Annotated in this window: 53 protein-coding genes (1 of these 53 running past the window's edge); 33 read left to right on the top strand and 20 right to left on the bottom strand. The window is 40.7% G+C overall.

The window, feature by feature from the left end; all coding sequences use genetic code 11:
- Positions 1 to 297: the 5' end (the start) of a hypothetical protein gene (locus B4G94_RS03230; protein WP_108635874.1), read on the bottom strand. The gene continues 321 nt to the left of window position 1, outside the view; the window shows 297 of its 618 coding nt (coding positions 1-297); the start codon lies at positions 295 to 297; the stop codon falls past the left edge of the window.
- Positions 298 to 1,229: 932 nt separating this feature from the next.
- Between B4G94_RS03230 and B4G94_RS03225 the strand changes: the two genes are divergently transcribed.
- Positions 1,230 to 3,635 (top strand): ABC transporter permease, encoded by a 2,406-nt coding sequence (locus B4G94_RS03225; RefSeq protein WP_286857122.1) that lies wholly within the window; start codon positions 1,230 to 1,232, stop codon positions 3,633 to 3,635.
- Positions 3,636 to 3,662: 27 nt separating this feature from the next.
- Positions 3,663 to 6,059: an ABC transporter permease gene (locus tag B4G94_RS03220; protein ID WP_286857120.1), complete on the top strand. Its 2,397-nt coding sequence runs from the start codon at positions 3,663 to 3,665 to the stop codon at positions 6,057 to 6,059.
- A 143-nt stretch (positions 6,060 to 6,202) separates the two neighbouring features.
- On the opposite strand, the gene B4G94_RS03215 is transcribed toward B4G94_RS03220, so the two are convergent.
- Positions 6,203 to 6,886: a hypothetical protein gene (locus B4G94_RS03215; protein ID WP_286857117.1), complete on the bottom strand. Its 684-nt coding sequence runs from the start codon at positions 6,884 to 6,886 to the stop codon at positions 6,203 to 6,205.
- A 124-nt stretch (positions 6,887 to 7,010) separates the two neighbouring features.
- Between B4G94_RS03215 and B4G94_RS03210 the strand changes: the two genes are divergently transcribed.
- The 5 genes from B4G94_RS03210 (at position 7,011) to B4G94_RS03190 (ending at position 14,158) form a co-directional block, all read left to right on the top strand.
- The gene (locus B4G94_RS03210; protein WP_104384877.1) at positions 7,011 to 7,235 is read left to right on the top strand and encodes a helix-turn-helix domain-containing protein; all 225 of its coding nucleotides are present in this window, start codon (positions 7,011 to 7,013) and stop codon (positions 7,233 to 7,235) included.
- A gap of 242 nt (positions 7,236 to 7,477) precedes the next feature.
- Entirely contained in the window at positions 7,478 to 9,880 is a 2,403-nt protein-coding gene (locus B4G94_RS03205; RefSeq protein WP_286857115.1) for an ABC transporter permease, read from the top strand.
- Between the two features lie 211 nt (positions 9,881 to 10,091).
- Positions 10,092 to 12,494: an ABC transporter permease gene (locus tag B4G94_RS03200; RefSeq protein ID WP_286857114.1), complete on the top strand. Its 2,403-nt coding sequence runs from the start codon at positions 10,092 to 10,094 to the stop codon at positions 12,492 to 12,494.
- A gap of 54 nt (positions 12,495 to 12,548) precedes the next feature.
- Positions 12,549 to 13,208 carry an ABC transporter ATP-binding protein gene (locus B4G94_RS03195; RefSeq protein ID WP_165305668.1) on the top strand — a complete coding sequence of 220 codons (660 nt, stop codon included), beginning with the start codon at positions 12,549 to 12,551 and terminating at the stop codon, positions 13,206 to 13,208.
- A gap of 98 nt (positions 13,209 to 13,306) precedes the next feature.
- A complete protein-coding gene (locus B4G94_RS03190) occupies positions 13,307 to 14,158 on the top strand; it encodes a transglutaminase-like domain-containing protein (RefSeq protein ID WP_313533326.1) in 852 nt (283 codons plus the stop codon).
- Between the two features lie 16 nt (positions 14,159 to 14,174).
- On the opposite strand, the gene B4G94_RS03185 is transcribed toward B4G94_RS03190, so the two are convergent.
- Positions 14,175 to 15,323, bottom strand: a complete 1,149-nt coding sequence (locus B4G94_RS03185) for a hypothetical protein (protein ID WP_286857112.1) — start codon at positions 15,321 to 15,323, stop codon at positions 14,175 to 14,177.
- A gap of 177 nt (positions 15,324 to 15,500) precedes the next feature.
- Here B4G94_RS03185 and B4G94_RS03180 point away from each other — a divergent pair, with 177 nt between their 5' ends.
- The 13 genes from B4G94_RS03180 (at position 15,501) to B4G94_RS03120 (ending at position 28,402) form a co-directional block, all read left to right on the top strand.
- Positions 15,501 to 16,151, top strand: a complete 651-nt coding sequence (locus tag B4G94_RS03180) for an epoxyqueuosine reductase QueH (RefSeq protein ID WP_104385119.1) — start codon at positions 15,501 to 15,503, stop codon at positions 16,149 to 16,151.
- Between the two features lie 102 nt (positions 16,152 to 16,253).
- A complete protein-coding gene (locus tag B4G94_RS03175) occupies positions 16,254 to 16,790 on the top strand; it encodes a YceD family protein (protein ID WP_104384881.1) in 537 nt (178 codons plus the stop codon).
- A 14-nt stretch (positions 16,791 to 16,804) separates the two neighbouring features.
- Complete coding sequence (gene rpmF, locus B4G94_RS03170; RefSeq protein ID WP_046672269.1) at positions 16,805 to 16,996, top strand: 50S ribosomal protein L32; 192 nt, start codon at positions 16,805 to 16,807, stop codon at positions 16,994 to 16,996.
- 106 nt (positions 16,997 to 17,102) lie between these two features.
- On the top strand, positions 17,103 to 18,041 hold the full coding sequence (gene plsX / locus B4G94_RS03165; protein WP_104384882.1) for a phosphate acyltransferase PlsX: 939 nt from the start codon (positions 17,103 to 17,105) through the stop codon (positions 18,039 to 18,041).
- Between the two features lie 6 nt (positions 18,042 to 18,047).
- On the top strand, positions 18,048 to 19,037 hold the full coding sequence (locus tag B4G94_RS03160; RefSeq protein ID WP_104384883.1) for a beta-ketoacyl-ACP synthase III: 990 nt from the start codon (positions 18,048 to 18,050) through the stop codon (positions 19,035 to 19,037).
- A 75-nt stretch (positions 19,038 to 19,112) separates the two neighbouring features.
- Positions 19,113 to 19,592: an acetyl-CoA carboxylase biotin carboxyl carrier protein gene (gene accB, locus B4G94_RS03155; RefSeq protein ID WP_108635888.1), complete on the top strand. Its 480-nt coding sequence runs from the start codon at positions 19,113 to 19,115 to the stop codon at positions 19,590 to 19,592.
- Between the two features lie 71 nt (positions 19,593 to 19,663).
- Positions 19,664 to 21,019, top strand: a complete 1,356-nt coding sequence (gene accC, locus B4G94_RS03150; RefSeq protein ID WP_286857109.1) for an acetyl-CoA carboxylase biotin carboxylase subunit — start codon at positions 19,664 to 19,666, stop codon at positions 21,017 to 21,019.
- A gap of 76 nt (positions 21,020 to 21,095) precedes the next feature.
- Entirely contained in the window at positions 21,096 to 21,956 is an 861-nt protein-coding gene (gene tatC, locus B4G94_RS03145; protein WP_108635890.1) for a twin-arginine translocase subunit TatC, read from the top strand.
- Between the two features lie 13 nt (positions 21,957 to 21,969).
- Positions 21,970 to 22,416 (top strand): ribose 5-phosphate isomerase B, encoded by a 447-nt coding sequence (gene rpiB, locus B4G94_RS03140; RefSeq protein WP_108635891.1) that lies wholly within the window; start codon positions 21,970 to 21,972, stop codon positions 22,414 to 22,416.
- Positions 22,417 to 22,600: 184 nt separating this feature from the next.
- Entirely contained in the window at positions 22,601 to 24,175 is a 1,575-nt protein-coding gene (locus tag B4G94_RS03135) for a M28 family peptidase (protein WP_286857107.1), read from the top strand.
- A gap of 221 nt (positions 24,176 to 24,396) precedes the next feature.
- Complete coding sequence (locus B4G94_RS03130; RefSeq protein ID WP_286857106.1) at positions 24,397 to 27,081, top strand: hypothetical protein; 2,685 nt, start codon at positions 24,397 to 24,399, stop codon at positions 27,079 to 27,081.
- Positions 27,082 to 27,171: 90 nt separating this feature from the next.
- Complete coding sequence (locus B4G94_RS03125) at positions 27,172 to 28,107, top strand: DnaJ C-terminal domain-containing protein (RefSeq protein WP_108635894.1); 936 nt, start codon at positions 27,172 to 27,174, stop codon at positions 28,105 to 28,107.
- Positions 28,108 to 28,111: 4 nt separating this feature from the next.
- Positions 28,112 to 28,402 carry a chaperone modulator CbpM gene (locus B4G94_RS03120; protein ID WP_108635895.1) on the top strand — a complete coding sequence of 97 codons (291 nt, stop codon included), beginning with the start codon at positions 28,112 to 28,114 and terminating at the stop codon, positions 28,400 to 28,402.
- A 36-nt stretch (positions 28,403 to 28,438) separates the two neighbouring features.
- Here the strand turns inward: B4G94_RS03120 and B4G94_RS03115 are convergent, their stop codons facing one another.
- From B4G94_RS03115 to B4G94_RS03095, 5 genes are all read right to left on the bottom strand, one after another.
- Positions 28,439 to 29,332, bottom strand: a complete 894-nt coding sequence (locus B4G94_RS03115; protein ID WP_286857104.1) for a hypothetical protein — start codon at positions 29,330 to 29,332, stop codon at positions 28,439 to 28,441.
- Positions 29,333 to 29,344: 12 nt separating this feature from the next.
- A complete protein-coding gene (locus B4G94_RS03110) occupies positions 29,345 to 31,384 on the bottom strand; it encodes an energy transducer TonB (protein ID WP_286857103.1) in 2,040 nt (679 codons plus the stop codon).
- A 29-nt stretch (positions 31,385 to 31,413) separates the two neighbouring features.
- Positions 31,414 to 31,782, bottom strand: a complete 369-nt coding sequence (locus B4G94_RS03105) for a BlaI/MecI/CopY family transcriptional regulator (RefSeq protein ID WP_108635898.1) — start codon at positions 31,780 to 31,782, stop codon at positions 31,414 to 31,416.
- 149 nt (positions 31,783 to 31,931) lie between these two features.
- Positions 31,932 to 32,336 (bottom strand): alternative ribosome rescue aminoacyl-tRNA hydrolase ArfB, encoded by a 405-nt coding sequence (arfB, locus tag B4G94_RS03100; protein WP_286857101.1) that lies wholly within the window; start codon positions 32,334 to 32,336, stop codon positions 31,932 to 31,934.
- Entirely contained in the window at positions 32,333 to 33,052 is a 720-nt protein-coding gene (locus B4G94_RS03095) for a DUF1003 domain-containing protein (RefSeq protein ID WP_286857100.1), read from the bottom strand. The genes arfB and B4G94_RS03095 overlap by 4 nt, the downstream gene beginning before the upstream one ends.
- A 257-nt stretch (positions 33,053 to 33,309) precedes the next feature.
- On the opposite strand from B4G94_RS03095, the gene bshA reads away from it, so the two are divergent.
- The 4 genes from bshA to B4G94_RS03075 all read left to right on the top strand — a co-directional run bounded on the left by bshA (position 33,310) and on the right by B4G94_RS03075 (position 37,052).
- The gene (gene bshA, locus B4G94_RS03090; protein WP_108635901.1) at positions 33,310 to 34,452 is read left to right on the top strand and encodes an N-acetyl-alpha-D-glucosaminyl L-malate synthase BshA; all 1,143 of its coding nucleotides are present in this window, start codon (positions 33,310 to 33,312) and stop codon (positions 34,450 to 34,452) included.
- 74 nt (positions 34,453 to 34,526) lie between these two features.
- On the top strand, positions 34,527 to 35,231 hold the full coding sequence (gene pyrH / locus B4G94_RS03085; RefSeq protein ID WP_075991132.1) for a UMP kinase: 705 nt from the start codon (positions 34,527 to 34,529) through the stop codon (positions 35,229 to 35,231).
- Positions 35,232 to 35,259: 28 nt separating this feature from the next.
- Positions 35,260 to 35,823, top strand: a complete 564-nt coding sequence (frr, locus tag B4G94_RS03080; protein WP_104384897.1) for a ribosome recycling factor — start codon at positions 35,260 to 35,262, stop codon at positions 35,821 to 35,823.
- A gap of 245 nt (positions 35,824 to 36,068) precedes the next feature.
- Complete coding sequence (locus B4G94_RS03075; protein WP_286857097.1) at positions 36,069 to 37,052, top strand: sugar phosphate isomerase/epimerase family protein; 984 nt, start codon at positions 36,069 to 36,071, stop codon at positions 37,050 to 37,052.
- Positions 37,053 to 37,094: 42 nt separating this feature from the next.
- On the opposite strand, the gene purE is transcribed toward B4G94_RS03075, so the two are convergent.
- The 8 genes from purE to glyA form a co-directional block, all read right to left on the bottom strand.
- Complete coding sequence (gene purE / locus B4G94_RS03070) at positions 37,095 to 37,604, bottom strand: 5-(carboxyamino)imidazole ribonucleotide mutase (RefSeq protein WP_104384899.1); 510 nt, start codon at positions 37,602 to 37,604, stop codon at positions 37,095 to 37,097.
- Positions 37,605 to 37,611: 7 nt separating this feature from the next.
- Positions 37,612 to 38,754: a 5-(carboxyamino)imidazole ribonucleotide synthase gene (locus tag B4G94_RS03065; RefSeq protein WP_286857094.1), complete on the bottom strand. Its 1,143-nt coding sequence runs from the start codon at positions 38,752 to 38,754 to the stop codon at positions 37,612 to 37,614.
- A 32-nt stretch (positions 38,755 to 38,786) separates the two neighbouring features.
- Positions 38,787 to 39,290 carry an NADH-quinone oxidoreductase subunit B gene (locus B4G94_RS03060; RefSeq protein ID WP_104384901.1) on the bottom strand — a complete coding sequence of 168 codons (504 nt, stop codon included), beginning with the start codon at positions 39,288 to 39,290 and terminating at the stop codon, positions 38,787 to 38,789.
- Positions 39,291 to 39,292: 2 nt separating this feature from the next.
- A complete protein-coding gene (locus tag B4G94_RS03055) occupies positions 39,293 to 39,880 on the bottom strand; it encodes an NADH-quinone oxidoreductase subunit A (protein WP_108635903.1) in 588 nt (195 codons plus the stop codon).
- Positions 39,881 to 40,006: 126 nt separating this feature from the next.
- A complete protein-coding gene (gene ffh, locus B4G94_RS03050; protein ID WP_108635904.1) occupies positions 40,007 to 41,347 on the bottom strand; it encodes a signal recognition particle protein in 1,341 nt (446 codons plus the stop codon).
- A 135-nt stretch (positions 41,348 to 41,482) separates the two neighbouring features.
- The gene (locus B4G94_RS03045) at positions 41,483 to 42,178 is read right to left on the bottom strand and encodes a zinc metallopeptidase (RefSeq protein ID WP_108636104.1); all 696 of its coding nucleotides are present in this window, start codon (positions 42,176 to 42,178) and stop codon (positions 41,483 to 41,485) included.
- A gap of 229 nt (positions 42,179 to 42,407) precedes the next feature.
- Entirely contained in the window at positions 42,408 to 42,998 is a 591-nt protein-coding gene (locus tag B4G94_RS03040; RefSeq protein WP_077437828.1) for an RNA polymerase sigma factor, read from the bottom strand.
- Between the two features lie 569 nt (positions 42,999 to 43,567).
- Entirely contained in the window at positions 43,568 to 44,839 is a 1,272-nt protein-coding gene (gene glyA / locus B4G94_RS03035; RefSeq protein ID WP_286857091.1) for a serine hydroxymethyltransferase, read from the bottom strand.
- Between the two features lie 285 nt (positions 44,840 to 45,124).
- Between glyA and B4G94_RS03030 the strand changes: the two genes are divergently transcribed.
- The 7 genes from B4G94_RS03030 (at position 45,125) to B4G94_RS03000 (ending at position 52,944) form a co-directional block, all read left to right on the top strand.
- Positions 45,125 to 45,475, top strand: a complete 351-nt coding sequence (locus B4G94_RS03030; protein WP_108635906.1) for a HesB/IscA family protein — start codon at positions 45,125 to 45,127, stop codon at positions 45,473 to 45,475.
- A gap of 299 nt (positions 45,476 to 45,774) precedes the next feature.
- Entirely contained in the window at positions 45,775 to 49,188 is a 3,414-nt protein-coding gene (ileS, locus tag B4G94_RS03025) for an isoleucine--tRNA ligase (RefSeq protein ID WP_286857089.1), read from the top strand.
- Positions 49,189 to 49,191: 3 nt separating this feature from the next.
- Complete coding sequence (locus B4G94_RS03020; protein ID WP_046674049.1) at positions 49,192 to 49,578, top strand: TraR/DksA family transcriptional regulator; 387 nt, start codon at positions 49,192 to 49,194, stop codon at positions 49,576 to 49,578.
- A 54-nt stretch (positions 49,579 to 49,632) separates the two neighbouring features.
- Positions 49,633 to 50,283: a lipoprotein signal peptidase gene (locus tag B4G94_RS03015; RefSeq protein ID WP_108635909.1), complete on the top strand. Its 651-nt coding sequence runs from the start codon at positions 49,633 to 49,635 to the stop codon at positions 50,281 to 50,283.
- 135 nt (positions 50,284 to 50,418) lie between these two features.
- Positions 50,419 to 51,363, top strand: a complete 945-nt coding sequence (locus B4G94_RS03010) for a M20/M25/M40 family metallo-hydrolase (protein ID WP_286857086.1) — start codon at positions 50,419 to 50,421, stop codon at positions 51,361 to 51,363.
- Positions 51,364 to 51,487: 124 nt separating this feature from the next.
- On the top strand, positions 51,488 to 52,402 hold the full coding sequence (locus B4G94_RS03005; protein WP_286857084.1) for an SDR family oxidoreductase: 915 nt from the start codon (positions 51,488 to 51,490) through the stop codon (positions 52,400 to 52,402).
- Between the two features lie 14 nt (positions 52,403 to 52,416).
- Positions 52,417 to 52,944, top strand: a complete 528-nt coding sequence (locus B4G94_RS03000; RefSeq protein WP_108636105.1) for an acyl-CoA thioesterase — start codon at positions 52,417 to 52,419, stop codon at positions 52,942 to 52,944.
- A gap of 109 nt (positions 52,945 to 53,053) precedes the next feature.
- Here the strand turns inward: B4G94_RS03000 and B4G94_RS02995 are convergent, their stop codons facing one another.
- The 4 genes from B4G94_RS02995 to B4G94_RS02980 form a co-directional block, all read right to left on the bottom strand.
- Entirely contained in the window at positions 53,054 to 53,464 is a 411-nt protein-coding gene (locus B4G94_RS02995; protein WP_286857083.1) for an EVE domain-containing protein, read from the bottom strand.
- A gap of 27 nt (positions 53,465 to 53,491) precedes the next feature.
- Complete coding sequence (gldC, locus tag B4G94_RS02990) at positions 53,492 to 53,842, bottom strand: gliding motility protein GldC (protein ID WP_088160288.1); 351 nt, start codon at positions 53,840 to 53,842, stop codon at positions 53,492 to 53,494.
- A 105-nt stretch (positions 53,843 to 53,947) separates the two neighbouring features.
- A complete protein-coding gene (locus tag B4G94_RS02985) occupies positions 53,948 to 54,193 on the bottom strand; it encodes a hypothetical protein (protein WP_165305661.1) in 246 nt (81 codons plus the stop codon).
- A gap of 5 nt (positions 54,194 to 54,198) precedes the next feature.
- Entirely contained in the window at positions 54,199 to 55,569 is a 1,371-nt protein-coding gene (locus B4G94_RS02980; protein WP_286857082.1) for a DEAD/DEAH box helicase, read from the bottom strand.
- 176 nt (positions 55,570 to 55,745) lie between these two features.
- Here B4G94_RS02980 and B4G94_RS02975 point away from each other — a divergent pair, with 176 nt between their 5' ends.
- Together B4G94_RS02975 and B4G94_RS02970 are read left to right on the top strand one after the other, a co-directional pair.
- A complete protein-coding gene (locus B4G94_RS02975) occupies positions 55,746 to 56,930 on the top strand; it encodes a S46 family peptidase (protein ID WP_286857081.1) in 1,185 nt (394 codons plus the stop codon).
- Positions 56,921 to 57,671, top strand: a 751-nt coding sequence (locus B4G94_RS02970) for a S46 family peptidase (RefSeq protein ID WP_286857079.1), incomplete at its 3' end; no start/stop codon positions are given. The genes B4G94_RS02975 and B4G94_RS02970, both read left to right, overlap by 10 nt.

Here is a 57,671-nt window from a genome sequence, read left to right as displayed (position 1 = left end):
TAAAATAATCGTCGGATCAGCATTAGCGATCGTATCTACATATTTAGCCAGTTCTTTCAGTACGTACGCCAGTTCAGCTCTTTTTTGATTACGGATCAGTATAGCACGTGTGTCGCGATAATAGGCTTCCGTTGCGGCATTCCGGAATGCAACGAGCGCTTCCTCCAAAATTGACAATGCGGGTACAGGGGCTGCAAACAGTTCGGTTTCAGCAGCCATTTTGCTCAACACCTGTTCCGCCACCTGCATTAACCCGGCATCTTTATGCCCTCTTTCATTAAGTGTAACTTGACTCATCTTTTTTAAAATTAAATGTTTCAGATAAAATTATTTCCATAAGCAAATATACAGTCAAGAGGCTCGGAGACAGGGGGTAAAATTGTCCCAAAATGCAGGAAGTACAAAAAAGGTTTTGGGACAATTTTACCCCTTATTTTAGTTGATTTCGAACAGCAATCTGTAGTAAATATTGCGTTATGGACCGATAAACATCCTTTTCCGAAATAGAAAGATCCTGTATCAGCCGCCCTAGGATTATTTGAAAAATCAAAAAACATATTATATTTTGAAAAATACACTTGAAACTGCGCAAAATCTTGACCCGAAAAAACAGAAAGCAATTGAGTGGCTGGTGATTACATATTGGGTATTCAATTTTTCAATGGAGCGGAAGCTGAATGCGATGAAGATACTGTGTTTCGCTAATTAAACAAATAGCATATTCAAATAGCGTTTCTGCAAATCCAATAAGCGATCGGCGCTTCCAAATTAGGCATAGCACAAATCAAATTGAGAGAACCGAACATTTCGTTTACCTATTCCTCTTCCTAATGAGCAAGGTCACTTTTCAAATTGAGGACTGGAAATAACACACTGGTAAAAAGATTTTTCACGATTGAAAATTACAGTGTCTAATCTATAAAATGAAACTGTTCATCCGATACCGCCGATCGCTTCTCTGCTATTGAATTTTTCCAATGAGTTTTTCCTGTTCACCTATTTTATTATTTGTTATTCGTCCAGAAAATCAACGCTATCAAGGTGTTCACCGCTGTACAATGACTGTCCGAAATCGAACAGTCCCTTCAACCGGAAGCATATTAATACATTCACTCACAACAACATACCTATTTGGCTAAGGATTTGTATTAGGATACAAAAACTAGCGAAAACCGAAGCTGGCATCCGGTCTGTATGCGGTGACGGAAATAACCCTTATACAAGTGACAATGACTTTTACAAACTTCAAGATTGCCTGGCGGAATATTCGAAAGAAAAAAATTCAAAACCTGATCAACCTGATCGGATTGACTCTTGGCATTACCTTTTTACTGCTGGTCGGGGCCTATATGTGGGATGTTCATCGGGTAAATAGTAAAATCAAAAATATAGATCAGCAATTTTTATTACAGAGCAAGTATAAGAAGGAAGGTTTTGGAATCAATTTGACCACGATTGGAGCACTACCCAAAGCCCTCTATGAAGACTATCCGGATTTGGTGGCCAACTATTATCGTATCGATGGATTGACAGGTATTATCGCCAATGGTGCTACGATCCATGAAGAAGGAATGGCACTCGGAGATCCTAGCCTTTTGACCATGTTTGGCTTTGAGCTTTTAGCAGGCAATCCCAAGACCGCGCTGAACAATCCCTTTTCTGTAGTGATCACTGACCGGGCCGCCTTAAAATATTTTGGAAACATAAATGTTCTGGGAAAAACCTTGCAGATTAAAAATTTCAAAGGCGAAAAACATGATTTTGAAATTACTGCCGTTATAAAAACTACCGTACAAAATGCGGTCATGGATCTAACAAAGGATATGCATTCCGATATCTTCCTGCCCATTGCCAACGAACAATACTTCGGCAGATCCGTGGATAACTGGAATAATCCTTACATTGCAGGTTACCTCGAATTGAAAGCCGGGGTGACGACACAACAACTGGATGCGGCGATTCAAACGCTGGTGCATAAAAACACCGATCAGGAATTCGCCAGCCAATACAGCCCCGACCTAAAGCCGTTGAAAAGCTATTATCTAGATGATAATCAAGGCGCTGTCCGCAAGATGATTCAGACGTTAATCTGGATAGCCATTTTTATCCTGGTCATGGCCATCATCAACTTTATCAATTTTAGTATTGCACAGCATATTACACGATTGAAGGAAATCGGTGTGCGCAAGATTATGGGTTCTTCCAGATTACAATTGGTAAGGCAATTGCTGACAGAGTATATTCTTATCGTAACTATTGCAGCCTTGATCAGTCTACCCATGTATTGCATGGTACGCCCTTTGTTTGCACATGTGCTGATGCGCGAGCTGCCGTCTCTGATCAATTTACCGGGGTATTTTTTTGGTTTATTAGGCCTGTTGACTATAATGGTTGGTATGCTGGCGGGACTATATCCGGCAATTAAACTGTCCAATATCAAGATACTTCCCTCGGTAAAAAATCAGTTCTCCGCATTGGGTGACAAGCAATTGATTCGAAAAGTGCTATTGTTCTTTCAGTTTGCCGTTGCCCTGCTCCTCCTGGTCTGTACCCTGATTATCTCCAAACAGGTCAATCTATTCATAAACAGCAATTTAGGATACAACAAGGATTATCTATTGACGGTACAGGCACCAAGGGACTGGTCCGAAAATGGTATCCGGAAAATGGAGACCATCCGGCATGAGCTGCTGCAGGAATCAGCGGTTAAGTCCGTGAGCCTTTCCTATGAGACCCCCGGGCTATTAGGCTTCAATATGCAACCGGCTTTTGGCAATAACAACGACACGGACGTACAGGTACAACGCATTACCAGTGACGGTTATTTTCTGGAAACCTATGAAATCCCCTTATTGGCGGGTTCCTTTTTACCGAAAAATGCGGTGACCGGTACCACTAATCGACCCGTTGTTATCAACAAAAAAGCCATGGAAGATTTTGGTTTCAGTGATGCTCAAAGTACGATCGGTCAGCAGATCGCACTAAATGATCCAAAAGATAAGATGACCATTGTAGGGGTTACCGACAACTTTGTCGCAAATTCTCTCCATCAGGCATCTCCGGCGATCGCCTGGACAGATATCCGTGAAAGTTTCCAATACCGATACCTAAGTATCCGTTTAAAACCGGGTCAACTGTCCAGCGCCGTGCAAGGACTGGAAAAGAAATGGAAACAATTGATGCCGGATGCGCCATTTAAATATCAATTCATCGATGACCGCATTAAAGGTTTATACGAAACGGAACTGCAACTGCACCGGGCAGCACAGATCGCGAGCGCGGTTTCACTTTTGATCGTCGTGTTGGGATTAACCGGTCTGATCTCCCTATCGATTCATCTCCGTAACAAGGAAGTAGGTATCCGCAAAGTGCTGGGCGCCTCCTTAGCACATTTGATGCTGTTATTTTCGAAGGAGTACTATGGCATATTTTTGTTGGCGATTTTGGTAACAGTCCCATCAAGCTATATGCTGATGCAACACTGGCTACAGAACTATATCATCCGAATAGAAATCAATGCATTCACCTACCTGTTGCCACTGGGCATACTGCTGAGCATGCTGGGTCTGCTGGTGGGCTTCATCGTATTTCGGGCCACCCGGTTTAATCCGGTCGAAAAATTAAGGGATGAATAATATCAGAAACTAATCCATATAAACAGTATGATAAAGAACCATCTTAAAACCGCCTGGCGGACATTGACACACAATCGAATCTATTCGCTATCAAACCTCGTTGGGTTAACCATTGCTTTGTTCGTATTTATGTTGATCAGTTCACTTGTCGTTGATGAGCTTTCTTACGACAGACAATGGAGCAACTCCAATGAGCTTTACCGAATGCGAATAGTGCCCAAAGAAACAAAGGAAGGTGTCACAAACAATATTTCAGGAGCTCCCGAAGGTATCTCGGCCACATTAAAAGCTAATTTTCCGGAAGTACTTGGTTATACTTCAATCAATTCATTTTCAACAAAATTAACCATAAACAAGCGCTCGAAGCAACTAGCCGAAATCAATACGCTGGAAATTGACAGTGGTTTTTTCAATCTTTTTGACGCAAAAATAATCGCTGGAAATCCGAAACAAGTCATTGCCGGAGCAAAAAATATCACATTGACAGCCTCCGCTGTACAAAAACACTTCGGTGGAAAAGACGTGCTCGGCAGCACATTCTACAATAAGCCGCAAGAAGGGGAGCCCGAAGCTTATTATGTCAATGCCATTATTGAGGATATGCCCCATAATTCTTCCTTTCAGGCAGAAGCCCTCGTGCTGATGCCTAAGGTCAATGAATTCAATCCGGCAGAGACTGGTTCATTGCAAACACAGCTTCTATTGCTCAAAAGCACAACTGACATTAACAGCTTTTCAACTAAAATAAACAAATGGTACAATGCACAGAAACTGAATGACTGGGCGAAAGGACACAATCTTATCATTGAGCCCATCAAAGACATACACTTACTAAGTATTACAGGATGGGAGAATCCGATGCAGGATATTTATCTGCTGGCTGGAATAGCGCTCTTGATCCTTGTATTGGTCAGTATCAATTACATCAACCTGAGCTTTGCCCATGCCTTAAAACGCACACAGCAGATAGGAATCCGCAAAATATTGGGTGCAAGCCGAAAGAATCTGATTATGCAAATGGGCCTGGAGAGTACCATACTCTTTGCCGGCTCTTTTCTGATTGCATTTTTTGGTTATGTGCTTATCAGCCCGGCATTTGAACATTATTTAGAACATCCTTTGACGATGAGCTACCAGCATTCCTTATTGATGTTTGTTGGATTATTATCCATCTGGATCCTTCTGGGCTGGCTGTGCAGCTTACCTACGGCATTGTCTCTATCAAAAACGCAGCCATCATTGGAACTTCGGAGGCAGCTTTCTTTCTTCAGACTTCCGCTCAATATGGCATTTACCAAAGTACTGGTTGTTATCCAGTTTGCCATTGCCATTGTCGTAGCGATCTGTATGATGTCCATGCGGGCGCAATTGAATTACCTGTACAGCAAAGATCTTGGCTACGAACCTAAAAATCTTTTGGCCATCAACTATACCTCCTGGGAAGGAAAGGATCAGGCTTTCAAACAGGAGCTATTAAAAAATTCATACATCTCATCGGTCAGCCTCACAGGCTGGACTCCCTTTAGTGGGAGCGTGGATTTTAAAACAGTAAAAGACCCCGATAATCCGAACGAAGATCTCGCTGTTGTATTTGTTTATGCGGACTATGATTACATCAAAACAATGGGCATAAAGCTTCTTGACGGCCGGCCTTTGAGTGCGGACTATGCAATGGACAGACCATTTACGGATTCGGTACACAATGGACAACCGGTCTTTACAAACATGCTCATTTCCGAAGGCACCGCCCAGCGGCTATCTTTAAAACTCAATAGGAGCAACGAGCCTCTAAAAAATACACCGGTGGGCGTATTTAAAGAGTTTAACGGGGCAAGTTTAAAGTTTCCGATCGGCCCTTTTGCGATTAAGGCACAAAAGGAATGGGAAGGCGGCTGCATGCTTATCCGCGTAGAAGAAGGCAAGAAAAAGGAAGCTTTAGCCTTGGTAAACAGTACCTGGAACAAATTTTTCCCTAACCGGATCGCGCAGATCAACTGGCAGGAAGATCAGGTACAGCATCAATATAACAAAGAGAAAAAACAGTACCAGCAATTGGCACTTTTTACGGGGGCCAGTATGCTGATTGCTATTTTAGGGATCGTAGCCATTGCCATTTATACGCTAGAACGACGGGTAAAAGAAATCGGTATCCGTAAAGTATTGGGGGCTTCAATAAATACGATCACCTATATGATTTCCAGATCCTTTATCGTGCTCCTGCTGATCGCTATTCTAATTGCTTTTCCCACAGCATGGTGGTTTACGCACAAATGGTTGGAAAATTTCTACTACCATATTGATGTTCCGATTGCCCTATTTGTTTTCACTGGATTGTTTATCGGTTTGACAACTTTAGCGATTATTGCTGTCCGGATATTCCGGACAGCCCGCATCAATCCCGTCAATAGTTTACGGGACGAATAAGAGAAAATAAGCCTTAGGTTATCGAAGCCAAAAAGTGTATCTATTATTAACCTATTGGGAATGGAAGTTTATAATTGGTGTACCTACGGCTTAGGATCTTTGTAGCAATTTTTAGCTGTTCGATGTGAACAGCTAAAAATTGCCTATTTCTTTTCAGTCGATTCCGCGTGAGCCGCTAAAACATAGGCAAACCCATATGGAGATTCTTTCCGAACAATTTTGCGTTCGCCATACAGACTGAGCAGATCATCGAGCACCTTCATCAGATTTTTAGGTCGTACATAGCTCTCCAACTTCTCGCAACATAACTTATGCACCTCGTCAGGTTGTTTTTCCTCGTTAAAATATCCAGCATCAATTGTCTCCTCCAAAAAAGCCGCTATCTTTTCCACTTCATCCGCTGTAGAACTTTCATAAGGATCAATATCGTGACGGATGTCTATTAATTTAAATTCGGTTACTCGCTGATCTTGCTCCTCATCAACTTTATATAGCTGGTAAATAACCCGGTCAGCCAATTTTGTCATATGCAATTCGTATCTTTTCTCCGCTGACGATATTTTAACACCCATATGCACCATAGTATCTAGGTTATTTATAGCCAATACATCATTCATGACAAATACATCGTGCATAGAAATTTGCTTAATCCTGAATGTCTCAATTTTAGTCATAAAATCCAATGGCTTACCCATTAAAAAAGAAACTTCCTCAGGCGACAAATGCCGCGAGATACGGTGCAATATCATCCGGTAAAATATCAATATTTCTATCTCTTGACATTTCCTTTTATACACTTTCGTGCTAAGTTTAAATTTATTACTCATAACATTTATATAGATTATCAATACAAAAGAACAGAATATATTCTAAAAACAAAAACATTTGTATAAATAAAAATAACATTGTATATATTTATCTATACAAAAGGACAGATTATTAAAAAAAAGGATGACAAAATTAGGCGAATTTTTAGCGAAGAAATCTGTAAATAAATCTCAGATTGCCCGCAAAACAGGATTAAGTAAGGCAAGGATCAATGAATTAACCATGACCGAAACCGCTAAATTACGTTTGGATGAAATGTACTTGATTGCTCTGGCCATCGACACGGATCCGGCCAAAATGATGCTCGAACTCTGCGCACATCTCGAACTGAAAGAGATAGAAGAATAAGCTGCTTTAACGGAGCCCTTTAACAATATGATCTGTGCGGTATTGGACGAAAAACTGTTCGATATCGTACAGGCATAAAATACACAAACCAGATCAAATAACTAAAAATCAATTACTTAAAAAAATGGCAATACAATTGACTTCAGTCTAATGTCTAGATTGACCGGTCGGTTACGGATCAATTAAGATCTTAAAAATGTATTGTTATGATAGGAAATAGTCTAAAAATCGCTTGGCGAAACATGGCAAAAAATAAACTCTATTCTTTTATAAAGATCGGAGGATTTGCTTTTGGTATCGCAATCTGTATACTCATCGTACTTTACATTAGACATGAGACGAGTTACAACAAGTTTTATCCAGAGATGGACCGCACCTACCGTCTTGTCGTACAGCTTCCGATCGAAGGTAAGCTACAGCGTTGGGTTTCACTTTCTGCTCCGGTAGCACCAACCCTTAAAGCTGAAATTCCTTCCATAGAGCAAACAGGCCGGATACTTCCAAACCCTTTATTTGGCGCCGGAAGTAATCAGCTCTCCCTGAACGATAATCCACAAAGCTTTTATGACGACGGTTTTGTCTATATTGATCAATCTATTCTGGACATGTTTCCGACAGCCATGGTTTCCGGTCGACTTGCCCATGCATTGGATAAACCCAATACACTGGTCATTACGAAAAGCAAAGCGGAAAAATACTTTAAAAATGATCCCATCGGACAGACCATTTACCTGAACAACAACAAGTCCAGACTATATACCATCACTGGTGTGATCGAAGACATGCCTCAAAATTCTACGCTGGCCGGTTATAGCTTCTTTATGTCTCTGGCAGGTGAACCTTTTTATCCCGGCGAACAAAACCAATGGCTCAGCAATAACTATACGGTCTACGTTAAATTAAAACCGCATGTCAATATCGAACAGACAGAAAAGGAAATTTTAAGAAACTATAAAGAGCACTACTTACCTGAATATCAAAAATCGGGACGCAAGCTCAATCCCATATTTGAGCAGGTAAAAATCAACCTACAAAATGCTCTTGATATGCATTTAAAGTCCTCGGATATAGAAGATGATAAAGTGAGTACGCTGAATAGAGGTGATATCCGCATGGTATGGACATTTGCCACCGTGGCGTTGTTTATTCTTCTGATTGCCTGTATTAATTTTATTAACCTGTCAACGGCCAATGCCGCCACAAGAGCCAAAGAAATCGGTATCCGGAAAACAATTGGTTCGACAAGGACATTACTGATCGGGCAATTTTTGCTCGAAGCGATTTGTTATAGTGTATTATCGCTGTTCGTGGGACTATTGCTGAGTTGGGCTTTGTTGCCTATATTCAACAATCTCGCCAACAAGTCCCTGACCATTCCCTGGACATCCCTATACTTTTTTCCTTCGTTATTGCTGACGATAATTTTCATCGGCAGCCTGGCCGGAATCTACCCTGCTTTGTATCTATCCCGATTTAAGCCGATTGCCGCATTGAAAAATAAGAGCACCGGAGCCAAATCTTCATTATTCAGAAATGGTCTTGTCGTCTTTCAGTTTGCCACGTCCATCATCCTTATTGTGAGTGCCCTGGTGACCAATCAACAGATACGCTATATCTTGGAAAAAGATCTGGGTTTCAAAAAGGAGCAGGTGATTGTGCTGCGTGGTATTGGTACATTGGGAAATCAGATCCCAAGTCTTAAAAACGAATTAAAATCCATTCCAAATGTCAGCTCCGTCTCCCTAGGCGATTTTCTCCCTGTCCCCATTGATGGTGCCAAAAGAAATGGAAACCCTTTTTGGAATGAGGGCAGACGGGAGATGGATATGGCCACACAGGGGCAGTTTTGGGAGATTGACCAGGATTATCTTGCTACCTTCGGATTGCAACTGACCAAAGGTAGAAATTTCGATCCCAAAATGGCCACAGACAGCACAGCCGCCATCATCAACCAAAAATTGGCGGATGACCTTGGATTAAAAAATCCCATCGGGGCAAAAATAACCAATGGCAATACTTGGACAGTCGTTGGTGTCGTGGACAATTTTATTTTTGAGTCGCTGAAAGGTAAAGGATTCGCTGGCCTTTGTATGGTATTACGGGGTTATCCATCACTCCTCTCCATTAAAGTTAAACCCGAAAATCTACAGGAGACCCTAAACGGGATCAACACCGTATGGAATAAATTTTCACCTGATCAAAAAATCAATTACAGCTTTTTGGATGAGGGTTTTGCCTCCCTTTATCAAGATGTCGAACGAACCAAGAATATATTCAGCTGTTTTGCAATTGTTGCCATTTTTGTGGCGGCCCTGGGTCTCTTTGGACTGGCCACCTATGTGACACAACAGCGGACAAAAGAAATCGGTGTGCGGAAGGTGCTTGGCGCAAGTACCCTCCGATTGCTGAGACTCCTGTCCGGAGACTTTATAAAATTGGTGTTTGTTGCCATGGTCATTGCCTCACCTGTTGCGTGGTGGGCAATGAACCTATGGCTCAGAGACTTCAACTATAAAATAGATATTAACTGGATGTACTTTATTCTGGCAGGTATGGGTGCTATCCTCATCGCCTTAGGCACCATTAGTTATCAGACCTGGAAAACTATCCGGACCAATCCGGTCGATAGTTTAAGGGATGAATAAAATCCGAAGATCTTAAAAATTGGTGTTTGTTGTCTTGGTCATTGCCTTGCCTGTTGCGTGGTGGGCAATGCACCAATGGCTAAAGGGGAATGAATGTTCGATTGCGAACGAAAACTGTCCGAAATCGAACATCAAAAACGAACAACAACCACCTAACAAACTCATAATAAAACCGTTAAAACACTGGCAAGGGGATTGCATTTTTTATGGCATGGCACAAAATGATTTCAAACTGGCTTGGCGTAAACTCTTAAAAAATAAGGGTTTCGCATTTTTGAATATTATTGGACTGACACTTGGTTTTACCGGTTTTATCCTTTCCTATCAATACATCAATCGGGAAACAAGCTTTGATAAATGGAATCCAAACTATAAGGAAATCTATCAAATTGGTCTGGAAGCCGAAGGAGCTTTTACGGACGAAACCTCTCCTTCCCTGGCTCCGTTGCTAAAACAGAATTTACCAGATATCGTCTATGCCGGCCGAAAAATAGTCTACAATTATGGTAGTTACCCATTATTTGGGGAGAAGACGGTACTTATCAAAAATGCTGCATTAATTGATTCTTCTGCTGCCCGGATCTTTCAGGTAGAAAATGCCAACGGACCACTCTACAAAAACAAGGATCAAAAGGATGCGACCATGGTCAAAAGTCCTATTGCCGAACAACTATTCAAAAAAGAGGACCTAAATTTTGACAGCCCCCATTCGATTCCAACTCAAAGCCTCGCTCTAGGTGTGCAGGAGACGATTTATGGCACCATCAAAGAGCAAGGTCTATCCATAATTGATTACGATCTTCTTGTTATCCGTGAACCACAGGATCTCTTTGCTGAAAATAATCCCTTTTTATACCAGACTTTTATTCAGGTCAGACCGGGTACAGATATCGCTAAGTTGACCGATCAGATCAACACAATCTACCACAAGGAAATCGCACCAAAAGATAAAATACGCTCTTCCGGTTATGCCAAAGGTAAGATCTACTTGGATCCATTGGCCAACCTGCACCTGCGACCAAAAACCGGAAGCAACACCGCCTATCTCATCACATGGATTATCGGTATTCTTTCCCTGTTGATCCTCCTGCTTGCATCCGCCAATTTCGCCAATATGATTATGGCCCAAGCCGATCAACGCCTGAAAGAGCTCGCCCTTAAAAAAATATTGGGAAGTTCGCGTTGGGCCATTGTAAGGCAATTATTACTGGAAGTATTTATACTGACCAGCGCTGCGGCAGTATTGAGTTTCATTTCCTTGGCACTTACCGGCAACATATTACAAAGATGGTTCAATGATGATCTGAGAAGTTATATTTTAAGTTCTGCAACAATTATCCAACTCTGTGTCGCTGTACTATTAACAACGATCCTATCCGCAATATACCCTGCCATCGTTCTTTCAGGTTTCAAATCTGTCAATCTGCTCAAAGGCGGATTATCCGCAATACTAAAAAAAGGAACATTCCGAAATGTCTTATTAACCTTTCAGATCAGCATGGCAATTCTGTTTATTTCAGGTATGCTGGTCATTCGGGGCCAGCTTCAGTACATGCAGCATACAGATAAAGGGTTTGAGCCGGCACAAGTGGTTAATTTCAGGGGAGTGGGCATGTATTACGACTCCAAAAATGATGGTTCTTTCCACCAGTTGAAACGGCGATTAGAAAATGATCCGAGCATTGCGGCAGTGGCTTCCGCAACAAATATCCCGGGAGAAGGGGAACAACCGCCCAAAATGGAGTTCTCCTATGCACAAAAGAATATTTCCTTTGCGCATGTCGGTATCGATCCGGGCTATTTCAAAACATTAAATATCCCCAATCTACAAGGAAATAGCAATCTGTCCATGGATCAGTTGCTCCGTGACTCCCTCTCCAACTATGCGGTCATCAATGAATCTGCCGCTAAAAGTTTGGGGCTTTCAAATCCCATTGGCGCAAAAATCAGTGGCTGTGACGCAAATTTCGAAATCGTCGGCCTTGTCAAAGATAGTAAGGCCTATGGCTTTGAAAATGCTGTTCAACCTACCCTCTATTCGTTTAAAAATGAATGTGGGAGCATGCGCATTCAGACGACACTTATGGTGAAAACAAAACCCGGAATGGTTGATCGGGCAATTGAAACGGTCAAGGAAGAATGGGAGAAAAATACTACTGCCAAGGATTTGCCCTTAGACTATTCCTTTATGGATCAACAATATGCGTTACAGCACCAAAAACAACAGGAACTGCAGATTGCTTTTAATAGTTTCGCAAGCCTTTCGGTTATTATCGCCGCGTTGGGCCTGTTCAGCATGGCCGCTTATCAGGCCGCATTACGCAAGAAAGAAATGAGTATCCGAAAAGTACTCGGTGCCTCGGCACAGCTGCTCTTTGTCCAATTGAATAAACCTTTTTTCAGGCTATTTCTGATCGGTATCGGCATTGCCCTTCCCTTAGCTTATTTACTCATGGACAAATGGCTTTCCAATTTTGCATATCATGTCAATATACAGTGGTGGTCGTTTTTGATTCCGATATTTTGCATATTTATCCTAATATTGATTTCCATTAGCTTCCAGTCGCTGAAAGTCGCCCGGACAAATCCGGTAGATAACCTTCGGGATGAATAGAACAAAGATTAATGAATAAGTAGAAATTAAAAGACAAAATCTCAATACTAGAAAATGATACAATTAAAACATTTATTCAAGTGGTATAATGTAGGTGGTACACGCTCATTTGTGCTCAAAGATGTCAGTTTAGATATAGCAGAAGGTGATTTCATCTCCATCATGGGGCCTTCGGGTTCAGGAAAATCCACCCTGTTGAATATCATCGGTATGCTGGACGAACCCGATGAAGGTGAATATATCTTTATGGATGAAAATGTATTGGAGATGAAAGCAAAAAAACGGACGCAACTGTACCAATCTCATATTGGATACGTATTTCAAGCTTACCATTTATTGGATGAATTGACGGTATATGAAAATATAGAAACACCATTGATCTATAAAGACATTTCCGGCAAAGAGCGAAAAGCCATTGTAGCCGATATGCTTGACCGTTTTGGCATTGTCGGAAAGAAAGATCTGTTTCCGGCTCAGCTATCCGGTGGACAGCAACAGATTGTCGGCATCGCACGCGCATTGGCCGGCTCTCCAAAACTCTTGTTGGCCGATGAACCTACGGGTAACCTCAATTCCAAGCAAGGCGAAGAGATCATGGAGCTGTTCAAACAATTGAATGATGACGGTGTCACGATCATACAAGTTACCCACTCCGAAAAAAATGCGGAGTACGGCAAAAGAATTGTCAATATGCTGGATGGGCAGCTCAAATAATTGTATGCCAATTTAACCTGAATAATCCCTACTTGGTACATGAATTACTGTAGGGATTTTTTTGTATCCATTTCTCAATTCATTTTTTTAACTTCGTTATGATGAATGAGAGCGCGCTGAAATCGTTAATATTCCTGTTGGACGATACCGATCAACAGGTTATTCAGGAAGTGGAACATCAATTGAAAAGCCAAGGTCCTGAAATTGTCCCTTATTTGGAGAAATTCTGGGAATCCAGCTTCGACCCAAGGGTACAGGGGCGGCTGGAAAACATTATCCATGAAATTCAGTTTGAGCAGACCAAAAATGAGCTACAGATCTGGAATCTGAGCAATTCCTTCAATCTGTTAGAGGGACTTATCATCCTCAATAATTATCAGTACCCATCTTATGAAGACCATAAAATCGTGTTGAAGATCGAAGATCTGAAAACAGAGGTGTGGCGCGGGCTACAATACGATATGAGTCCCCTGGAGAAGGTAAACCTATTGAATCACGTGCTATTTGGCTCCTTCGGTTTAGCTGGCAATACAAAAGATTATCACCATCCACAAAACTCTTATATCGGTCAGGTTTTGGACACGAAACAGGGAAACCCACTGACCTTATCCTGTATCTATAGCATTATTGCGCAAAAGCTGGATATCCCGATCTATGGGATTAACCTGCCCAAGCATTTTATCTTGGCTTACATGGATTCGGATGAGGAAGGAAATGAACATGTTTTGTTTTACATCAATGCATTTAACCGGGGGCAGATCATGCAAAAAAGTGATGTGAATTCGTTCCTGAAGCAGTTGAACTTAGGTCCTGAGCGAGAGTTTACTTATCCATGCGACAATGTGACAATCATGAAGCGTGCCTTACGAAATCTGCTCTCGGCCTATGAAGCCAATGAAAGTGTAGGCAAGCAACAGGAAATCAGAGAACTGTTCGAATTGCTTGCCTGATATATAAATTGACAAACTAGAAATCAGTTCTTTCTCTGGCATCCAAAAAGATATAATTTGGTATCAGTGTCCCATAATTTTTTGTCATCTCGGGTGTTGCATTCCCTTGATCCTTCAATTCAAAACGCGAGATTTTTCTTGTAGTCAAATCGGAGACGTAAAAGAATTTACCATTTTCAGTACGATCATCAATGGCTATTCCCCAAGGTGCCCTCAACCCCGTATTTGTGCCACCGATTACATAATCAGGTGAGACGGCTTCTTTGGTACTCCCACTAAATAACTCCTTCGGATTCTTAAAGAATAACACCTCTTCTCCCGCGGTAACCGCCAATAACGCCTTATTTGGTGCGTAAGACACGGCTCCCAAGCCTGTTTTTCCCTGTATATAGACTTTCATCGCCGGGGAGAAAGTATTCGAATTAACAATGGTATCCCGCGCTCTGTCGATCAGTTCCCGCTTAAGATTTGTATAAACAGCAAAACCGCTACCCTTATTAGCACCATCCTCATCAAACCCGACCAACAACAATTTTTCATTGGGATCACTCGTGTTACTTTGTAAGAGCGTCACTGATGTCGGAACAATATTCCCCAAACTGATCTGTTTATCGATAATTTTGGAACCGCCTGTCGATCCGCCTTTTCCTTCCGGACGGCTTACCGCATATAACATATTATTGTTTGTCACTGCAAGTAGAAAATTGGTCAGAACAGATCCCGAATTACCATTTTGTTGCGCATAGGTATAATAAGCCAGTCCTTTGACGTTCGCAAAGCCCGTATAGCCAATAGCACTTGCATTTCCCGGAATCCCGTAAACGTCGTCCAGTGCAATACGCTGGATAAAGGTATCCTGCGCGACGGTCCCTGAACTCGCCTGAAAAATTGATTTTGCATTAGGGTCAAAGATGACTGGCCCCCCGCCTTTTGCAGGAGAAAGATACTGATAGATATTATCCAAGCTATTGGTATCAGCAGGGTCCACAATAAAGAGATTTTTAATCGAAGAATTATTCGCCTGATAATTCTGAAAAGAAATATACAATCTTGAAATAAGTGTTGCCTCTCCACGCTCAGGTTCATCATCTAATTTTTTACAGGAAGCAACGCCTATTAAACTGGCGAACAATACAATAACACAGGTTCGAAATGAAAATTTCATATATTTTTTATTATAAATAGCTTATTGCGTCAAACATACAAATCTACTAATATATGCAGAATATCAATGAATTTATATGATTCTTTTGGACATATAGTACGGGAACTCAAACGGAAATATTTGTCATTCCGCTACTTTTTGATTAAAATTGCCTTTGTTTTTGATATCATATACATTATGGAAAAGAAGGAATTTGTACGGGAGAAGTTGGCATTACCGGGAGAAGGCAAGAAATTGCTTTTACACTCCTGCTGTGCACCCTGTTCCGGAGAAGTCATGGAAGCGTTGATTGCTTCAGATATCGATTTTACGATTTATTTCTACAATCCCAATATTCATCCACGCAAGGAATACGATCTGCGCAAAGATGAAAATATCCGGTTTGCCGAAAAACACAATATCCCTTTTATTGATGCGGATTACGATGTGGACCATTGGTTTGACCTGGCTAAAGGCATGGAACAGGAGCCTGAACGGGGGATCCGTTGCACCATGTGCTTTGATATGCGTTTCGAGAAAACAGCAGAATATGCGGCGGCTAATGGCTTTGATGTGATCTCAAGTTCATTAGGTATTTCCCGCTGGAAAAACATGGAACAGATCAACGACTGTGGCCTACGTGCAGCCTCACGTCATGAAGGTATGGAGTACTGGACATTCAACTGGCGCAAGAAAGGTGGTTCGGCACGGATGCTTGAAGTGTCCAAAAAAGAGAAATTCTACATGCAGGAATACTGCGGTTGTGCCTATTCGCTACGTGACACCAACAAATGGCGCATGGCAAATGGACGCGAAAAAATAGAGTTAGGTAAAAATTATTATGAATAAGTCGTGCCATGCGTATATATAAAGCGTTCGACCGGAATATTTAAAAAAATATTTCGATCCTAATGATTTTATACATACCTTTGCAGGCTCAAATGCAAGATTGTGAAACATCTAAAACAATACAGAATTCCCTTTTCGGGACTCAACGCTGGAAAGCACAATTTTGAATTTGACATAAATAAAAAGTTCTTTGACTGCTACGAACATTCGATTGTAAAAGATGGCAATCTGAAAGCAGAAGTTGAATTGCAAAAACAGGAAAACCTGTTGATTTTGCATTTTGATATCCAAGGCGAGATCCAATTGACTTGTGATACCTGCTTGAAAGAGTTTATGTCACCGATTTCAATTCAAGAACGGATATTGGTCAAATTCACGGATGAAGATTGGACAGACAACACGGAAGAAGTGTTGATCTTATCAAAAAGCGACCATGAGTTGGATATAGCTGAGTTATTGTACGAATACATTAATTTAGCTGTTCCCTATATCGTGAAATGTGAGGAGCAGGGAGAGGGCATAGCATGCGATCCTGAAATGCTGGCTTTGTTTACAAGCGAACCGGATGCAGAGGAGCAAAAAGAAGAAGAAATTATCGACCCACGTTGGGAAGCATTGAGAAATATTAAAAATAACTAAAACAAAAATACGAGATGGCACATCCAAAACGTAAAACTTCTAAATCAAGAAGAGACAAAAGAAGAACACATTATAAAGCTGAAGCTCCTAGCTTGACAGTATGTAAAGAAACTGGCGCAGTTCATTTACCACACCGTGCATACACTGTAGACGGAAACTTGTACTACAACGGTAAATTGATCATTGAAAATACAGCTGTTGTCTAAGGTAAACCTTTCATAACACCAAAACATCCCAAACAAGCAATATTTTAGAAATTTGCTTTATTTTGGGATGTTTTTTGCGTATTATTGATTTACTAAATAATAACGGATGAAGATTGGTTTAGATATTTTAGGAGGAGATTATGCTCCTAAAGCAACGATAACAGGTGCGATTGAAGCACAAAAACAGCTTACTGGAGACCAAAAAATAGTCCTTTTTGGTAAAACTGAAGAGACGAAGCAATTAATCGATCAAGCCGGAGGAAATTCATCTGACTTTGAATATGTAGAAGCTCCAGAAGTCATTGCAATGGGCGAACATCCAACCAAAGCGATAACTCAAAAACCCAACTCAAGTATTGCAAAGGGATTTGAATATTTAAAAAACAAAGAAATCGACTCATTCGCATCCGCTGGTAACACCGGAGCCATGCTTGTGGGATCGATGTTCAGCGTAAAAGCTATTCCAGGCGTATTGCGCCCAGCCATAGCATCAATTGTTCCAAAATTGAAATCAGGATTCGGACTCTTACTGGATGTCGGCGCAAACGCAGACTGTAAACCGGAGATGCTGAATCAATTTGCAATGTTGGGCAGCCTCTTTGCCGAGCATGTATTCAATGTATCCAATCCTAAAGTCGGATTATTGAACATCGGAGAAGAAGAAGAAAAAGGAAACATCCTGACAACCTCTACCTACCCCCTACTTAAAGCCAACGACAAGATTAACTTTATCGGAAATGCAGAAGGCCGCGACCTGTTCAGTGACCATGCCGACGTATACGTCTGCGATGGATTTACGGGCAATGTGGTCTTAAAACTTGCAGAATCATTTTATGTAGTGACCCTGAAAAAAGGTTTTAAAGATGATTTCTTCGATCGATTCAACTACGAGCAGTACGGCGGTAGTCCAATCTTAGGAGTCAACGCTCCTGTCATTATTGGTCATGGTATTTCAACACCGGAGGCCATTAAAAATATGGTTTTATTTTCAAGAGATATGATCGAGTCTAAATTCATTGACAGCATCAGATCTATTTTCAATTAAGTATTTATGTCAAAGATTCATGCCGCAATTACGGCTGTAAATGGTTACGTTCCGGATTACATCCTCACCAACAAAGAGTTGGAAACAATGGTCGATACCAACGACGAGTGGATTGTATCACGAACAGGAATCAAAGAAAGACGCATCTTAAAGGGTGAAGGGCTTGCTACATCAGATCTTGCTGTACCTGCCGTTCAGGGTTTATTGAAAAAGAGAGGAATAGAAGCGACGGATATCGATTTAATTATCTTCTGTACCAGTACACCAGACATGTTGTTTCCGGCCACAGCAAATATTCTGGCCGATAAAATCGGAGCGACAAATGCGTGGGGATTCGATCTTCAGGCAGCTTGTTCAGGCTTCTTGTTCGGTCTAAATACCGGAACACAGTTTATCACCGCAGGCACACACAAAAAAGTGCTTGTCGTCGGTGCAGATAAAATGTCATCGGTCATCAATTATCAGGACCGCAATACCTGTATCCTTTTTGGTGATGGCTGCGGTTGTGTGTTATTGGAACCGAATGAGGAAGGATTGGGTATACAGGATGCGATTTTGAAAACTGATGGTTCCGGTGGCCAGTACCTCAATATTAAAGGTGGTGGTTCATTAAATCCAGCCTCACATGCTACTGTTGACGCAGGATTACATTATGCGTACCAAGAAGGCCGTACAGTATTCAAATTTGCTGTGACCAATATGGCGGACGTAGCGCATGAAGTGATGGAAAAAAACAACTTGAAATCAGAAGATATCGCCTGGTTGGTACCCCATCAGGCCAATAAACGTATCATTGATGCAACGGCCGAACGTGTAGGTCTTCCAGACGAAAAAGTGATGGTAAACATCCAAAAATACGGCAATACCACCAGTGGGACAATCCCACTATGCTTATGGGAATGGGAATCTCAATTGAAAAAAGGAGATAACCTGATCCTTGCCGCTTTCGGCGGTGGTTTCACCTGGGGATCCATCTATTTAAAATGGGCGTATTAATTGTCCATTTTATGGTATAATTTATTACTTTTGACAGTTAGAATTTTTTAAGAAACAAACAAAACCTAGAATACTATGGGTATGGATATCAAACAAATTCAGGACTTGATTAAATTCGTTTCAAAATCAGGTGTGAATGAAGTCTCGATTGAAGAGCAAGATTTTAAAATTACAATAAAAACAAATCAAGAGCCTACGTATGTAACAGCTACTGTTCCGGCTGTAGCCCCTGTGGCGGCAGCTCCAGTTGCACAAGCAGCAGCTCCAGCGCCGGTGGCTACTCCTGCTGCTCCAGCTGCTAGCAATGACGCAAACTTGATTACCGTTAAATCACCTATGATCGGTACATTTTATCGTTCAGCTGGTCCGGGTAAACCATCTTTCGTTAATATTGGCGATGATATCAATACAGGTTCTGTATTGTGTATTATTGAAGCAATGAAATTGTTCAACGAAATCGAATCTGAAGTTTCTGGTAAAATCGTTAAGATTTTGGTAGAAGATGCTCAACCTGTTGAGTATGATCAACCATTATTCTTAGTAGAGCCTAAGTAATTTACGAACGTAAATGAATACTATGTAGCCTCAAAAGGGCTACATTTTTGTAAACTTCATAATTCAAGAAAATGTTTAAAAAAATATTAATTGCAAATAGAGGAGAAATCGCCCTGCGCATTATCCGTACCTGCCGTGAGATGGGTATCAAAAGTGTTGCAGTATATTCGACCGCAGATAGAGATAGCTTACACGTACGCTTTGCTGATGAAGCGGTTTGTATTGGCCCTCCACCGAGTAAAGATTCTTACTTAAACATTCCTAATATTATTTCTGCGGCTGAATTGACAAATGCAGATGCAATTCACCCAGGATATGGTTTCTTGTCTGAGAACGCACGTTTTTCGGCAATCTGTGCAGAGTATGGCATCAAATTTATCGGTGCTACTGCTGAACAAATTGAGAAAATGGGCGACAAGTCCCGTGCGAAGGACACCATGAAGCAAGCTGGCGTACCTACTGTACCCGGATCAGATGGTTTGATCTCAAACGTAAAAGAAGGCATCAAACTAGCCAATGAAATAGGTTATCCTGTTATTATTAAAGCTACGGCCGGTGGTGGTGGCCGTGGTATGCGTATCATCTGGAAAGACGAAGAGTTCGAACCAGCTTGGGATTCTGCCCGTGTAGAATCTGCAGCTGCTTTTGGTAACGATGGTATCTACCTTGAGAAATATGTTGAGGAACCCCGTCACATTGAATTCCAGATCGTAGGCGACCAATTTGGTACAGTGTGTCACTTATCAGAACGTGACTGCTCGATCCAACGTCGTCACCAAAAATTGATCGAGGAATCTCCTTCACCGTTTATGACGCCTGAATTAAGGGCTGAAATGGGTGAAGCGGCTGTCAAAGGTGCAAAAGCTGTAAACTATGAGGGTGCAGGTACAATCGAGTTCTTGGTTGACAAACACCGCAACTTCTACTTTATGGAAATGAATACACGTATTCAGGTAGAGCATCCCGTAACCGAAGAAGTGATCAACTTCGACCTGATTAAAGAGCAGATCAAAGTTGCGGCAGGAATTCCGATCTCCGGAAAGAATTATGAACCGGAAATGCACGCGATCGAGTGTCGTATCAATGCGGAAGATCCGTTTAATAACTTCCGTCCTTCACCGGGCAAAATCACGAATTTTCACTCTCCGGGAGGTCATGGTGTACGCGTAGATACACATGTTTACTCTGGCTATACTATTCCGCCAAACTATGACTCCATGATCGCTAAATTGATCTGTGTTGCACAAACACGTGAAGAAGCAATCTGTACCATGGAGCGTGCATTGAGCGAATTCGTAATCGAAGGTGTCAAAACTACCATTCCTCTGCACCTGAGATTGATGCGCGACCCTAACTTTAGAGCGGGCAATTTCACGACAAAATTCATGGAAACATTTGACCTAACTGAATATCCTGTAGAAGATTAAATAAAATTGTCTTTACATACATAAAAAATACCATTCTTTACAATAAGAATGGTATTTTTGTTTCCAAACAATTTTTATGAGTACACCAAATTCGAAAGATTTAATACAAGCTATCAAAAATAAGGGGAAGAATATAGAAGCAGAAATGTCTTTCTTTGACCATCTTGAGGTCTTGAGATGGCATTTGGTTCGTTCAGCTATTGCAATCTGTATCTTTGCCGGTATCGCGTTTACATTTTATGACTTTGTATTCAACGATATTATCATGGGTCCCAAGAATCTCGATTTTTGGACTTATCGCATGATGTGCAAAGCCGCAGATGCATTTAATCTAGCCGACTTCTGTGTCAAGAAAATACCTTTTAACATTATCAATACGGAATTAGCAGGGCAATTTATGCTCCAGATCAACTCCTGTCTTTTGATGGCTTTGATGATGGGTTTTCCCTATCTTTTATTCGAAATTTGGCTATTCGTAAAACCAGCATTGACAGATGTTGAAAGACGTTCTGCACGTGGATTTGTGTTTTACTCTTCCATGTTGTTTCTTTTAGGGGCACTTTTCGGATACTATATTGTTGTACCATTATCCATTAACTTTTTGGCGAACGTGTCCTTAAGTGACGAGATCGTGAATCAGATTACCATCGACAATTATCTGTCTACGATCGCTACGTTGACATTAGGTTGTGGGATTGTTTTCCTGCTTCCGATCCTGGTATTTATTCTGTCCAAGATAGGTATTATGACACCTGAATTTATGCGTGCCAGCCGTCGCTATGCCACTGTAATTATTTTGGTCATCGCAGCGGTCATCACACCTTCTGCGGATATCATCACCATGTTGACTGTTGCTGCACCGATGTTCTTATTGTATGAAGTCAGTATCATGGTCTCAGCAGATGTCAAAAGAAAAAAATTAGCACTAGAAAAATAAAATAACAATAGAAATGAGCAGCGTAAAGAAAATTGCGATTGGAAGTGACCATGCAGGTTTTGAGTACAAAACGGCATTAGTTGGTTTTTTGAATGAACTGGGCTATGAAGTTCAGGACTTTGGAACAAACTCGCCAGATTCAGTGGATTACCCAGATTTTGCACATCCCGTCGCATCCGCAGTGGAAAACAAAGAAGCTGATGCTGGTGTGCTAATTTGCGGCAGTGCAAACGGTGTTGCGATCACGGCCAATAAACATCAGAATATCCGTGCCGCAATCTGTTGGCTGGAAGAAATTGCCGCATTGGCACGCCAACACAACGACGCGAATGTCGTATGTGTGCCGGCACGTTTTATCGACCTTGATTTAGCTAAAAAGATCGTATCAACTTTTATGACAACCGATTTTGAAGGTGGCCGTCATGCCAACCGTGTCAATAAAATAGCTTGCGACTGTTAATAAATTAACATATTTTAAGAAGCGGATGAAAGGTAAACTATACTTTTCATCCGCTTTTTTAGTTATATTGTGTAGAAGTAAGGTAGGTGGGAACCATAAAAAACAAAGTAATAGATACAGCTTAAGGTCTAGGCTTACAGTACCAAAGACCGCTGCATTGAACACCAAAAGAATAAAATAAACAATGAAGAAAATACATAACCTGATCTGGATAGCATTTGCTGCGATGAGCTGTGCTCAGGCACAGGATGTCAGTAGCAAATATGCCAGCGAAATCACCGTAGAATCTACACAAAAGCATTTGCGGACACTCGCTTCCGTGGACTTCGAAGGAAGAGGAACAGGACAAAAAGGCGGGCAGCTGGCTGCAGATTATATAGCAAACGAGTTCAAGAAATACGGGCTTTCAGCCCCAGTAAATGGGTCCTACTTCCAACCTTTACGGCTCATACACAATAGTTTTAAAGTCAAGCACTTTAGCATCAATGACCGACCATTCTTAAATGGAAAAGATATCTTTGTCATCGGCAACAACGAGGATAAACTCTTTGAAAGCAATGAGATTATCTTCATTGGTTATGGGATCGATGATCCAAAGTATTCCGACATCAGCGGTTTAGACCTGACCAATAAAGTTGTCTTATTATTGAATGAAGGTGAGCCTACGGATGACAAAGGAAATTCATGGATCACCGGAAAAAAAACACTGTCTGACTGGTCGACAAGCAGAAATAAAAAAATAAAGGAAATTCTCAAGAAGAAACCAAAGTTGGTGCTGGCTGTCAACAGTCAGCTTTCACAACTGCTTGAAGATGCGGGAGACCGTGCTACCGAAGGCCGCTATAACCTGGCCATAGATCAGCCGGCACCCGAAAAATCCCCCATGATCCCCGTTGTCAATATTACCGATCACGCAGCGAATTATATCTTCAATCTGGCACGTACAAATCTCGCGGCTGTAGTTGGTAAAATCAACCGTTCCGGACAGGCAAATTCCTTCGCGATCAGTACAAACCTTAAAGCTGAGTTCGGCACAAATGCAAAACCTTTAGCCGACCCAAATATCCTGGGATATTTAGAAGGAACCGACAAAAAAGATGAAATTGTCGTCATTGGCGGGCATTATGATCACGACGGCAAAGATTCCAAAGGAAACATCTTCTTCGGTGCAGATGACAATGCATCCGGAACAACGGCTGTACTTGAGCTCGCACGTAGCTTTTCCCGCGCAAAAGCCGCAGGCAATGGCCCAAGGCGCAGTATTCTATTTATTACTTATGCAGCTGAAGAAAAAGGTTTACTCGGTTCTAAATTTTATACCGAAAACCCAGTTTTTCCATTGGCAAATACCGTAGCCTGTATCAACATTGATATGATCGGGCGTGTTGATGACAAACATCTTAAAGGAAATCATGATTATATTCATGCGATCGGTTCAGACAAACTAAGCTCTGAACTCTACCAGATCAATAAAGATGAAAATGACAAAAACACCAAGCTGGAGATAGATTACATGTATGACAATCCAAAGGATCCAATGCGTCTTTATTACCGTTCTGACCATTATAACTTTGCAAAGAAAGGCATACCATCCATCTTCTATTTTTCGGGTCTTCATCCCGACTACCATACACCCGCGGATACCTATGACAAAATCGACTTCCCGCTGATGGTCAAACGGGAAAAATTGGTCTTTTTTACGGCATGGCAGATCGCCAATAGAGAAAACCGTCTGGCAATAGACAGCAACAAAGAGTAAAAATAGTTTTCGCTATAATAAAAAAAGGTCGGGTAAAAGCAGTTTACCTGACCTTTTTTTATTACACAAGCCCACCTATTCCGCTAGCAGATAAATTATGCCTTTAGTGTTAAACTCTGTTAAAACATAGCCATAATACCAACTCCTATTTTTTGTTTCACCTACTACTTAGTATAATTGTACTAAATAATTGTACTAAGCCAATAGCCAAAATAACCTTTATGAAAATACTGTTTATTTTCTACTTTCTGCTTCTTTTTACCATTCCCGCTTTATCTCAAACAAAAGGGAAAGCAAACGGAACAATACTATCGCAAGCAGGTGAGCCACTTGAAAAAGCAACAGTCACGGTGCTTGCTCCCAAGGACTCCGCTGTCATCTCGTATTTACTGACAGATGCCAAGGGAAACTTCGAGTTTTTTCGGCTACCGGCCGAAACCAGGCTTATTTTAATTATATCACATATCAATGCCTCCCCTTACAGCCAAGATTTTAGTATTCACAATGGGTCACATAATTTTGGGCAATTAAAGCTCGCGGCTAAAAGCCTGGATGAAGTTGTGGTCAATGTTCTCCCTCCCGTCCGGATGAACAAAGACACATTGGAATATAATACAAGCTTCTTTAAAACGAGGCCCAATGCCAATGTAGAAGAACTAATTAAACAGCTCCCCGGATTACAGGTCAATATGGACGGGACCATCTACTATCAGGGAAAAGAAGTGTCAAAAGTCAAAGTCAATGACAAAGATTTCTTTTCCACGGATGTACGCATCGCTACACGAAATCTGGATGCTTCTTTAATAAAAACAGTACAGGTATATCGTGACAAAGGTGAATCTAAGATCAATGTCGAAGATGAAGACAGGCTCCCAATTACGATCAATCTTAAAGTCAAGAAAGAGTTTTTAAAAGCGAGCTTCGGAAAAGCATATGGGAGTGCTGGCACCAGAGGGCATTACGAAGCAGGAGCACTGTTTAACACCTTTCGGGATACATTGCAATTGAGTTTTCTGGCATTTGGAAACAATGTCAATAGACAGAGTTTCGATTATAATGAATTAAACCAGCAAGGTGGATTGGGCCGAGCAGAAAGTTATGGTTTTGATAGCTTTGGCGGGCGAAATTACTCGGGGAAAGCAAATGATGTCGGTATCGGTTTCAATCTCAACAATGACTGGGGCAAAAAAACAAAACTTAACATCATGTATATGCTGAAGCATAACAACACCGAAAATGCTAACCAGTCCAGTAATATCTCAAAATTCGATTCCATCGAGCAATTCAATAACAGTAATTATGAGGAACGCAAAAAACGCTTAGGTCATGATCTGAAGTCCCTATTCCGACACCGACTGGATACAACCGCCTATCTTGAATTTAAACCGAGTATTAGGATCAATAGAGATCACAACGATTCGAAGTCCTTTTCAAAAACTGATACACAGCAAGATAGCATAAACAGATCACAAACAAGGGGAGATTCTAAGCAAGCCCAGTTCAACTATTCACATAATTTTTATATTGAAAAACAGTTCAACAAAAAGCATAGTCTTTCTTTTCGCAATGAAATCAATTACAGTAACAATGATGTGGATGGCACCAATGAACAACTGAGTGAGATCTACAACAACCCAAATCCAAGAACCCTCCTATGGACAAACGAAGGTTCGGTAACGAAGTCCCGTGCCATCAATTCGACGATCAGTTATTTCAACAAAACGGTGAAAAAGTTAGATTTCAATCTATTTTTTTCCCTCAATAAAAACAGCCGTTCGCAGACCGAAACTTTCTATTTTGATCGGAACAACAGCGGAAAGACTCATGGGAACGATCTTGAAAACAATTTTGATTACAACTACCAAGAATATGTCACTGGTCTTAAGCTCTATTGGAAACCTGTCAAAGATATGTTTATTGATATAGGAACCACCTATGCCATAAAGGATGATCATTTTAATCTCAAACAGCTCAACGAAGAGAAAAAGTTCAAAAATGGCTATTGGCTTCCTAATGTTTCCGTTCGTTACAAAAATCTGTCACTCAGTTGGCAGAAAAATATCCAATCGCCCGCCACAAATGGAATTCGCACGGTTGAAAACGACCTCAACCCATTACAAACCCGATTGAAGGCGTTTATTTTCGATAACATAGAAACCCAACAGGTAAGCTTATCTTTTTATGCATATAACGCGAAGATCCAATTCAATACCGGAGGAAATATTAACTACCAAGAACGCAGCATCGGCACTAGAAGCTGGCGTGATGCCAAAAATGGTCATTATACCGTTCAATCTTATTTAGCTGGTTCCAGGTATAATTCTTCTTTATATAGTTTCCTCCGATATAGTTTTAAAAGCGGCGAAAACTGGAATTTTTACCTTTCCCAGACCAGTACTGCTTATAATTTCGAAAATTACAGTACAATCAATGACATCGCCAATAAATCAAATAATGTGGGGATAGATCTATCGCAGGAATTTTCCATTACCTGGAGAAATCTGATCGGTATTCAACCCAAGTATACTTATAACAGGAATAAAAACTTAAATTCCGCCAAAAACCATCCCGACTTTGCTGAAACAGCTTATTCAACACATCAGATCGGCATGGGATTAAACATCAACCCTATTAAGGGCTTTTCGTTAGAGAGCACTTATTCATTGGATAATAGAGCAAGTGGATTAAATGGAAGAAAAAACTACCATATATTAAACGCTTCGATGTACTATACTTTTAAAAACAAGTCTCAAGTGAAGCTGACCGGCTTTGACATCCTGAATCAAAATACACAAAATTACTGGGGAAGTCAGGGAAACATGACTTATTTTGGAAGTTCAATGACCTTAAAACAGTATTTTATGCTCGGATATATCCACAAATTCAATATGATAAAAACCAAATGATGGGTCTATCTGGAAAAGTTTGATTTGACGACAAGCAGAAACATTTTACCTGTATTTATTGTTATCTTTAGGATAAAACACGTATAATTTATGGCTTTTGTAGATTACTATAAAGTGCTTGGCATTGATAAAACGGCTTCGGCAGACGATATCAAAAAAGCATATCGAAAACTAGCGCGTAAATATCATCCTGATGTCAACCCCAATGATAACGAGGCTAAACAACGGTTTCAGGAGATCAATGAAGCGAATGAAGTCTTATCCGATCCCGAGAAACGTAAAAAATATGACCAATATGGCGAACATTGGCAGCATGGAGAGGAGTACGAAAAAGCACAGCAGCAATACCGACAATCCCAATCTGGCGGTGGCAATCCTTTTGGGGCCGGCGGGAACCCATTTGGTGGCGGTGCGGGTTCCTATGAGTATACCGGAAATTTTGATGATGGTCAATTCTCGGATTTTTTCGAGCAGATGTTTGGCAGTCGACGCGGTGGCGGTAGGCAGAGTACTTTCCGCGGGCAGGACTTTAATGCCGAGCTAAGTTTAACGCTCCAACAGGCCTACACTACCCACCAACAAACCTTTAATATCAACGGCAAGAGTATCCGTATTACGATTCATGCGGGTGTTGAGGATGGACAGAAAATCAAATTAAAGGGCTATGGTAGCGAAGGAATCAATGGTGGCCCTAAAGGCGATTTATATATTACGATCAACATCACGCCGGATGCAAATTTCAAACGTCAGGGAAATGATCTGTACACCTCGCTGGATGTAGACCTCTATACGGCGATTTTAGGTGGCGAGGCAACACTCGATACCTTTGGCGGTAAGATCAAATTAAAGGTCAAACCCGAGAGTCAAAACGGTGCAAAAATGCGGCTCAAGGGCAAAGGTTTTCCGCTATACCGGAAAGAAGGTGAATTTGGAGACCTCTACGTAAGCCTAAACATCAAAATGCCCAGCAATCTTTCCGATGACGAAAAAGCGCTATTTCAACAATTGAAGGATTTAAAGCAATAATCTTATGGAAACGACACTCATAAAAGTGATAGACTTCTGTCAGTCGAGAAAGGTTGAAACAACTTTTCTACAGACCATGGAGGAATATGGACTCATTCATATTGTCATCCAGCAGGAAGAACAATATATCGACGAAGATGAACTCAAGAAACTGGAACGTTTCTCAAATCTATATTACGATCTTGAAGTAAATCCCCAGGGAATTCAGGTAGCCAATCATCTATTGGATAAGGTCGAACAACTGCAAAATGAAATCTTACTACTCAAAAATAAATTAAAAGCCCTGGATTATTAGTCCAGGGCTTTTATACCCGTCAATAAAATAGAATAATTAGAATACCACGTCCTTCTCGGTATTGATTTTGGTCTGCCAGACGATTTTATCCTGCAACGTTGTATAGAGAATTTCATAATCCCCTTTACAAACGACGAATGAGCCATAAAAATCTTTTGGCTTCATTAGCCGATAGACCACCAATGTACGCTTCCCTTCTACATTTCCGTATGCTTTCATCAGCATATATCCGGTCTTGTTAATCTTCTCCTCAGGAATCTTATAGTCCAGATGCGAGCGGCTCCCATCATCAGGGCATAAGATCTCCGTCCTGCTTGGCGTAAAAACATAACGGTCACGATACATAGCCACATTAGATAATACAATATCCTTCGCCCAGGCAATGTCATTGAAATCAGCCGGAAGCAGAAAGATCATGCTGACCATCTTTTCCTGCCAGAGCCTGTCATTGAACGGAATAACAAAATGCAACAGCTTTTGCCCTTTGAATTCATTTATGTTGTAGAAATACCGTCCTTCCTTGTTTTCTTCCCGCTGAAGGGCGGTCAAGTCCAGTAAATGATTTCTTTTGCCTTTGACATTCGGAAAATTGTTTATCACCGCAAGCATGTCATAACTATATTTCCCTTTCAGATGCCCGGTAAATAAGACCTTGTAAGCAGTATCCGGGTAATTTAGATGTTTGAGTACATTTTTGTATTTAGCAGTGACCTTACTCACATTGATCGGCCCACCATTGGATTGCCAGTTCTCTTCCTTTAAAATATCATCGCCTAAAAATACAGCCAGGTTTTTATCAATATTGATAAAATATTCGTCCCCTTCCACGGTATAGCCATTTGGTGCCACCTGATAGGATTTGCAGGAAACAAATGCAAAAATTAGCCACACAGTGATCAACAGAAGTAAGGGTTTCTCTTTTTTAAACATCCGGGCGGTCTTCTAAGATTTTAAATTCTGCATCTTTAATCCTTCCCAACGGTAAACATCATAAAAATCACCATTCACTTTCATTACCCTTAATGTCAACTCATATTGATTTCTAACAGGGCTGCCATCGAGAATACCGGGCTTCCATTTTGCTCCAGATCGCAACAGTCGGACTAACTCGTCACCAGCCTTCGCATTGGGCGTGCTGACAACTTTAAAATTATTCAGCTGACCATTTTTTTCGACAACAAATTGCACCACGACATTCCCATCTTTACCAGTTGAGTTTGGTGCGTAATTTTTCATCACATAATCACGTAAGGCAATCATCCCTCCGATAGGTTCTGATGTCACGTCTACACGCGTATAATTTTTTACATAACCACCATTCGGGGCAAATTTGTAGTAGAAGGCAGCTTTTGATTCAACAGGTTTGCCATCCTCCAGGGCAGGTTCCCATTTTGACTGCGACAATAATTTGGTCGCTTGATCAACAAACTGTTTGTCCAGATCCGTCCTGATTTTTAAAGACTTTATTGTACCATCGGGATTAATAATAAAGTAACTTTCAATCACGGGATCGAGGTCTTTATTGGATATTTTTCGCGGCATTTTAAAATTCTGGGCAAACCAGCTGCTTAAGCCATCAACGCCGAGCTTTGGTGTAGCAACCGCTTTTTTTGCTTTAGCCGGCGAGCTACCCTCTTGCATTGTATTTAAACGGATAGGTAAGGTGTAGGCTACACGTACTTTTCGACCGTTTTGTAGGCCGGGATTCCATTTTGCTGCACTTTTCATTAACTTCAATGCAGCTTCACCGGTACCATAGCCCAGATCTTTTTTGAGTTCAAAACTCGACAAGCTCCCATCCTGTTCCACAATGAAGGAAATTTCAATAATACCATTCACTGCGTTTTCCAATGCGGCTTTCGGATAGTCGTAATTGTTGCTAACCCACATCATAAATTGCCGCATGCCACCAACGGGTTCAGGAACAACTTCAACTTCGCTAAAAACAGCATCCTTCCGAGGGTTCGTTGTATCCTGCTGGATCAAGGCGTTGGCGCCCCCATCTGCATAAACATTGCTTCCTGCCACAGCTGGTGAAGGTTCAACAATCGCATTCCATTGCCTTCCCGGTGCTTGGTTCGCCGGGATCAACTCTTCAACAGGCCTAACTGATTCTTTTGATCCAGGTATCTCCAGCTGGTTAATGGAACTTTCCACATCGGTGACAAGATCCTTCGCTCGGCTTGTATTAAATACCAAGGTGGAAGCCGTCACCACCAATAGCATTGGTAAAATGGTTACATACAAAAGCTTATGTTTCTGTGTTGATTTATTCTTAAATAACATCATAATTCTTTTCTTTAAAAACGAATGATTAGAAAACTCATGCGTCAGCGGAAGATGATCCGTCTGCAGGGCATGAGCGACCAACATTTCGGCATAAGCCACCTTATCTGTCGAACAGATTTCGTCGGCTATACATTCGTGCTGGAACTTTAACTCCTTTTGAAAGAAATATAAAATCGGATTAAACCAGTTGAAAATTTTCAACAGCTCCATCAAAAGCAAATCGTAAGAGTGGCCCTGGTCGACATGAACACGCTCATGTAATTCGATACTACCACTGTCTTTAATAGACTCGCCAATGATGATTTTATTGAAAAATGAAAAACTTAGATAGTCCTGTTCGTGACGCAAAGCGCGAAATAACCACATCAGCCGAGCGATAAGGAAAACACAGGCAATCGCAACTCCTGTCCAATAGACATAAGTCATCATGTCTATCAGATAAATGGGCTGCTCCTGCGGGCGGCTAATGGCAATGTCCATATAGCCGCTCAGATCCACCATCGGTATGGAATACGCGATTATCTGGGCTTTCGGTATTTCAATAAAAATCCCAATGGGTGCCAGGAGCGAGAAAAATATCATCCCGATCAAATAAACCCGATTCCATTGAAAAAAGGTGAGTTTTCGAAAAATCAGCCTATAGAGCGCAAAGCTGATAATCAATGAAACATTGACAATCAATAAGTAAATCATAATCAAAAGTTTATAAGAGGTGGTTGTTGTTATTTGTTTTTTCGGATAATCGAAAGAATATCATCTAATTCTTTGACATCCAATTTATTCTCTTCCAGAAAATAAGAAAGCATACTTTTGGGAGAATTATCAAAATAATTATTCAACAACTTACCAGTGATTCCTTTTTTATATTCCTCTTTTGAAATCTTTGGCAAATACTGATGGCTTTTACCAAAAGACTCATGCGACACAAAACCCTTGGTTTCGAGAATACGCACTATCGTTGAAACTGTATTGTAAGCAGGTTTCGGTTCAGGTAGTCGGTCAATGATATCTTTGACAAAACCACGTTCCATTTCCCAAAGCTCCTGCATGATCTGTTCTTCTGCTTTAGTCAATTCTTTAAAATCTTCCATAACTCCTTTATATTAACAGTACTGTTGTAATCGATTACAATACAAGTATATAACTAAAGAAATAGTTTTACAACTATTTCTTTAGTTATATACATAAGTCACTGACTATAAATCAAATAAAATTAAACTAAATACTACTTTATAACAGACTAATCTTCAAAATTCCGTCTGCGTGAAGCTTTCAGCTGGGACTGTTGCTTCTTGCGGTCTAGCCTTTTTAACACACTGGAATAGGGTATTTTGGTTTTCTTTCTTGGTTTTATGGGTATAAGGGCATCCTTCACCAGGTGAAGAAAACGATCAATGGCAATTTCCTTGTTGCGTACCTGCGAGCGGTCTGTATCAGATTCCAGCTGCAAAATGCCTTCTTTATTTATGCGATTTGAGAGCTTTTCAGTCAGAATGGCCTTTTCCTCGGCGGATAAAACTGTCGACTGTTCCACATCCCATTGTAGGGTCACTTTAGAGGATACCTTATTGACATGTTGCCCCCCTGCCCCACCGGACCGTGAAAATTTAAACGTCAGCTCTGCTATTAATCCTGTTATATTCATTTGTTTTTAAATGCTTCTTCTATTTTTTCCATCTTCTTGAGCAGAAAGCCTAATTTTTCGACTTGGTCACGCTGCACTTCAACGAGTTCCTGCTCTTTGCGAATAATGAGATGGTCTATTTTTTCATGTAGTTCCCTGATTTCAAGTTCAGCTTTGAGGTTGACCATATAATCATTCCGTGCCCGCTCACGGTCTTTGGCCTCCTGCCTATTTTGGCTCATCATAATGACAGGTGCCTGTAGCGCGGCGACACAAGATAAGATGAGATTAAGCAAAATAAATGGATAAGGGTCAAAACCTTTATTATTTAGCCAATAGGTATTGAACGCAATCCAGATCAGCAAAAATACGACGAAAGAAATAATAAATGTCCAACTCCCGCCGAATTCGGCAACTTTATCCGCTACACGCTCTCCCACCGAGGTCGCGCCGCCTACATCACTGTCTATACCAGCACTAATGACTTTATTATCCTTAAAGCTCTGTATCACTTGTTGATCCAATTGACTGAGCTGTCCAGACTCATCCTTCAAAAATTCGGCAATATAGGCTTCCTTAAACCGCGTCAGTTCAGAGGCAGCAATGCACTTATCTTTCGCAAAACCCGGGTATTCCTTCCGGATCAATTTAAAAATAGGTTGTCGAATAGAAGCACCCCAAATACGCTGTTCGATAGGGAATTGCTGTCCTGAAATATCACTTGTAAAATTGTCCATATATCGCTTAAATGTCTACTTAAAGATAATGCTTTTTAAGTAATCAAAAAATTCACAAAACTATGGCAATTGGTTTTTGTTATTTTAGGCATAAATAGTCGAAATTTGCAGCACAAAAAATTAGTTATGAAATCATCAGGATTTATTCGCACACAGAAAAGGCGGTAAATCTGACGCTTCATCACCTTTAAAATAGAACCGAGTGCAGCGAGTTCATTTGTACCAATGAAAGCGAACACTAAATAAAAATTATATCAATGAAAATAGGCATTGTTTGTTATCCCACATTTGGTGGCAGTGGTGTTGTGGCAACGGAATTAGGAAAGGCTCTGGCGGCCAATGGACATGAGATCCATTTTATAACCTACCGACAACCTGCACGCCTAGATTTCTTTTCGGAAAACCTATACTATCACGAAGTAGCAGTATCCCAATATCCACTTTTTGACTTTTTACCTTACGAATCCGCCCTGGCCAGTAAACTGGTTGATGTTGTACGTTTTGAAAAGCTGGATCTGATCCATGTGCATTATGCAATTCCCCACGCTTCAGCTGCGTTCATGGCAAAGCAAATATTGCTGACGACCTATGGCATTAATATCCCTGTTGTGACCACTCTTCATGGCACAGATATTACGCTGGTTGGAAAGGATAAGAGCTTTAGCCCAGTCGTGACCTTTTCGATCAATCAGTCAGACGGTGTAACCGCCGTTTCACAAAATCTAAAAGATGAGACACTCCGATATTTTGATATCTCCAGAGATATTAAAGTGATTACCAACTTTATCGATCTCGATAGATTCAGTAATAGGGATCGCTCCCATTTCAAAAAAGCGATTGCTCCGGGCAACGAACGGATCCTGGTCCACACCTCGAATTTCAGAAAAGTCAAAAATACAGAAGACGTTATTCGTATATTTAAGAAAGTACATGATGTCATACCTTCCAAACTATTAATGGTAGGTGACGGGCCCGAACGCCGCAACGCGGAAGAATTATCCAGAGAATTGGATGTGTGTAAAGATGTTCGCTTTTTGGGCAAACAGGATGCCGTGGAAGAGATTTTATCTGTTTCCGATCTTTTCCTGATGCCTTCCAGTTCCGAAAGTTTTGGATTGGCCGCACTAGAAGCAATGGCCTGTCAGGTCCCGGTAGTTTCATCCAATACGGGTGGATTACCAGAGCTCAATGAAAATGGTGTCACAGGATTCCTCAGTAATGTGGGTGATGTAGATGATATGGCCAAGAATGCAATCTATATTTTAGAAGATGCAGAACGATTGGAAAAATTTAAAGAAGCGGCGTTAAATCATGCTAAAAAATTCCAATTGTCTAATATCATGCCGCTATACGAACAATATTACCAGGAAGTGATTGATCAAACGACAAAAGCGCAATAAATATCATTTTTGGCCTTAAGGGTTGAAAAAAAAATTTTATCTTTGACCTTTGGAAAATTTCCAAAAAAACAATTATGAAATACAAACGTATCTTATTAAAACTTAGCGGTGAATCCTTAATGGGTGACCAAAGCTATGGTATCGATATTAACCGTGTATCACAATACGCTAATGATATCAAAGAAATTCACGATCAAGGTCTAGAAATCGCAATTGTTATCGGCGGTGGTAACATTTACCGCGGTTTAAGCGCTGAAAAATCAGGGATGGACCGTGTTCAGGCAGACTACATGGGAATGCTTGCGACCGTCATCAACAGTATGGCACTTCAGGATGCACTTGAGAAAGTTGGGAAAAAGACACGTTTGCTAACGGCAATCAAAATGGAACAGATCTGCGAACCGTTTATTCGCAGAAGAGCGGTACGGCACCTGGAAAAGGGACGTATTGTTATTTTCGGAGCTGGTACCGGAAACCCATATTTCACAACCGATACGGCAGCGTCATTACGCGCGATTGAAATCAACGCCGATGCTGTATTAAAAGGAACACGTGTAGATGGTATCTATACCGCTGATCCGGAGAAAGATCCTAGTGCAACAAAATTTGAAGAGATCTCATTCACGGAAGTGTATGAAAAAGGGTTAAACGTAATGGATATGACCGCCTTTACCCTCTGTCAAGAAAATAAATTACCAATCATTGTATTTGACATGAACAAGCCGGGCAACTTATTGAAACTTGCAAACGGTGAACATGTCGGAACTGTGGTAAAATAATTAATATCTGTAAAAAACGTAATCTTATATGAACGAACTAATTTCAATTGAATTGGACGATTGTAAAGACAAGATGTCCAAAGCAGTTGCTCACACTGAGTCTGAATTAACAAAAATTCGCGCCGGTAAAGCTTCACCATCCATGTTAGATGGTATTTCAGTCGATTATTATGGTAGCGCTACTCCGCTTTCGCAAGTAGCCAACATCAATACTACTGATGCACGGACAATTGTCATCCAACCTTGGGAAAAATCGCTCATCAACGCAATTGAAAAAGCTATTACGGATGCTAACCTTGGCATCAATCCTCAAAATGATGGTATCGTAATCCGCTTAAATGTCCCTCCTTTGACTGAAGAAAGAAGACGTGACCTGGTGAAAAAAGTAAAAGAAGAGACTGAAAGAGGCCGTATCGCTATCCGTAATATTCGTAAGGATACAAATGAGTCCATCAAAAAACTAAAAAATGATGGCGCCTCAGAAGATGAAATCAAAACTGCTGAAGGTGAAGTCCAAAAATTGACTGATGCATACATTGTTAAAGTTGATAAATTGGCTGAACTGAAAGAAAAAGATATCATGACTGTTTAAGTTGCTATGCTTAAACAAATGAAAGGAGGATGTTCAAAAGATTGAACATCCTCCTTTCGTTTATGGGATTCGTATCCCGGCCTCCACTCTCATTAAATATTCAGCAGGCTCGACTTCACTTTCCCAACAGCTTCTATCTTATTTTCTGATAGTTCAATATTATCCCTTCACAAAATATTCCGCGGCGTTTTATTGATATTTGACCAAAATAATTGTACATTGTACACTAACACATAATCAGTTATATGATGAACAATTCTCGCCGTCAATTTTTAAAGCAAGCTGGAATAGGTCTTTCGGCAGCTTATCTGATGCCCAACTTGATATCTTGTCAAAATAAAGCGGGCGCCGTCAGTGACAATCCCCTGCAGAACATAGGTGTACAGCTCTATTCCATACGGGATTTAATGGATAAAGATCCAAAAGGTTCTTTGGAGCAAATTGCAAAAATTGGCTTCAAACATGTTGAGCTATATGGTATTGATCCCGCCGCCAAGCAATTCTGGAAATTACCTTATAAAGAGCTAAAAAAGATTTTGGATGGCAATGGCTTAAAAACCTATTCGGGTCATTATGACATGTCTAAATATCTCAGTAAATCCCATACAGATAAAGAAGATTTATCCATTTACTTTGATGCGGCAAAAGAGCTCGGTCAGGAATATGTTATTGCACCGGTTACACCGATGTTCGATATTAATGCACTTAAAAAAGACGACTATCTCTATGCCGCAGAACAACTTAATAAAGCAGGGGAAGAGGCGAAGAAACTCGGATTAAAAGTTGCATACCACAACCATTTCTGGGAATTTAGAGATCTGGGGAATAATACGATGGGGGAAGAAGTTATGTTAGCTTTCACAGAACCTGATCTGGTGGATTTTGAACTTGATCTTTTCTGGGCCGAGAAAGCCGGAAAAAATCCGATATCCATATTCGAAAAATTCCCGAATAGATTTAAACTATGGCATGTGAAGGATATGGACCGTACAAAATCCAATCCGATCGAATGGCCTAAGGACGGCAAGTTGCCGGTAGAACAGATCTTTAAAGATATCAGATATACCGAAGTTGGTACAGGAAGTATCAATTTTACCGAGATTGTCAAAGAGAAGGCTAAAGCAGGGCTGAAATATGCTTTTGTGGAGCAAGACGACATTTATATGCCAAATAAGATGGAGAGTCTTAAAAAGAGCTACGACTATGTGCAGGCAAATCTTATCAAATAAAAAAGGGAAGCAAATGCTTCCCTTTTTATTTGATAAATTTCCTTAGAATTGTGTATCCTCTACTTCAACGGCTGTTTCAATCACTTTACGCGCCAGTTCTTCCTTGAAGTCAATAATATTTTTACTGATCGTCTCATCGTGAGTTCCTAGAATCTGAGCGGCCAAAATACCCGCATTTTTTGCTGCATTTAAGGCAACTGTAGCCACTGGAATTCCGTTGGGCATCTGCAGGATGGATAAGACCGAATCCCATCCATCGATAGAATTAGAGGATTTTACAGGAACACCGATCACAGGTAAATGTGTAATTGAAGCGACCATTCCCGGTAAATGTGCTGCCCCGCCAGCTCCTGCAATAATCACCTTCAATCCGCGGGATGCCGCATCTTTCGCATAATCAAACATACGTTGTGGCGTACGGTGTGCCGAAACGATGGTAACTTCAAATTCTACTCCAAGGACTTTTAGGACATCAATGGCATCCTGCATAACTGGAAGATCTGATTTACTTCCCATGATAATGCCTACCTGGGCCTTATTATTGACTGACATAGTATTATTAAGCTTTAACTTTTAATATTTCTTGTACTTTTCTTGCATTGGAGATTGCTTTATCCCGATCATCATTGATGATACACACGTGGCCCATCTTGCGAAAAGGTTTTGTATATTTCTTGCCATACAGATGCAAATAAACTCCCTCCATCGCCAACACCTCTTCTACGCCATCATATTTTGCCAAACCTTCGTAGCCATTTTCGCCCAAAAGATTGATCATGACGGTATTTGTCCGACATCTCGTATCGCCCAATGGTAAATTGAATATTGCTCTTAAATGTTGTGCAAATTGAGAAACATAATTGCCCTCAATCGTTTGATGTCCGCTATTATGCGGGCGCGGAGCCAGTTCATTCACCAAAATATCTCCGTTTTTCGTTAGGAACATTTCCACGGCAAGTAAGCCCACGATCTGCAAATCGTCCGCAATTTTCTTTGCAATTGCTTCCGCACGCTGCTGAATTTCCACGCCATACAAGGATGGCGCGATAAGAAACTCAACCAAATTAGCTTGTGGATTAAATTCCATCTCTACCATCGGAAAGGTGGAGACATCCCCCCGATCGTTACGGGCGACAATGACAGCGATTTCCTTTTCAAAATCTACCCACTCTTCTATTAAACTCGGTTCTTCGAAAGCATCCTGAATATCCGCTTCAGTAACAATTTTCTTAACCCCTTTTCCATCATAACCATCTTTACGCAGTTTCTGAATGTAAGGTAGGCTCAGGGTAGGATTTTTTAAATTATCCTTTGTTGATATCAATTGAAACGCTGAGGTCGGGATATCATTTTGTTTAAAGAACTGTTTCTGCAACCCCTTATCTTGGATCAGGCGAATGATACGAGACTGTGGGTAAACGACTACGCCTTCCTCTTCCAGTTTCTCCAGGGCATCAACATTCACTTTTTCAATTTCGATCGTTATCAAATCCAGATCTTTCCCAAAATTATATACCGTCTCAAAATCACTCAATGAACCACATTCAAACTTATTGCACAGTTTCCGACAAGGAGCATTCTTATCAGGGTCCAACACATGAACGTTTACATTGTAATTAATGGCTTCCTGGATTAACATTCTTCCGAGTTGACCACCACCAAGAATGCCTAATTGCAGTTCGCCATAAAAATCTTTTGCCATAATTGATTTTAAAATCTTATAAAATTTATCTTCTAAGCTTTTTCCTTGAACAGTTGTTCGCCTAATAAGCTTTCTTTATCTATTTTTTTTTGCAGTTCAATAAATGCACCGATAAGGGCTTCTGGCCGTGGAGGACAACCTTGAACATACACATCCACCGGGATGATCCGATCCACTCCCTTAACCACATGATAGCCGTGTTGCCAATAAGGTCCACCACAATTGGAACAGGATCCCATCGAGATCACATATTTAGGATCGGGCATCTGCTCATATAGTTTTTTTATACGGTCAGCCATTTTGAATGTAACTGTACCTGCGATTATAATGACATCAGACTGTCTCGGCGAAGGTCTTGGAAAAACGCCCATCCGATCCAGGTCATAAGTCGAGGCCATCGCGCCCATCATCTCGATCGCACAACAGGCAATGCCAAAGCTCATGGGCCACATGGACGAAAGCCTCGCCCAGTTTAACAAATCATCCAATTTGGCAACAACGACACCATTATTTTGCAGTTGACTATCTAAACTCATGCTTACTCAGGTTTTTTAAATCGAGGTTTAAAAGCGATCTTTGGAGCAGCCGCTACTTCCTGTACGACAGTATTCTCCATAGCCGCGTTTGCCGGCTCCCTATAGTCCCGCACCTGATAGGTACTATTATTCAATGTGGAATAAGCACTTTGAGGAATATTTACAGGAACCTTAGGCAAAGATACATTGGGTTTCACCCATTCCAGATCGCCTTTTTTCCATACAAAAACCAATCCCAAGATTAATATACCGATAAACATGGCCATTTCAATCAGGGTAAACCAGCCCCATCGACCATCTGCGGCAATGTATTCCGATTGCCCAAATACAGTTGCCCATGGAAAAATAAAAATAAGCTCCACATCAAACAACAGGAACACCAGGGCAATGACGTAGAATCGAGGATTAAATTGTACCCAAGAGGATCCAACAGGATCTTCACCACATTCGTAAGTGCCAGATTTAATGGGATTGTTCTTTTTGGGAGAAATTAAACGTGCTAAAAAAATGGTCGCACAGACTAACAGCGCCCCTATCAGCAGAATGATAAGGATTTTGCCGTATTCCGATAATTGCGCGGGGTCATCCATAATAATTACAAATTTAACAATTATTTCGTTTACTCGAGCGAGGAACTTGAAATTACGGATTATTTATTAAAAAAATAGGGCATTGTATGCGTACAATGCCCCATATTATATAACTATACACTAAAATTACATTTTTCCTGGCATTTTAGGCATATTGCGCATCAACTTCGCGGCCATCGCCGGGTTAGACATTTGCTTCATCACCTTTCGCATATCACCAAATTGCTTCAACAATTTGTTTACTTCATTAATATCTGTTCCGGAACCTTTGGCAATACGTAAGCGACGTTTTTGATCAATTACATCCGGATTTTCACGCTCAAAAGGAGTCATCGAATCAATGATCGCTTCAATAGGTTTGAACGCATTGTCATCAACTTCAATATCTTTCATTGCCTTTCCTACGCCAGGGATCATGCCCATCAAATCTTTCATATTACCCATTTTTTTGATCTGTTGGATCTGGGATTTGAAATCATTGAAATCAAATTTATTCTTACGGATTTTCTTCTGAAGCTCAGCAGCTTGCTTTTCGTCGAACTGTTGTTGTGCACGCTCCACCAAAGATACCACGTCACCCATACCCAAAATACGGGATGCCATACGATCGGGGTAGAAAACATCCAATGCATCCATCTTTTCTCCGGTACCGATAAACTTAATTGGCTTATTGACAACGGATTTTATGGATAGCGCAGCACCACCGCGTGTATCACCATCCAATTTGGTCAATACAACACCTGTAAAATCAAGGCGATCGTTGAATGTCTTCGCTGTATTGACAGCATCCTGTCCCGTCATCGAGTCAACTACAAATAAGATCTCATCCGGTTTTGTTGCTTCCTTAACCGCAGTGATCTCCACCATCAAAGGCTCATCTATCGCCAAACGACCAGCGGTATCAATAATGACTACATTATGGCCATTGCGTTTTGCCTCTTCAACCCCCGCTTTCGCAATAGCAATCGGATCCGTTGATTCTCTATTGACATATACAGGTACACCAACTTGCTCGGCCAGCACCTCCAATTGATCAATCGCTGCCGGACGATAAACGTCACCCGCAACCAATAATGGTTTTTTGTTCTTTTTATCTTTCAGGTATAAGGCTAACTTTCCGGAAAAAGTTGTTTTACCGGCACCGTTCAGACCCGCGATCAAAATAACAGTAGGATTTTTACCAGTCTCCAGCTCGGTAACAGATCCGCCCATCAATTCTGTCAACTCATCATTCATGATTTTAGTCAACAATTGACCTGGAGAAATACTTGTTAAAACGTTCTGCCCTAAAGCTTTTTGTCTAACATCATCTGTAAAAGTTTTAGCAGTCTTGTAATTCACGTCGGCATCCAACAATGCTTTGCGAATTTCTTTCATCGTTTCAGCAACGTTGATTTCGGTAATACTGCCTTGCCCTTTTAATACCTTAAAGGCCCTATCTAGCTTATCTTGAAGATTTGAAAACATAAAATCTGAGTCTTATTCTATATAAACAGCAAAGTTAAAAAAATTGTCTGTAGTAACCTCATTAACACCCCATAAAAAATGCGACTATTAAAAATAATCGCATTTTTTTATATGCTAAAGTTGTTAAATCGTTCTTTACTCGCTTCTACGCCCGCCAAATAACATAGACGCATAGTATAAAAGTGTTACCAAGGCACTCAAAGCAGCAACTACATACGTCATGGCAGCCCATTTTAACGCATCCTTGGCACCATCGTGCTCCTCACCATTATAGGTAACTCCGGCATGATTTAACCACGCTAGCGCCCGGTTTGATGCATCGAATTCTACCGGAAGTGTGATGAACGAGAAAATTGTTGTAATAGCCAAAGCACCTACACCCACGGCCAACAACCAAGGATTACCGCCTTTGGAAAATGCAAATAACATCACACCCAGCATCAATACCCAAGAGGTCAGTTTGGAAGCCGCATTGACCATAGGCACCATTGCCGAACGGAAACCCAACCATTTGTAGGCCTTTGCATGCTGGACAGCGTGACCACATTCATGCGCCGCGACTGCCGCAGCCGCCACACTACGACCACTATACACTTCAGGACTCAGGTTTACCGTTTTATCCGATGGGTTGTAATGATCTCCCAAACGATCAGGAATGGAGATTACTTTTACGTCATAAATCCCGTTATCGTTCAGCATTTTCAGTGCGATCTCAGCACCTGACATTCCATTCCCCAATGGCATCTCCGAATACTTCTTAAATTTGTTTTTAAATCGTGTCTGGACAATTAGGCTTACCACCATTATTCCAATAAATAAAATCAAGTACATAGCTTTTATATTTTTATCGTTATTATCTTTTAATAGTTTCGATATGACTATCAAACCCTATTCCAATTCCCATAAATTGATTAAGACATGAATTTCTAAGATAATAAAAAGCGTATAACTGACAAAAAGAACAAATTCTTCTGATGCCGACATGACATTGTAGCATAAAAAAGGGGATGAAAACCTCACCCCCGTTATTGTTATTTTCTAAATTATAGTATTTTTTTCATTATCCCATCTGAAAGACCAAATCAGAGCCTTCTATCATTTTTCGCAGATTGCTCAAAGCATAGCGCATTCTTCCTAACGCAGTATTGATACTCACCTCTGTTATCTCGGCAATATCCTTAAAGCTCATATCACAAAAATGGCGCATAATCAAAACCTCTTTCTGATCATCCGGTAGTTTCTGTATCATTTTCTTTAAATCGACATCCACCTGTTGTTTCAGCATCTTAGACTCAGCACTTTCATCACTGAACTCCAACACTTCAAAAATGTCAAAACCATCTGCATTTACAATATTGGGAGCCCGTTTGGCTTTTCTGAAAAAGTCAACGATCATATTATGCGCAATACGGATCGCCCAAGGCAAAAATTTCCCCTCTTCGTTGTATTTGCCAGATTTTAAGGTATTGATGATTTTAATGAAAGTCTCCTGGAAAATATCTTCAGCAAGATATTCGTCTTTTACTTTCATATATATAGAGGTGTAAATCTTCGATTTATATCGATTCAACAATGCCTCTAGGCCGGACTCCTGGCCACCGACATACATTTGGATCAATTCTTGATCACTCTTACTTTTCAAAAGTCTCATACGTCACTTACTTTTTAGCAGTTCGCAATTAAATTATCAGTTCTGTTGTAAAATGTAAATGTTTAGCGTATAGTGTTCCTTTCTTATTGTAAAACAATCAATTAATACTAGCTCAAAGTACCGTAAAATTATTGAGTAATCAAATTTTTACATTTTATTTTAAGACTTTTTAACATTTTAAAAATTAAAAACTTCCTTCCCTTCGCAAAAAAGCACCTGACATACTTAGGTCTGCTTCGACTTATCCGGTGAATTACGCTGACCCAAATTGACCGATAACAGGGAGCTTACAGGAACCTGGTCCAGACCTCATTGGATGAAAGCGTATCAAACCGCTGTTAACTCGCTGTTATTTTAGTATAAAACGCCTATTATCCCAAAGGCTGTCTCCATATTGCCGGCAGGAAATTATAAGCTGGTTTCGCAGTTCATACTGTCTCGAAAATAACATGTTAAAAGAAGGGAACGAACATAAGCAGAGCCGGGACTTGCAAATGTAGCTTAGACCCAAAACGAAAATAGCGGAATTACCTTGGGCAATTCCGCTATTCTATATAGGAACAATCGTCTTATTTATACAATGGAAATTCAGCCATCATGGCTTTCACCTTGCCATGGATTTTATCCAATTCAGCATCGTTCGATGCATTTTGCAATGCTTCGTCAATTAATTCTCCGATTTGAACAATTTCATTTTCTTTGATTCCACGTGTTGTGATCGCCGCAGTACCAAAACGTACACCTGAAGTCACAAAAGGAGAACGTGTATCAAAAGGAACCATATTTTTGTTGGTTGTGATACCCGCTTTACCCAATACCGCTTCTGCTTCTTTACCAGAAATATCTTTGTTTCGTAGATCCACTAACATCAAGTGGTTATCCGTACCGCCAGAGATAATCTTATAATCTTTCTCAACGAAGAACTTCGCCAATGCCGCTGCATTTTTCTTCACCTGAACAATGTACTCCATGTATTCGTCAGATAAAGCTTCGCCGTAAGCAATTGCTTTTGCAGCAATTGTATGTTCCAAAGGACCGCCTTGTGTGCCTGGAAAAACAGCTAAATCCAACAACTGTGTGATTGTACGGGTTTCACCTTTAGGTGTTTTGATACCCCAAGTGTTTTCAAAGTCCTTACCAACCATAATCATACCACCACGTGGACCACGTAGTGTTTTATGTGTCGTTGTAGTAACGATATGACAATGTGGAAGTGGATCATTCAATAAACCACGAGCGATCAAACCTGCAGGATGAGAAATATCAGCCAAAACAATCGCACCGATTTCATCAGCAACTTTACGGATGCGTGCATAGTCCCAGTCACGGGAATAAGCTGAAGCACCGCAGATAATCATTTTTGGTTTTTCACGAAGTGCCGTTTCTTCCAACTGTTCGTAATCAATCAGACCTGTATCTTCTTTTACACCGTAAAATAATGGTTGATAGATCTTACCAGAAAGGTTTGCCGGTGATCCGTGAGTCAAGTGTCCACCATGAGATAAATCAAGACCTAAAATTTTGTCTCCAGGTTTGATTGTCGCCAAAAAAACAGCCGCATTTGCCTGTGCTCCAGAGTGAGGTTGAACATTTACCCATTCTGCGCCAAATAATTGCTTTGCACGATCAATTGCGATGGTTTCAATTTCATCCACAACTTCACAACCTCCATAGTAACGTTTTCCTGGGAGGCCTTCTGCATATTTATTTGTCAACACTGAACCAGCAGCTTCCATCACTTGTTTTGAAACAAAGTTTTCCGAAGCAATTAATTCAATACCTTCTTCTTGGCGTTTCAGCTCATCAGCTATTAAATTAAAAATGGCTTGATCTCTTTCCATTGTTTTTAAATGTTGTAAAGTAAATTTTGTTTTTATTTTAATGCCTCAAAGATAGCATATTCCATAAAGAATATCGACAAAAAGCCATATTTTATTAAATGTTCTTAGAAAAATAGGCTTATTTATGCGAATTAGCTAATTAACAAGGTTTCCTTTTAACTCCTATTTGGAGCCCCCCAATCCAATAAAAATTGAATGTTTTGTAAATGTCAAAAAATCTACGGCGGGCGATTTGCAATTAAAAATATGTATTTTTGTTAAAGAATTGGCTAAAACATTATCAAAATGAGCACAGAACATACAGCAATTGCTCCTGTTACCTTAACGCAAGGGGCAATCAAGGAACTCAATAAATTAAAAGATCAACAAGAAATTTCTGATGATTTTGGTTTACGTGTCGGTGTAGAAGGTGGAGGTTGTTCAGGTATGAGTTATATCCTTGGTTTTGACCAGAAAAAAGATGGCGACAGCGAGTACGAAATTGAAGGAATCCGCATTTTTATGAACAAAGCACATGGCTTATATCTTGCAGGCATGGAAATTGACTTCAAATCAGGACTTGACGCAAGAGGTTTTACTTTCAATAATCCAAATGCAAGTAGCACTTGTGGTTGTGGAAGCAGTTTTTCAGCATAAGTTGAAATTTTACACATATTCCAACAGAAAGGGGACTGCAATGCGCAATCCCTTTTTTGTTTCATGCTGATTCCAGCAGCTCGAATAGCTCATTGTCCAACATAACTCCCCTGCTTTTCTAGCTTTCATTTCGAGTTTGAGTACTCCTATCCGTACAATCCTTCCGTTTTGACAGTACCGTGAATTTTCAAAAATAGGAACTCCGCATTTAATGATATTACAGCTACAAAGCCCTCTTTCTTTTTCCATCATAATTCACTAAATTAGCGACCTTTAGAAAAGAAGCATACAACAGTCTGATGTACAAAGAATATAAGCAGTTAAATTTACCGGAGATCGGTAAAGAGATTTTGACCCGTTGGGAACAGGAAAAAATATTCGAAAAAAGTATCAATAATCGCCCTGAGAGCAAGTCATATACATTTTTTGAAGGGCCACCTTCTGCGAATGGAATGCCTGGGATCCATCACGTGATGGCTCGTACGATTAAGGATATTTTCTGTCGCTACAAGACATTGAAAGGCTACCAGGTAAAACGAAAAGGAGGCTGGGATACCCATGGCCTTCCAATTGAACTTGCTGTCGAGAAAGCTCTTGGTATTACTAAGGAGGATATTGGCAAAAAGATTACCGTAGAAGAGTATAACGACGCTTGCCGCAAGGAAGTGATGAAATATACCGATGTATGGAATGACCTAACCAACAAAATGGGGTATTGGGTCGATCTAGAGCATCCTTACATCACATATAAAAACGAATACATTGAAACATTATGGTATTTGTTAAAAGAGCTATATAAAAAAGGCTTATTGTATAAGGGTTACACCATTCAACCTTATTCACCTGCTGCAGGTACAGGATTGAGTTCGCATGAGCTTAATCAACCGGGTACGTATAAAGATGTGAAGGATACAACAATTGTTGCTGAATTTAGATTGATCAAAAGCCAGCTCCATCCCGCAATTGAAAAATTAGTAGACGATGAAGCCGAAGATGTTGCATTTATCGCCTGGACAACTACGCCTTGGACCTTACCGTCCAATACAGCCTTGGTAGTTGGTAAGAAAATAAACTATGTCAAAATCAGAACTTTCAATAAATATACAGGTGCACCAATATCTGTTGTATTGGCAAAAGATCTGATCAGCAAGCATTTTAAGGCAGAGGGACAAGATGCCTCGTTCCAAGACTATAAGTTGGGTGATAAAGTTATCCCTTGGGAACTTGCAACAGAATTTGTAGGCGAAGAGCTTGTAGGCTTACGTTATGAACAATTGTTGCCTTATATCACCAATGAAGATTTACAAGAGAATGCTTTCCGTGTAATCCCTGGTGACTTTGTGACCACCGAAGATGGTACGGGTATCGTACATGCTGCGCCGACTTATGGTGCGGATGACTTTCGTGTAGCGAAAGAACACGGTGTACCGGGTATTTTGGTGAAAGACGAAAATGGAAAAGATGTTCCTACGGTAGACCGTACGGGTCGCTTTGTGAATGAAATCACCGATTTCGCAGGACGATTTGTGAAAGAGGAATACTACAGTGCAGAAGAACGTGCGAAAGAGGACTTCAAACCTACTGACGTCTTGATCTCGATCAAACTAAAAGAGGATAATAAAGCATTTGATGTAAAAAAATACGAGCACACCTACCCACACTGTTGGCGTACAGACAAACCAGTTTTATACTATCCATTGGATAGCTGGTTTATCCGTACTACTGCGGTAAAGGAGGATTTGGTAGCTTTAAATAAAACAATCAACTGGAAACCGGAAGCAACTGGAACAGGGCGCTTTGGAAACTGGTTGGAAAACCTGGTTGATTGGAACCTTTCCCGTTCTCGTTACTGGGGAACACCACTTCCAATCTGGCGTTCAGAAGATGAGAATGAAGAGGTTTGTATCGGTTCGCTACCTGAATTAAAGTCTTTGTTAGAGGCTTCCCTGACTTCGGATATTCTATCCGCAGATGAGAAAGCGAAAAACCAAGTCTACCTAGACAAATTTGACACAGAAAAACTGGATTTACACCGTCCATATGTTGACGACATCGTTCTTGTTTCTGACGCTGGTCAAAAATTATTCCGTGAGCCTGATTTAATTGACGTATGGTTCGATTCGGGAGCAATGCCTTATGCACAATGGGGGTTGGATCACGAAAAATTGGCAAGAGGGGAAGAGTTTCCATTTAAAGATGGATTCAATCATGCATACCCAGCAGACTTCATTGCGGAAGGAGTTGATCAGACTCGTGGATGGTTCTTTACGCTACATGCGATCTCCACGATGATGTATAAATCGGTCTCTTTCAAAAACGTTGTTTCCAATGGATTGGTATTGGATAAAAACGGAAATAAGATGTCCAAACGCTTAGGCAATGGCGTTGATCCTTTCTCGACGATCGATCAATATAGTGCTGATGCTACCCGTTGGTATATGATCAGCAATGCAGCTCCTTGGGACAACTTAAAATTCAACATGGAAGGATTGGATGAGGTACGCCGCAAATTCTTTGGCACGTTATACAATACCTACGCGTTTTTTGCACTTTATGCCAACATTGATAAGTTCTCCTATGCAGAACCAGATATTGCATTAGAAAACCGTCCTGAAATCGACCGCTGGATTATCTCGTTACTAAATTCACTAACGAAAGAAGTGGATGAATATCTAGCGGATTACGAACCGACAAAAGCTGCACGTGCAATCCAAAACTTTGTGGACGAACACTTGAGTAACTGGTACGTTCGTTTGTGCCGTCGTCGTTTCTGGAAAGGAGAATATACCGAAGATAAGATTTCTGCATATCAGACATTATACACTTGTTTGGATACAATTGCGAAATTAATGTCACCGATATCGCCATTCTTCTCGGATAGACTATTCCTGGATTTGAATACTGCAACCAATAAGGAACAAGTCGAGTCAGTTCATTTAGCCAACTTCCCCGTATACGATGAAAGACTAGTGGATAAAGATCTGGAAGAACGCATGGCCTTGGCGCAGGATATTTCGTCGTTGACACTTTCACTACGTAAGAAAACGTCGATCAATGTGCGTCAGCCATTAAACAAAATCCTCGTTCCAGTATTGGACAGTGCTTTTCAAGAGAAGGTAGAAAAAGTAAAAGATTTGATACTTTCGGAAACCAATATCAAAGATATTGAGTTTATTACGGATACAACTGGTATAATCAAGAAAAAAATAAAACCAAACTTCAAAGCTCTTGGCGCGAAAGTTGGTAAGGATATGAAGTTAGTTTCTTCATCTATCCAATCGTTGACTATAGATCAAATCAGTACATTGGAATCAGCAGGTGAATTGGCCTTAACGGGCACGCCATATACTATTCTATTGAGCGATGTAGAAATTATAGCAGAGGATGTGGAGGGATGGCAAGTTGCTAATCTGGGTAAATTGACCGTAGCATTGGATGTCCATATTACCGAAGAATTGAAAAAGGAAGGTTTATCAAGAGAATTGATCAACCGTCTACAAAATTTACGGAAGGAAAAAGGACTTGAAGTGACTGATAGAATTAACGTAAAGTTAACAGCAGCCTCAGAAGTAGTCAATGCAGCGAAAGAAAATTTATCTTATATTTGCACCGAAATTCTAGCCGATTCATTGGTATTTGAAGATTCACTAACTGAAGGAGAGACCATCGAGATCGATGGCAAAGAACTTAAGGCATTAATCCAAAAAAATTAAATTATGGCAAACAACAACGAGAAAACACGCTATAGCGATTCAGAATTACAAGAATTTAAAGATATTATCTTGGACAAGCTTAGAATAGCAAAAGAAGAGCTTTCCTCGTTGACAGCAACGCTCAATAACAGCAATGCGAATGGTACAGACGATACTGCGGGTACTTACAAGACCTTAGAGGATGGTTCTGCAACGTTGGAGAAAGAGCAAACCAACCAATTGGCTGCGCGTCAAAAGAAGTTTATCGACAACCTTGAAGCAGCGTTGGTGCGCATCGAGAACAAAACGTATGGTATCTGTAGAGAAACCGGAAAACTGATTCAAAAAGAACGTTTGAAAGCTGTTCCGCATACGACGTTGAGCATCGAAGCGAAAAACAAACAATATTAATTTTAAGCAAAAATATATGGTCTTTGCTCCGGCAAAGACCATTTTTATAGCACAATGAAGGGGTATACGAAACCAGTCGCACTAATTGTCGCGATTCTTTTAATAGACCAATTGTCAAAAATATGGGTTAAGCTCTCTATGACAATTGGACAAAGTCATCACATATTAGGCAAATTCTTCCAGATCCATTTTATTGAAAATAACGGAATGGCTTATGGAATGGAATTTGGTGGCGATTACGGGAAATTGTTCCTGACCGTGTTTCGGATACTGGCCGTCGCTGGTATTGGCTATGGTCTACACTACATGATTAAGAATAAATACAACCGTGGTTTTATATTAAATGTAGCCTTGATTCTCGCCGGTGCTTTGGGCAATATCATTGATTCGGCATTCTATGGGGTGATCTTCAGTGAGAGCACCTTTTACGACAAAGCATCCTTATTTCCAGCTGCCGGGGGGTATTCATCCTTCTTGCATGGAAAAGTCGTCGATATGCTTTATTTCCCATTAATCGAAGGAACTTTCCCTACCTGGGTACCTTTTTGGGGTGGCGAAGATTTTCTATTCTTCAGGCCAGTTTTTAATATCGCTGATTCGGCAATCTCAGTAGGTGTTGTGTTAATACTACTATTCCAAAAACGGTATTTTAAAACGGAAAAAGAGGAAAAATCTAGTATCCATAGCGAAATCGTTGAAGATTAACGAAATATATTACAAAAGCCTTGTTAATCACAAGGCTTTTCTTTTAAAAAGTTAAAAATAAAATGGGGATCATAATCCGGTTATCAAGTAACCTAGTCATGTAGGTAATGGTGATCTCCACACTAAACATCAAAAATGAAAAACATAAACTTATTCCTAATCGTCTGCTTACTTTTTGTGACAAAATACGCGCTAGCACAGCAAATTGAAATTCCAAAGCTAAAAAAACATATCTACTACCTGGCAGATGACAAGATGAAAGGTAGAGGAACGGGTAGCAAAGAAGTATTCAAAGCAGCAGACTATATCGAAAAAGAATTCAAAAAATATAAATTACAGCCCAAAGGTGACCATGGTTACCGTCAGTCTTTCAAAGCCAAAGTATGGAAAGTGAAAGTAGCCGACAGTATCCGTGATGCAGACAACATTATCGGCTTTGTTGATAATGGAGCAGCCCTGACAGTGGTGATAGGTGCTCATTACGATCATTTGGGTACAGGCCACCAAGGTAGTTCAAAAGATTCCTTAGGTGTGGGAAAAATCCACAATGGTGCTGATGATAATGCTTCCGGTACCGCCGGTTTATTGGAACTTGCCCGTTATTTTAGTACCAACAAGGAAAAAGAACCTTACAATCTATTATTTATAGCCTTTGGCGCTGAGGAGCTGGGATTAGTAGGTTCCAAATATTTTACGGAGCACCCCACCCTACCGCTTGAAAAAATCACCGCCATGCTCAATATGGATATGATCGGCCGCTATAATTCTGACAATGGACTTGCCGTCATCGGATATGGCACAAGCAGCCAATGGCCAACGATTTTTAAAGATATCCAGGCACCAATAAAATTTAACCTGAGCAAGGACGGTAACGGCGGATCCGATCAGACTTCCTTTTATAAAAAGAATATTCCAGTATTATTTTTCCATACCGGTGGGCATCCAGACTACCACATGCCTACCGATGATGCAGACAAAATTGATTACAAGGCATTGAAATCTATTCTTGACCTGGAAAAATCGGTGATTGAAAATGTGATGAAACAGTCCGATAAAATGGATTTTATCTGGACGAACTAAATATATAAAATCCCGCTTGTTTTTTTTAGAATCCCGGCTTAGTCCCGGAAACAACTTGATCGGGATGAATGATACAGTGTAAGTCCCTATTGAACTAAAAGACGGATAAAAAATAACTATACGGATGAAAAAAATTCTTGTCACAGGATCCAACGGCTTTTTGGGTCAAAAGGTCGTAGACCTACTTGCCGGAGATGACCGCTATGAAGTTACAGCCATTTCAAAAGGCTCAAACAGAAATCCAAATCAAGTTGGATATGTATTTGAGCAGATTGATTTACTGGATCATACAAAACTGACGGATTTTTTATCCAGTCATAGCTTTGATACGATTGTACATACTGCAGCGATGACCAGTGTCGAAGCATGTGAGGTCGATAAGGCGGCCTGCCAGCTGATCAATGTAGATCTGGTACAAACCTTGGCGAGCTACTGCGAAAAAAATCAGGCACAGTTGGTTCATCTCTCCACCGATTTCGTATTCGATGGCAAAAAAGGTAGTCCCTATCATGAACAGGATTTACCAAATCCCCAAAGTGAATATGGGAAAAGTAAACATGCCTCGGAGCAAGTACTCGAACAATCTTCCTGCAAGTATGCCATTTTACGTACAATTTTAGTCTATGGTATAAATGCTGACCCAAACCGCTCCAATTTAGTGCTATGGGCAAAGGGAAAGCTTATACAAAAAGAAGCGATAAAAGTAGTCAATGACCAATGGAGAATGCCTACATTTGTAGATGATTTAGCGTATGCTTGTCAATTGGCCATTGAACGAAACGCTCAGGGGATATTCCATATCTCCGGGGCAGAATTGATGTCCATCAATGAAGCGGTTTATGCAATTGCAGATTATTGGCAACTGGACAAATCATTGATCTCGGAAATCAGTGCAGCAAGTATCGGACAAGCGGACAACAGGCCGCGTCTGACAGGTTTTGATCTCAGTAAATCCAAAAACGAACTGGGCTATGTACCGACGTCATTTGTGGAGTCCTTGGCAATAATTGATAGGCAATCTAAGGAACTTGGAAGATAATGACAAAAAATAATATGATAGAGAAATTTGCGAGAGAGTCATACACGGAGATGAATGAATTGGTCCTTCCGAATGATACCAATACGTTTGGAAATCTCATGGGCGGCCGTTTATTATATTGGATGGATATCTGTTCGGCTATTGCTGCACAGAAGCATTGTAGCAATGTGGTCGTTACGGTATCTGTAGATAATGTATCTTTTAAGCGTTCGATCAAACTGGGTGAAGTGGTCACCATACAGGCACAAGTCACCCGTGCATTTAACAGTTCGTTAGAGGTACGCATGGAAATTTTTGCATCAAATTTGCCGGAGGGCACTCGCGTAAAAACCAATGAAGCGTATTATACTTTTGTTGCCGTTGATGCCGACAATAACCCTAAAACTGTGCCGGTATTGATTCCTGAAACAGAATCAGAACACAAAGCTTATGAAGATGCATTGCAACGCAGAGAGCTTCGCCTTATTCTCGCGGGAAAACTAAAGCCCGAAAATGCAAAAAAACTAAAAGCATTGGTCAGTCTGTTCAGCCAGAAAAACTAATATAGGACTGATACATTGCTATAAAAGAAAGCGAGTACATGTCGACATGTACTCGCTTTCTTTTTATTGGCTACAAAAAATATGATTTTGCACCTTTTATTTCGAATGGTTACTCCCCATTGCCTAAAGCTAAGATCCGGTCGAATTCCTCAGGCTTTAGCGGCATCACCGATAGACGGCCCTGTCTCACCAAAGCGATATCCTGTAATTGCTCATCTGCTTTGATGGTATCCAGCGTAACAGATTTCTTCAGTGTTTCAACAGGAGCCAAGTCTACGACAACCCAGCGTTCATCATCGGTTGTTGGGTCCTGATAAAATTCTTTCACTACCTTCGCGACACCAACGACATCCTTTCCCTCGTTGCTATGATAGAAAAGGACCAAATCGCCTTCCTTCATCGCTTTCATGTTATTCCTAGCCTGGTAATTGCGAACACCATCCCAAAACGTCTGTCCATCTTTATTAAATTGCTCCCAACTATATTTAAATGGTTCAGATTTCACTAAGAAATATTGCATAATCAACTGTTTGTTAAGCGTTAAAAACTATTGTTGTGGCATTAATACTTCCATTTTGTCCGCGAAATGCGCACAGTAATCGCGCAAGTCACCAATAACCTTCTCGGCCATGGGATCTCCGCCCGAGGAACGGATAAAGGAGTCGCCCAAAGTTTGTAAAGTTTCGTAAAAAAAACGCTTCATCTCATCGTACGGCATGTCTTTTGTCCAAAGGTCGATACGCATTGAATTTTTATAATGTGAATCCCATAGGGCTAAAAACATCGCTTTCGCGGGTAATTCTTCCGCATTATTTCCGTCTGTGGACGACCACATGATGTTTTCAGGAACATTGTTTTCGTCAAGCTCTACTTGTAATTTTATTTCTGCTTTTTTCATTTTAGTATTGAGTATTGAGAAAGGCGTATAAAGTATTGAGATTTTACCTCAACCAGCCCACGGCTTCCGCACCATCTCCGTTTTTTTAATTTCCTTTTTTATTTATCAACTGACTGTTACCTTTATGATCAAACTTACTACACAGACTAGGACCAAAAATGCCAGTTGCAACAGCCACATTTTCTTATTTTCTTTAATGAGTACTCTAAACAAAATATCTACCACTGTCAGTAGTACCATCAACGCGATAAACGCTCCCCATGTAAAGAGTGCCTTTTCGTCATTGGGATTTTCCATGACAAACCAGGCGACCAAACATGCACTAGCAATATTTAATGGGGTAAACCGCATGTTGGTTATCGTTTCTTGAAATTACGGCTTGGTCCTGTAGATTTACCACCGCCCGATTTGCCCTTGCTTTTGGCCTTTGGCTTATAACCTGAGGCACGTTGCGCTTCGCGGACTTCCTTTTGTTTGATCACATATTTTTTCTCATGGAAAGCGCCCTGATAATCCGGGTTATCTTTTTTCTTTTGATTATCAATATCGCGTGCAATATCCTGTTTCTCCTGAAAAGGCGTCTTCTCCACGAATACCTCCTCTGGGATTGGATACACCGGAATACTCTGTTTGATCAATTTTTCAATTTTTCGAACATAGTATTTCTCGGCCTCATTGCAAAAAGTGATCGCATCCCCTTCATTAAACGCCCGGCCTGTACGTCCAATACGATGTACATAGTCTTCGATGACAATAGGCACTTCGAAATTGATCACGTGGCTTACATTGGAAACATCAAGTCCCCGTGCCGCCACATCCGTTGCAACAAGGATACGGATATTCCCTTCCTTAAATGCATTGATTGAGTTGATACGTGTGTTCTGTCCTTTATTGGCATGAATGACACGGACTTCGTCTTTGCCATATTTACGTTCCAGGAAATGAAAAACATTGTCCGCAACTTGTTTCGTTTTACAAAAAACAATCAGTCTGCTAAAAGCTTCATCGTCTTTCAATAGATGCTGCAGTAAATTTAACTTGGTTTTTTGATTGGGAACAAAATATAAAGCCTGACTGACCGTTTTAGCCGGTGTCGCCTGTTCAGAAACTTCTATTACAGTGGGAAAAGCCAGAAAATCACCGGCAATTTTACGAACAAGTTCGCTCATGGTCGCCGAGAACAATAAATTTTGGCGTTTGCGCGGCACGATTTCCAATACGCGGTGAATCTTACTGATGAAACCCATATCCATCATCTTATCCGCTTCATCCAATACCAAAAATTTGAGTGACTTCACGACAATATGTCCTTCCAAATATAAATCCAAGAATCGTCCAGGTGTAGCGACAATAATATCAACTCCTTTTTCAAGGGTTTCAATCTGTGTCTTAGGCCCTAGTCCGCCGTATAAAACCACCGAACGCAAATCGAGGTAAGTAGAAAATAGCCTGATATTCTCTTCGATCTGCATGGCCAATTCTCTGGTTGGTGTTAAGATCAACGCTCGCGCATCAATTCCTTGGGCGTATTTCAATTTCATCAGGATGGGCAATACAAATGCAGCCGTTTTTCCGGTTCCTGTCTGGGCTATTCCCATCACATCTTGCCCCGCCAATATCGGTGTAATTGCCTTCTCCTGGATCTCAGTCGGTTGTTCATAACCTGCCTCTGTGATCGCGTTTAAGATCTGTTTATTGAATTTAAAATTTTCAAATGTTTGCTGCATCCTACAAAGATAAGGAAAAGAGTCCATTTGACTTTCCTCGATGGACATTCCCGTACACATTTACTTTTAATTGACATAAAAATTGGGAAAAAGCATAATATAAAGTCTAATATTTTGGTTTTTAACAGAATTAAAGCATTTTTGTAGGGTATAAACAAACTTTTTATCAGGTTGATATGAAAAAATTATGGATGTGTTTGTTGCTGATAACAACAAGCTTTGCTGCATTTGCCGATGAGGGAATGTGGTTTTTAATGTATCTAAAGCGTCTGAATGAGGCTGATATGCAAAAAAAAGGTCTTCGTTTAAGCGCCGAAGAGATCTACAGCATTAACCACTCGAGTTTAAAAGATGCGATTGTGCAATTTGGCGGTGGTTGTACCGCAGAGATTGTTTCTGACCAAGGGTTGGTATTCACCAATCACCACTGCGGCTATGGTGCAATTGCTGAATTGTCCACACCTGAGAATGACCACTTGACAAATGGTTTCTGGGCAAAGACAAAAAGCGAGGAATTGAAACCAAAATCCCTATCTGTCCGCTTCTTCGTACGAATGGATGATGTTTCAAAACGCATCTTAGGTTTGGTCAATAATAAAATGACTGAGGATGAGCGCAACAAAATTATCGCTGCTGAGATCGCTAAAATCCAAAAGGAGAACAGCGAAAATGGTAAGTATGTTGTTGAGGTAAAATCTTTCTACCAAGGTAATGAGTATTATTACTTTGTGTACCAAGATTATAACGATGTACGTTTAGTCGGAACGCCACCAAATAGCATCGGTAAATTCGGTGGAGACACTGACAACTGGGAATGGCCACGTCACACAGGCGACTTTTCGATTTTCCGTGTCTATGCAGACAGAAACGGAAACCCTGCGGAGTATGCACAGGACAATGTTCCGTTGAAACCAAAACATTTCTTACCAGTCAGTTTAAAAGGTATTCAAGAAGGCGATTTTGCAATGATCTTGGGTTATCCCGGCCGTACAAACCGTTGGATGCCTTCGGGTGGAATCAATCAAAACGTAAAATTTGCATACCCTGCTTGGGTAGAGGCCTCCAAAACGGGCATGGATGCCATGAAAAAATTCATGGACCAAGATCAAGCAGTTAAGTTGAATTATGCGTCGAAATACTCTCAGGTGGCCAATTATTGGAAAAACCGCCAAGGTATGATTGACGCGTTGACCTTACATAAAACAGCAGCGTCAAAAGCTAAAGATGAGGTTAAATTTGACAAATGGGCAAACAAGGCTGCCAACAAAGCGGAATACGGAGACGTGATCAAAATAATTAATGCTTACTNNATACCGCAACCAACGAGAAAGCGAGACATGACAACTATCTCATGGGAATGATTCGCTCCAGTGCGATTGCGACATTGCCGTACACGATCGGCTCCGGCTTAGAAGTTTATGCTGCAGGCGATGAAGCACGGAGAAAAGATATTCTTCCTCGCTTAAAATCGGCGATCGATGCTGGCTATGAAAAAATGTATCTGCCTTTGGAAGAACAGGTGTTGATCGACGAATTAAATCTATATGCAAAAAAAGCGGGGAATATTGCACCTTATGTTGCTGAGTTGGCTGCTAAAAACAATAATGATTTTACAGCTTACATCAAAGAATCCGTAAAGAACAGCATTTTCGCTTCTGCTGAGCGTTTGAACAATTATTTAGAGAATCCAAATGCTGAAATTTTGGCAAACGATCCGTTGTACAAGTTATCTTCAGCATTGATCAGTAAATACCGTCAGGAAGATCCGAGCTTAAAAGTTGAGCAAGACAAGTTTGATGGGGCTTACCGTAAATACGTCGCCGGTGTGTTGGCTTCCAATCCAAAAGGAAAGTTCTATCCGGATGCAAACAGCACATTGCGTCTTTCATATGGTTCAATCAAAGGCTTGCCACAAGACCCGCGCAATGACGCTGACAAGAACTTCTACACGACTTTAAAAGGTACTATCGCAAAGTACAAAAAAGGTGATGAAGAGTTCGATTTGCCCCAACGTTTGATGGATCTGTACAAAAATAAGGACTATGGGCGTTATGCTGACAAAAAAGGGTATTTACCAGTAAACTTCCTAAGTGACAACGACA

The organism is Sphingobacterium sp. UBA7625, assembly GCF_002484085.1.
Taxonomy (GTDB): domain Bacteria; phylum Bacteroidota; class Bacteroidia; order Sphingobacteriales; family Sphingobacteriaceae; genus Sphingobacterium; species Sphingobacterium athyrii.
The sequence above is the reverse complement of the archived record's forward strand: the minus strand, read 5'-3'. Positions and strand labels throughout refer to the sequence as shown.

Coding starts and splice junctions, on each gene's coding strand:
- B4G94_RS02985 (WP_165305661.1), bottom strand. CDS start 54,193: ATGCGGTTTACCCCATTAAATATTGCTAGTGCATGTTTGGTCGCCTGG.
- B4G94_RS03160 (WP_104384883.1), top strand. CDS start 18,048: ATGTCAAAGATTCATGCCGCAATTACGGCTGTAAATGGTTACGTTCCG.
- B4G94_RS03060 (WP_104384901.1), bottom strand. CDS start 39,290: ATGAGTTTAGATAGTCAACTGCAAAATAATGGTGTCGTTGTTGCCAAA.
- B4G94_RS03200 (WP_286857114.1), top strand. CDS start 10,092: ATGGCACAAAATGATTTCAAACTGGCTTGGCGTAAACTCTTAAAAAAT.
- bshA (WP_108635901.1), top strand. CDS start 33,310: ATGAAAATAGGCATTGTTTGTTATCCCACATTTGGTGGCAGTGGTGTT.
- B4G94_RS03190 (WP_313533326.1), top strand. CDS start 13,307: ATGATGAATGAGAGCGCGCTGAAATCGTTAATATTCCTGTTGGACGAT.
- tatC (WP_108635890.1), top strand. CDS start 21,096: ATGAGTACACCAAATTCGAAAGATTTAATACAAGCTATCAAAAATAAG.
- accB (WP_108635888.1), top strand. CDS start 19,113: ATGGGTATGGATATCAAACAAATTCAGGACTTGATTAAATTCGTTTCA.
- B4G94_RS03010 (WP_286857086.1), top strand. CDS start 50,419: ATGAAAAACATAAACTTATTCCTAATCGTCTGCTTACTTTTTGTGACA.
- B4G94_RS02995 (WP_286857083.1), bottom strand. CDS start 53,464: ATGCAATATTTCTTAGTGAAATCTGAACCATTTAAATATAGTTGGGAG.
- B4G94_RS03000 (WP_108636105.1), top strand. CDS start 52,417: ATGATAGAGAAATTTGCGAGAGAGTCATACACGGAGATGAATGAATTG.
- purE (WP_104384899.1), bottom strand. CDS start 37,604: ATGTCAGTCAATAATAAGGCCCAGGTAGGCATTATCATGGGAAGTAAA.
- pyrH (WP_075991132.1), top strand. CDS start 34,527: ATGAAATACAAACGTATCTTATTAAAACTTAGCGGTGAATCCTTAATG.
- B4G94_RS03065 (WP_286857094.1), bottom strand. CDS start 38,754: ATGGCAAAAGATTTTTATGGCGAACTGCAATTAGGCATTCTTGGTGGT.
- B4G94_RS03075 (WP_286857097.1), top strand. CDS start 36,069: ATGATGAACAATTCTCGCCGTCAATTTTTAAAGCAAGCTGGAATAGGT.
- B4G94_RS03225 (WP_286857122.1), top strand. CDS start 1,230: ATGACTTTTACAAACTTCAAGATTGCCTGGCGGAATATTCGAAAGAAA.
- B4G94_RS03040 (WP_077437828.1), bottom strand. CDS start 42,998: ATGAGACTTTTGAAAAGTAAGAGTGATCAAGAATTGATCCAAATGTAT.
- B4G94_RS03125 (WP_108635894.1), top strand. CDS start 27,172: ATGGCTTTTGTAGATTACTATAAAGTGCTTGGCATTGATAAAACGGCT.
- B4G94_RS03095 (WP_286857100.1), bottom strand. CDS start 33,052: ATGGACAATTTTACAAGTGATATTTCAGGACAGCAATTCCCTATCGAA.
- B4G94_RS03220 (WP_286857120.1), top strand. CDS start 3,663: ATGATAAAGAACCATCTTAAAACCGCCTGGCGGACATTGACACACAAT.
- B4G94_RS03215 (WP_286857117.1), bottom strand. CDS start 6,886: ATGAGTAATAAATTTAAACTTAGCACGAAAGTGTATAAAAGGAAATGT.
- B4G94_RS03030 (WP_108635906.1), top strand. CDS start 45,125: ATGAGCACAGAACATACAGCAATTGCTCCTGTTACCTTAACGCAAGGG.
- ffh (WP_108635904.1), bottom strand. CDS start 41,347: ATGTTTTCAAATCTTCAAGATAAGCTAGATAGGGCCTTTAAGGTATTA.
- B4G94_RS03195 (WP_165305668.1), top strand. CDS start 12,549: ATGATACAATTAAAACATTTATTCAAGTGGTATAATGTAGGTGGTACA.
- B4G94_RS03110 (WP_286857103.1), bottom strand. CDS start 31,384: ATGATTTACTTATTGATTGTCAATGTTTCATTGATTATCAGCTTTGCG.
- B4G94_RS03130 (WP_286857106.1), top strand. CDS start 24,397: ATGAAAATACTGTTTATTTTCTACTTTCTGCTTCTTTTTACCATTCCC.
- plsX (WP_104384882.1), top strand. CDS start 17,103: ATGAAGATTGGTTTAGATATTTTAGGAGGAGATTATGCTCCTAAAGCA.
- B4G94_RS03055 (WP_108635903.1), bottom strand. CDS start 39,880: ATGGATGACCCCGCGCAATTATCGGAATACGGCAAAATCCTTATCATT.
- B4G94_RS03105 (WP_108635898.1), bottom strand. CDS start 31,782: ATGGAAGATTTTAAAGAATTGACTAAAGCAGAAGAACAGATCATGCAG.
- B4G94_RS03115 (WP_286857104.1), bottom strand. CDS start 29,332: ATGTTTAAAAAAGAGAAACCCTTACTTCTGTTGATCACTGTGTGGCTA.
- ileS (WP_286857089.1), top strand. CDS start 45,775: ATGTACAAAGAATATAAGCAGTTAAATTTACCGGAGATCGGTAAAGAG.
- B4G94_RS03205 (WP_286857115.1), top strand. CDS start 7,478: ATGGCAAAAAATAAACTCTATTCTTTTATAAAGATCGGAGGATTTGCT.
- B4G94_RS02980 (WP_286857082.1), bottom strand. CDS start 55,569: ATGCAGCAAACATTTGAAAATTTTAAATTCAATAAACAGATCTTAAAC.
- accC (WP_286857109.1), top strand. CDS start 19,664: ATGTTTAAAAAAATATTAATTGCAAATAGAGGAGAAATCGCCCTGCGC.
- arfB (WP_286857101.1), bottom strand. CDS start 32,336: ATGAATATAACAGGATTAATAGCAGAGCTGACGTTTAAATTTTCACGG.
- B4G94_RS03180 (WP_104385119.1), top strand. CDS start 15,501: ATGGAAAAGAAGGAATTTGTACGGGAGAAGTTGGCATTACCGGGAGAA.
- B4G94_RS03135 (WP_286857107.1), top strand. CDS start 22,601: ATGAAGAAAATACATAACCTGATCTGGATAGCATTTGCTGCGATGAGC.
- B4G94_RS03045 (WP_108636104.1), bottom strand. CDS start 42,178: ATGTACTTGATTTTATTTATTGGAATAATGGTGGTAAGCCTAATTGTC.
- B4G94_RS03120 (WP_108635895.1), top strand. CDS start 28,112: ATGGAAACGACACTCATAAAAGTGATAGACTTCTGTCAGTCGAGAAAG.
- B4G94_RS03020 (WP_046674049.1), top strand. CDS start 49,192: ATGGCAAACAACAACGAGAAAACACGCTATAGCGATTCAGAATTACAA.
- B4G94_RS03185 (WP_286857112.1), bottom strand. CDS start 15,323: ATGAAATTTTCATTTCGAACCTGTGTTATTGTATTGTTCGCCAGTTTA.
- B4G94_RS03015 (WP_108635909.1), top strand. CDS start 49,633: ATGAAGGGGTATACGAAACCAGTCGCACTAATTGTCGCGATTCTTTTA.
- rpmF (WP_046672269.1), top strand. CDS start 16,805: ATGGCACATCCAAAACGTAAAACTTCTAAATCAAGAAGAGACAAAAGA.
- gldC (WP_088160288.1), bottom strand. CDS start 53,842: ATGAAAAAAGCAGAAATAAAATTACAAGTAGAGCTTGACGAAAACAAT.
- frr (WP_104384897.1), top strand. CDS start 35,260: ATGAACGAACTAATTTCAATTGAATTGGACGATTGTAAAGACAAGATG.
- rpiB (WP_108635891.1), top strand. CDS start 21,970: ATGAGCAGCGTAAAGAAAATTGCGATTGGAAGTGACCATGCAGGTTTT.
- glyA (WP_286857091.1), bottom strand. CDS start 44,839: ATGGAAAGAGATCAAGCCATTTTTAATTTAATAGCTGATGAGCTGAAA.
- B4G94_RS03005 (WP_286857084.1), top strand. CDS start 51,488: ATGAAAAAAATTCTTGTCACAGGATCCAACGGCTTTTTGGGTCAAAAG.
- B4G94_RS03210 (WP_104384877.1), top strand. CDS start 7,011: ATGACAAAATTAGGCGAATTTTTAGCGAAGAAATCTGTAAATAAATCT.